The organism is Lysinibacillus sp. HST-98 (assembly GCF_016757845.1).
Taxonomy (GTDB): domain Bacteria; phylum Bacillota; class Bacilli; order Bacillales_A; family Planococcaceae; genus Lysinibacillus; species Lysinibacillus capsici.
The window spans coordinates 55,351-110,584 of sequence record NZ_JAENHX010000013.1 but is presented as its reverse complement, the minus strand read 5'-3'; the positions used below and the strand labels follow the sequence as shown (position 1 = coordinate 110,584).

Annotated in this window: 58 protein-coding genes and 2 pseudogenes; 13 read left to right on the top strand and 47 right to left on the bottom strand. The window is 35.1% G+C overall.

Annotated elements, in window-relative coordinates:
- Positions 1-149: 149 nt before the first annotated feature.
- The 6 genes from JIN86_RS21840 to JIN86_RS21815 all read right to left on the bottom strand — a co-directional run bounded on the left by JIN86_RS21840 (position 150) and on the right by JIN86_RS21815 (position 3,108).
- Positions 150-656: a hypothetical protein gene (locus tag JIN86_RS21840; protein WP_009371258.1), complete on the bottom strand. Its 507-nt coding sequence runs from the start codon at positions 654-656 to the stop codon at positions 150-152.
- A 123-nt stretch (positions 657-779) separates the two neighbouring features.
- A complete protein-coding gene (locus tag JIN86_RS21835) occupies positions 780-1,244 on the bottom strand; it encodes a hypothetical protein (RefSeq protein ID WP_202342871.1) in 465 nt (154 codons plus the stop codon).
- A 48-nt stretch (positions 1,245-1,292) separates the two neighbouring features.
- Entirely contained in the window at positions 1,293-1,778 is a 486-nt protein-coding gene (locus JIN86_RS21830; protein ID WP_004230275.1) for a GNAT family N-acetyltransferase, read from the bottom strand.
- Between the two features lie 15 nt (positions 1,779-1,793).
- Positions 1,794-2,141, bottom strand: a complete 348-nt coding sequence (locus JIN86_RS21825) for a DUF3147 family protein (protein ID WP_004230277.1) — start codon at positions 2,139-2,141, stop codon at positions 1,794-1,796.
- The gene (locus JIN86_RS21820; protein WP_202342870.1) at positions 2,141-2,539 is read right to left on the bottom strand and encodes a MarR family winged helix-turn-helix transcriptional regulator; all 399 of its coding nucleotides are present in this window, start codon (positions 2,537-2,539) and stop codon (positions 2,141-2,143) included. The genes JIN86_RS21825 and JIN86_RS21820 overlap by 1 nt, the downstream gene beginning before the upstream one ends.
- A gap of 86 nt (positions 2,540-2,625) precedes the next feature.
- Positions 2,626-3,108 (bottom strand): hypothetical protein, encoded by a 483-nt coding sequence (locus tag JIN86_RS21815; RefSeq protein WP_202342869.1) that lies wholly within the window; start codon positions 3,106-3,108, stop codon positions 2,626-2,628.
- 188 nt (positions 3,109-3,296) lie between these two features.
- Here JIN86_RS21815 and JIN86_RS21810 point away from each other — a divergent pair, with 188 nt between their 5' ends.
- Positions 3,297-3,593 carry a hypothetical protein gene (locus tag JIN86_RS21810; protein WP_202342868.1) on the top strand — a complete coding sequence of 99 codons (297 nt, stop codon included), beginning with the start codon at positions 3,297-3,299 and terminating at the stop codon, positions 3,591-3,593.
- Between the two features lie 15 nt (positions 3,594-3,608).
- On the opposite strand, the gene JIN86_RS21805 is transcribed toward JIN86_RS21810, so the two are convergent.
- Together JIN86_RS21805 and JIN86_RS21800 are read right to left on the bottom strand one after the other, a co-directional pair.
- Entirely contained in the window at positions 3,609-4,592 is a 984-nt protein-coding gene (locus tag JIN86_RS21805; protein WP_202342867.1) for an HD domain-containing protein, read from the bottom strand.
- Entirely contained in the window at positions 4,582-5,229 is a 648-nt protein-coding gene (locus JIN86_RS21800) for a class I SAM-dependent methyltransferase (RefSeq protein ID WP_202342866.1), read from the bottom strand. Before JIN86_RS21800 ends, JIN86_RS21805 begins: the two co-directional genes overlap by 11 nt.
- Positions 5,230-6,164: 935 nt before the next feature.
- Here JIN86_RS21800 and JIN86_RS21795 point away from each other — a divergent pair.
- A complete protein-coding gene (locus JIN86_RS21795) occupies positions 6,165-6,818 on the top strand; it encodes a FusB/FusC family EF-G-binding protein (RefSeq protein ID WP_202342865.1) in 654 nt (217 codons plus the stop codon).
- A gap of 283 nt (positions 6,819-7,101) precedes the next feature.
- Here the strand turns inward: JIN86_RS21795 and JIN86_RS21790 are convergent, their stop codons facing one another.
- From JIN86_RS21790 to JIN86_RS21780, 3 genes are all read right to left on the bottom strand, one after another.
- Complete coding sequence (locus JIN86_RS21790) at positions 7,102-7,278, bottom strand: hypothetical protein (RefSeq protein ID WP_202342864.1); 177 nt, start codon at positions 7,276-7,278, stop codon at positions 7,102-7,104.
- A 120-nt stretch (positions 7,279-7,398) separates the two neighbouring features.
- Complete coding sequence (locus tag JIN86_RS21785) at positions 7,399-7,845, bottom strand: HTH domain-containing protein (protein ID WP_004230291.1); 447 nt, start codon at positions 7,843-7,845, stop codon at positions 7,399-7,401.
- 226 nt (positions 7,846-8,071) lie between these two features.
- Positions 8,072-8,968: a TetR/AcrR family transcriptional regulator gene (locus JIN86_RS21780; RefSeq protein ID WP_004230294.1), complete on the bottom strand. Its 897-nt coding sequence runs from the start codon at positions 8,966-8,968 to the stop codon at positions 8,072-8,074.
- Between the two features lie 194 nt (positions 8,969-9,162).
- On the opposite strand from JIN86_RS21780, the gene JIN86_RS21775 reads away from it, so the two are divergent.
- A complete protein-coding gene (locus JIN86_RS21775; protein ID WP_202342863.1) occupies positions 9,163-9,465 on the top strand; it encodes a gamma-type small acid-soluble spore protein in 303 nt (100 codons plus the stop codon).
- A 150-nt stretch (positions 9,466-9,615) separates the two neighbouring features.
- Here JIN86_RS21775 and JIN86_RS21770 read toward each other — a convergent pair whose 3' ends face one another.
- Positions 9,616-10,116 (bottom strand): Rrf2 family transcriptional regulator, encoded by a 501-nt coding sequence (locus JIN86_RS21770; RefSeq protein WP_202342862.1) that lies wholly within the window; start codon positions 10,114-10,116, stop codon positions 9,616-9,618.
- A gap of 169 nt (positions 10,117-10,285) precedes the next feature.
- Here JIN86_RS21770 and JIN86_RS21765 point away from each other — a divergent pair, with 169 nt between their 5' ends.
- Positions 10,286-10,576, top strand: coding sequence for an NAD(P)H-dependent oxidoreductase (locus JIN86_RS21765; protein ID WP_202342861.1), 291 nt, complete (start codon positions 10,286-10,288; stop codon positions 10,574-10,576).
- 127 nt (positions 10,577-10,703) lie between these two features.
- Positions 10,704-11,141 carry a carboxymuconolactone decarboxylase family protein gene (locus JIN86_RS21760; protein ID WP_004230300.1) on the top strand — a complete coding sequence of 146 codons (438 nt, stop codon included), beginning with the start codon at positions 10,704-10,706 and terminating at the stop codon, positions 11,139-11,141.
- An 874-nt stretch (positions 11,142-12,015) separates the two neighbouring features.
- Here JIN86_RS21760 and JIN86_RS21755 read toward each other — a convergent pair.
- The gene (locus JIN86_RS21755; RefSeq protein ID WP_202342860.1) at positions 12,016-12,363 is read right to left on the bottom strand and encodes a hypothetical protein; all 348 of its coding nucleotides are present in this window, start codon (positions 12,361-12,363) and stop codon (positions 12,016-12,018) included.
- Between the two features lie 492 nt (positions 12,364-12,855).
- Here JIN86_RS21755 and JIN86_RS21750 point away from each other — a divergent pair, with 492 nt between their 5' ends.
- On the top strand, positions 12,856-14,355 hold the full coding sequence (locus tag JIN86_RS21750; RefSeq protein ID WP_202342859.1) for an SH3 domain-containing protein: 1,500 nt from the start codon (positions 12,856-12,858) through the stop codon (positions 14,353-14,355).
- A 586-nt stretch (positions 14,356-14,941) separates the two neighbouring features.
- Here JIN86_RS21750 and JIN86_RS21745 read toward each other — a convergent pair.
- The 8 genes from JIN86_RS21745 to JIN86_RS21705 all read right to left on the bottom strand — a co-directional run bounded on the left by JIN86_RS21745 (position 14,942) and on the right by JIN86_RS21705 (position 24,728).
- On the bottom strand, positions 14,942-15,550 hold the full coding sequence (locus JIN86_RS21745; protein WP_036080766.1) for a YpjP family protein: 609 nt from the start codon (positions 15,548-15,550) through the stop codon (positions 14,942-14,944).
- A gap of 2,017 nt (positions 15,551-17,567) precedes the next feature.
- On the bottom strand, positions 17,568-18,581 hold the full coding sequence (locus JIN86_RS21735; RefSeq protein WP_202342857.1) for a LacI family DNA-binding transcriptional regulator: 1,014 nt from the start codon (positions 18,579-18,581) through the stop codon (positions 17,568-17,570).
- A 61-nt stretch (positions 18,582-18,642) separates the two neighbouring features.
- On the bottom strand, positions 18,643-19,296 hold the full coding sequence (locus JIN86_RS21730) for a DUF6198 family protein (protein ID WP_202342856.1): 654 nt from the start codon (positions 19,294-19,296) through the stop codon (positions 18,643-18,645).
- A gap of 8 nt (positions 19,297-19,304) precedes the next feature.
- The gene (locus JIN86_RS21725; RefSeq protein WP_202342855.1) at positions 19,305-20,009 is read right to left on the bottom strand and encodes an inositol monophosphatase family protein; all 705 of its coding nucleotides are present in this window, start codon (positions 20,007-20,009) and stop codon (positions 19,305-19,307) included.
- Complete coding sequence (locus tag JIN86_RS21720; RefSeq protein ID WP_202342854.1) at positions 19,999-20,865, bottom strand: glycerophosphodiester phosphodiesterase family protein; 867 nt, start codon at positions 20,863-20,865, stop codon at positions 19,999-20,001. Before JIN86_RS21720 ends, JIN86_RS21725 begins: the two co-directional genes overlap by 11 nt.
- Positions 20,866-20,884: 19 nt before the next feature.
- Positions 20,885-22,594, bottom strand: coding sequence for an ABC transporter permease (locus JIN86_RS21715; protein WP_202342853.1), 1,710 nt, complete (start codon positions 22,592-22,594; stop codon positions 20,885-20,887).
- Positions 22,595-22,611: 17 nt separating this feature from the next.
- The gene (locus tag JIN86_RS21710; RefSeq protein ID WP_202342852.1) at positions 22,612-23,607 is read right to left on the bottom strand and encodes an ABC transporter ATP-binding protein; all 996 of its coding nucleotides are present in this window, start codon (positions 23,605-23,607) and stop codon (positions 22,612-22,614) included.
- A 65-nt stretch (positions 23,608-23,672) separates the two neighbouring features.
- Positions 23,673-24,728: an extracellular solute-binding protein gene (locus JIN86_RS21705; RefSeq protein WP_202342851.1), complete on the bottom strand. Its 1,056-nt coding sequence runs from the start codon at positions 24,726-24,728 to the stop codon at positions 23,673-23,675.
- Positions 24,729-25,583: 855 nt separating this feature from the next.
- Here JIN86_RS21705 and JIN86_RS21700 point away from each other — a divergent pair.
- Positions 25,584-25,940: pseudogene (locus JIN86_RS21700) on the top strand (AraC family transcriptional regulator); the annotation flags it as partial.
- 354 nt (positions 25,941-26,294) lie between these two features.
- Here JIN86_RS21700 and JIN86_RS21695 read toward each other — a convergent pair.
- The 8 genes from JIN86_RS21695 to JIN86_RS21660 all read right to left on the bottom strand — a co-directional run bounded on the left by JIN86_RS21695 (position 26,295) and on the right by JIN86_RS21660 (position 36,677).
- Positions 26,295-26,558: a hypothetical protein gene (locus JIN86_RS21695; protein ID WP_202342850.1), complete on the bottom strand. Its 264-nt coding sequence runs from the start codon at positions 26,556-26,558 to the stop codon at positions 26,295-26,297.
- Positions 26,559-26,626: 68 nt separating this feature from the next.
- A complete protein-coding gene (locus tag JIN86_RS23890; RefSeq protein ID WP_202342849.1) occupies positions 26,627-26,989 on the bottom strand; it encodes a methyl-accepting chemotaxis protein in 363 nt (120 codons plus the stop codon).
- Between the two features lie 341 nt (positions 26,990-27,330).
- Entirely contained in the window at positions 27,331-29,016 is a 1,686-nt protein-coding gene (locus JIN86_RS21685; RefSeq protein WP_202342848.1) for a methyl-accepting chemotaxis protein, read from the bottom strand.
- A 658-nt stretch (positions 29,017-29,674) separates the two neighbouring features.
- Entirely contained in the window at positions 29,675-29,860 is a 186-nt protein-coding gene (locus JIN86_RS21680) for a hypothetical protein (RefSeq protein WP_202342847.1), read from the bottom strand.
- Positions 29,861-30,433: 573 nt separating this feature from the next.
- A complete protein-coding gene (locus tag JIN86_RS21675; RefSeq protein ID WP_202342846.1) occupies positions 30,434-32,098 on the bottom strand; it encodes a sensor histidine kinase in 1,665 nt (554 codons plus the stop codon).
- A gap of 131 nt (positions 32,099-32,229) precedes the next feature.
- On the bottom strand, positions 32,230-32,913 hold the full coding sequence (locus tag JIN86_RS21670) for a response regulator transcription factor (RefSeq protein ID WP_202342845.1): 684 nt from the start codon (positions 32,911-32,913) through the stop codon (positions 32,230-32,232).
- A 273-nt stretch (positions 32,914-33,186) separates the two neighbouring features.
- The gene (locus JIN86_RS21665; RefSeq protein WP_202342844.1) at positions 33,187-34,719 is read right to left on the bottom strand and encodes a hypothetical protein; all 1,533 of its coding nucleotides are present in this window, start codon (positions 34,717-34,719) and stop codon (positions 33,187-33,189) included.
- 23 nt (positions 34,720-34,742) lie between these two features.
- Positions 34,743-36,677, bottom strand: a complete 1,935-nt coding sequence (locus tag JIN86_RS21660; RefSeq protein WP_202342843.1) for an ABC transporter ATP-binding protein/permease — start codon at positions 36,675-36,677, stop codon at positions 34,743-34,745.
- 589 nt (positions 36,678-37,266) lie between these two features.
- On the opposite strand from JIN86_RS21660, the gene JIN86_RS21655 reads away from it, so the two are divergent.
- Positions 37,267-37,665, top strand: a complete 399-nt coding sequence (locus JIN86_RS21655; RefSeq protein WP_202342842.1) for a hypothetical protein — start codon at positions 37,267-37,269, stop codon at positions 37,663-37,665.
- Positions 37,666-38,223: 558 nt separating this feature from the next.
- Here the strand turns inward: JIN86_RS21655 and JIN86_RS21650 are convergent.
- Positions 38,224-38,583, bottom strand: a pseudogene (locus JIN86_RS21650) (CatA-like O-acetyltransferase).
- Positions 38,584-38,797: 214 nt separating this feature from the next.
- Here JIN86_RS21650 and JIN86_RS21645 point away from each other — a divergent pair.
- A complete protein-coding gene (locus JIN86_RS21645; protein ID WP_202342841.1) occupies positions 38,798-39,241 on the top strand; it encodes a GNAT family N-acetyltransferase in 444 nt (147 codons plus the stop codon).
- A 469-nt stretch (positions 39,242-39,710) separates the two neighbouring features.
- Here JIN86_RS21645 and JIN86_RS21640 read toward each other — a convergent pair whose 3' ends face one another.
- From JIN86_RS21640 to JIN86_RS21635, 3 genes are all read right to left on the bottom strand, one after another.
- On the bottom strand, positions 39,711-41,639 hold the full coding sequence (locus tag JIN86_RS21640; protein WP_202342840.1) for a sigma-70 family RNA polymerase sigma factor: 1,929 nt from the start codon (positions 41,637-41,639) through the stop codon (positions 39,711-39,713).
- A 282-nt stretch (positions 41,640-41,921) separates the two neighbouring features.
- Complete coding sequence (locus JIN86_RS23845) at positions 41,922-42,044, bottom strand: hypothetical protein (RefSeq protein WP_255538396.1); 123 nt, start codon at positions 42,042-42,044, stop codon at positions 41,922-41,924.
- Between the two features lie 99 nt (positions 42,045-42,143).
- Positions 42,144-42,938, bottom strand: a complete 795-nt coding sequence (locus tag JIN86_RS21635) for a cupin domain-containing protein (RefSeq protein ID WP_202342839.1) — start codon at positions 42,936-42,938, stop codon at positions 42,144-42,146.
- A 364-nt stretch (positions 42,939-43,302) separates the two neighbouring features.
- Between JIN86_RS21635 and JIN86_RS21630 the strand changes: the two genes are divergently transcribed.
- The gene (locus tag JIN86_RS21630; protein WP_202342838.1) at positions 43,303-43,983 is read left to right on the top strand and encodes a DUF1541 domain-containing protein; all 681 of its coding nucleotides are present in this window, start codon (positions 43,303-43,305) and stop codon (positions 43,981-43,983) included.
- A 38-nt stretch (positions 43,984-44,021) separates the two neighbouring features.
- Here the strand turns inward: JIN86_RS21630 and JIN86_RS24045 are convergent, their stop codons facing one another.
- Entirely contained in the window at positions 44,022-44,144 is a 123-nt protein-coding gene (locus JIN86_RS24045; protein WP_483306276.1) for a four-helix bundle copper-binding protein, read from the bottom strand.
- A gap of 129 nt (positions 44,145-44,273) precedes the next feature.
- On the opposite strand from JIN86_RS24045, the gene JIN86_RS23670 reads away from it, so the two are divergent.
- The gene (locus JIN86_RS23670; RefSeq protein ID WP_320939828.1) at positions 44,274-44,525 is read left to right on the top strand and encodes a YetF domain-containing protein; all 252 of its coding nucleotides are present in this window, start codon (positions 44,274-44,276) and stop codon (positions 44,523-44,525) included.
- A gap of 12 nt (positions 44,526-44,537) precedes the next feature.
- On the opposite strand, the gene JIN86_RS21620 is transcribed toward JIN86_RS23670, so the two are convergent.
- The 4 genes from JIN86_RS21620 to JIN86_RS21605 all read right to left on the bottom strand — a co-directional run bounded on the left by JIN86_RS21620 (position 44,538) and on the right by JIN86_RS21605 (position 47,057).
- Complete coding sequence (locus tag JIN86_RS21620) at positions 44,538-45,146, bottom strand: hypothetical protein (RefSeq protein WP_202342837.1); 609 nt, start codon at positions 45,144-45,146, stop codon at positions 44,538-44,540.
- A gap of 430 nt (positions 45,147-45,576) precedes the next feature.
- Positions 45,577-45,936 (bottom strand): DUF1304 domain-containing protein, encoded by a 360-nt coding sequence (locus JIN86_RS21615; protein ID WP_202342836.1) that lies wholly within the window; start codon positions 45,934-45,936, stop codon positions 45,577-45,579.
- A 67-nt stretch (positions 45,937-46,003) separates the two neighbouring features.
- A complete protein-coding gene (locus JIN86_RS21610; RefSeq protein WP_004228434.1) occupies positions 46,004-46,630 on the bottom strand; it encodes a nitroreductase family protein in 627 nt (208 codons plus the stop codon).
- Positions 46,631-46,652: 22 nt separating this feature from the next.
- Positions 46,653-47,057 (bottom strand): Ohr family peroxiredoxin, encoded by a 405-nt coding sequence (locus JIN86_RS21605; RefSeq protein ID WP_004228436.1) that lies wholly within the window; start codon positions 47,055-47,057, stop codon positions 46,653-46,655.
- Positions 47,058-47,207: 150 nt separating this feature from the next.
- On the opposite strand from JIN86_RS21605, the gene JIN86_RS21600 reads away from it, so the two are divergent.
- Complete coding sequence (locus JIN86_RS21600) at positions 47,208-47,645, top strand: MarR family winged helix-turn-helix transcriptional regulator (RefSeq protein ID WP_202342835.1); 438 nt, start codon at positions 47,208-47,210, stop codon at positions 47,643-47,645.
- A gap of 248 nt (positions 47,646-47,893) precedes the next feature.
- Positions 47,894-48,262: an SRPBCC family protein gene (locus tag JIN86_RS21595; protein ID WP_370568737.1), complete on the top strand. Its 369-nt coding sequence runs from the start codon at positions 47,894-47,896 to the stop codon at positions 48,260-48,262.
- 59 nt (positions 48,263-48,321) lie between these two features.
- Here the strand turns inward: JIN86_RS21595 and JIN86_RS21590 are convergent, their stop codons facing one another.
- The 9 genes from JIN86_RS21590 to JIN86_RS21550 form a co-directional block, all read right to left on the bottom strand.
- On the bottom strand, positions 48,322-49,098 hold the full coding sequence (locus JIN86_RS21590; protein WP_202342834.1) for a basic amino acid ABC transporter substrate-binding protein: 777 nt from the start codon (positions 49,096-49,098) through the stop codon (positions 48,322-48,324).
- 250 nt (positions 49,099-49,348) lie between these two features.
- Entirely contained in the window at positions 49,349-49,858 is a 510-nt protein-coding gene (locus tag JIN86_RS21585; RefSeq protein ID WP_202342833.1) for a hypothetical protein, read from the bottom strand.
- On the bottom strand, positions 49,855-50,334 hold the full coding sequence (locus tag JIN86_RS21580; protein WP_202342873.1) for an RNA polymerase sigma factor: 480 nt from the start codon (positions 50,332-50,334) through the stop codon (positions 49,855-49,857). The genes JIN86_RS21585 and JIN86_RS21580 overlap by 4 nt, the downstream gene beginning before the upstream one ends.
- A 194-nt stretch (positions 50,335-50,528) precedes the next feature.
- Positions 50,529-51,323 carry a nucleotidyl transferase AbiEii/AbiGii toxin family protein gene (locus JIN86_RS21575; RefSeq protein WP_202342832.1) on the bottom strand — a complete coding sequence of 265 codons (795 nt, stop codon included), beginning with the start codon at positions 51,321-51,323 and terminating at the stop codon, positions 50,529-50,531.
- Between the two features lie 493 nt (positions 51,324-51,816).
- Positions 51,817-52,578 (bottom strand): ANT(4')-I family aminoglycoside nucleotidyltransferase, encoded by a 762-nt coding sequence (locus JIN86_RS21570; RefSeq protein ID WP_370568736.1) that lies wholly within the window; start codon positions 52,576-52,578, stop codon positions 51,817-51,819.
- 103 nt (positions 52,579-52,681) lie between these two features.
- Positions 52,682-53,173 carry an immunity 22 family protein gene (locus JIN86_RS21565; protein WP_202342830.1) on the bottom strand — a complete coding sequence of 164 codons (492 nt, stop codon included), beginning with the start codon at positions 53,171-53,173 and terminating at the stop codon, positions 52,682-52,684.
- Between the two features lie 4 nt (positions 53,174-53,177).
- Positions 53,178-53,732, bottom strand: a complete 555-nt coding sequence (locus JIN86_RS21560; protein ID WP_202342829.1) for a hypothetical protein — start codon at positions 53,730-53,732, stop codon at positions 53,178-53,180.
- A gap of 63 nt (positions 53,733-53,795) precedes the next feature.
- A complete protein-coding gene (locus JIN86_RS21555; RefSeq protein ID WP_202342828.1) occupies positions 53,796-54,584 on the bottom strand; it encodes a class I SAM-dependent methyltransferase in 789 nt (262 codons plus the stop codon).
- A complete protein-coding gene (locus JIN86_RS21550; RefSeq protein ID WP_004228455.1) occupies positions 54,572-55,003 on the bottom strand; it encodes a BrxA/BrxB family bacilliredoxin in 432 nt (143 codons plus the stop codon). Before JIN86_RS21550 ends, JIN86_RS21555 begins: the two co-directional genes overlap by 13 nt.
- Positions 55,004-55,234: the final 231 nt, after the last annotated feature.

Genomic DNA, 55,234 nt, shown 5'->3' with positions numbered 1-55,234 from the left:
AGCAGCTCGACCCCGCCCGCGGAAAGCGTCCGCCCGTAGTGGAAATCAACGGCTTTACTTTATTTTATTGTAAAAGAAAAAAGACTGTAGGCAAACTCAAAATTCATTGAGTTTGTCTACAGTCTGAAGCTATCCAATACATTGGATAGCTAGTTCGCTAGCATATCATTGTGCCAGCTAGCGGAGTCTGATAATTGATATGTAACCATATTGGCTGTCACAGCGAGAATAACACCCGCTCGGGACATATGAGAGGTATTTGGCTTTTCTAACACAAGGACCACGTAGCCCTCTCCACGTCCTTGCTCATCAAGCGCATTCGTCGCATTGATTTCAAAGGTGGAATACGTTTGCTCATTCGTCGCATACAGAAGTCGTTCTTCATGATACACGCCATGTTCTTTTAAATTATAGCTGACAGGCATCCACCCTTCAGACCATTCAATACTGCCTATCATTTCTCGTTTCCTTCTGGCAAGACGTCCAATGGAATACCTAAAATATATCTTCATAATCGCTTGATTGTCTTCATTTTTCCCTTCACAAGTGGCTGTCACTTCAAGCATAATATCATTTTTTAATAGCTTTTTCATAAACACTAAAGCCACAGTGATAACACAGATAAATAGTACTATACCCAAGATGATAAATGCCATTAGGTCCCTCCTAGTATCACAATTGCTGTTAATACAATATTACCATGTTCTAGAAGGGATAGGAGCTTTTCACCAAACAATCTTAGGAATTGACACAGGCTTAAAGGATAAGACAAAAAGCGATTATTTATTGGCTTGAAGCTCAACTGTAAGCGTAAAAGGTATTTTTAAGTATTCATAGTGTATCGTTACTTTCTGGTTGTTAGACGCTTGGACTTGAACAGCATAATGCTGTGGCTGCTCGCCAATAGCTTGTTGATTTATGTATCTTTGAGGTACGATCGTTCGCTGTGCTAATTTATGAAAAGATAGTTGATCATTTCCCTCTAGCTTTGTTTCCGCCTCAAACGGTTCTGACTTACTTATTACAAGCTTCGCGCTATCAGGAGGCTGATCATTCACCAGTATTTGCTTCAGCTTAATTTCACGCAGCCCTGTATTTTCAAGTGCGATGATTTTGATTGCTTCATTGCCTTGTATGCTGGTATAGCTTTGAATAACAAGTGGTGGATTGCTCTTGAGATAAATCATAAAGATTGCTCCTACCACAAGCACACTCAGTACTAAAATAAATAGTATTTTTTTCATACTTTCCCTCTCTTTCCTCCTCACCAGTATAACAAAAAACAACCTGACTTATTGACAGTCAAGTTGTTTTTGTAAACGTATTTCATCTCGTATTGGAATACCATCATTACCAATGAGTGGGATAGAAGGCTTATAGGCTCTTGCCTTTTCCACTGCATTACGCAGTATTTCTATTAAACAATAGCCTCTTTTTTGATAGAATTTCAATGCATGTAAATTATCGTTTGTTGTCATAAGTGATATGCTTGTACAGCCCTGCTCCATTGCTGCTTGCTCTACCGCTTTCACAAGAGCAGAACCAATGCCTTTCCCCTCAACCGTACTATCTAACGAAATGATTTCACAGTCCTCTTTTCGCACGATATAGGTGATTAAACCGATCATCATTTGTTGCTCATTCATAAAAGCAAAGCCCGCTAAATCACTACAGTCATAAATGCCACTGGAAATGACCATCTCCGTTGAACCCCAATGCTCCTGAAAAAATTCGCTTACAGTTTGTTTTGGTACTTCATGTATGGCAATAATCGTCATGTTATAAACTCCTTCTTAAATGGAAATATGAAAAACCCCTGCAATCGCTTTTTGTATGCCTAAAAATACAGCCCAGGACAGCACACCAAGACCAATAGCTGGTACAATATGTACGGAGGATTTCATCGCCATGTAAATCACAAATAGCATGCACATCGTTGCAGGCAAGCCAACGATAACGCCTACTGTAAAGCGTTGAATATGCTCACTCGACTCACTTTGCACGGTCAGCCAAATAATGCTTAAAATACTCACCAATGGCAACGCAGCAATAATGCCTCCATAGGTAGGGAATCGACGTGCAACCTCCGTCACAACGCCAATGATGGCTGCTGAACTCAAAATTTTAAAGAATGTATACATTATTTTGCCACCTCACTTAGACGTCGAAACGCCTGTAGAATGGCTTGCTGCTCCTGCTCAGTTAGCTGATTAAGGGCATGCTGTAGCTTATCATCATCTAGCTCCGAGTTTTTCTTCAACACTTGTAGCCCTTCTACTGTCAAATGTAGCATGACCTTACGCTGATCGTCACTTGCACGCTCCTTCATCACCCAGCCATGACGCTCTAGCTTTTTCACATGCTCTGATGCCGTATTAGGAGAAATATTTAGTAACCCTGCAATATCACGCACCGTCACTTCTGCTTCCTTTTGAATCATTTGCAAAATACGCACACTTTGATGGGAAATAACATCTTCATGGGTTGTATGTAGATGATAGAATATCGTTGTAAAATAATCATTTATATCTTTAATCATTGTAATAGCTCCTTTGATATATCGTTACACACGATTATATCGTATGTTACGACATATTAAAAGCTACCTCGTTAAAGTTTATATTTTCAGATATTTTTCTTCAGTAAGCTTAGCATTTGATAGCCATCGGAGGGTAATCCTGCATAGGGCTTATACCAGTTTGGATAAATTAGCGGGAATGCTGTTGCAAGAAATTGAAAAGTGTTCCAATAAAAAAGGCCATTAAAAAAATAGTGTATCCCTGCATAATCAGTAAAATAACGGGCTAGATAGCTGGCAAAAAGTAATACTGCTAAAGTCATGATAGGACCACCCGCTATAAATCCAAGCGACTGCTTGCGCGTTAAGTTACCCCCTTTTTGCGGGGTACAGAAGCCAAAAAATCCCCATCGAATATGGAAATGTATACGACCTATACGCAAGGTTTCAGGAGAATTTTTTGCACCCAAATAAACATGGGCTCGTTCCTTTGAACATACTATAACACCCAATGCATGCCCAATTTCATGCAACAGCGTGGAGATTGGTATGCCTACTACATATAAAAGCATAAAAGATAGAATAGACATCACAACTCACCCCCTCCCAAATATTCTATCTATTTTTCATAAACATCTATCTTTCTGCATTTCTTGCTAAATAGGATCAATGAGTACTTGTGAACACTTACCTTCTACAGTATTATCACTCTATTCTGAATTTAATTTTGGGCATCCTATGTTATACTTTCTCTACTTTTTTAGTAGGTGGCACAATCATGGTACTAGCGCTACTACTTAGCCAATCAAAGTATTTATTTTTATCAGGTATCATTACGGCTTTACCGATATTGACGCTCATTAATATGGGCATGCAAATGAAAAATATGAAAGAAGATACCTTTCATATTGTTCTTCAAAACACGGTATTTGGAGCGGTTGGCATGCTATTATTTACTGCGCTCACCTTCCTCCTAACAAGCTGGTTTAAACCAGGCATTTCTGTTATGAGCGCGCTCGCTACGTATGCCCTATTTATGCTTTCTGGCAAATATCATTTATCCATGTTGACCTAAAGAAAAGGAGCTGCCCTATGACAGCTCCTCATTGATTATTTTCACATAAACACCCTGCTCAAACCTTTCCAAAGCAGAGATATTCATTGCTTTGACATGGTTAGATACCTCGCTCGCCTTCCATAGTCGCTGTTGATGATAAATAGCTGGATCGATGAGTCGCACTTTATTACGAAAATGAATGTCATGATTCTCTTGTTCTTCTCTTACCTCTACATTTTCATGTAATTGTTGTAAAAGAGCTTGAACGTCTTGATCATGTGAAGCCTTCATCTGCTGCAATACCTCATGATCAGTCTTGAGGAAATCTTCAAGCGTTAGAATTTGTTTTGCTAGCGACAGTTTTAATACTTTCGCTAACGAACTAGTCGCATAGATATTTAAAGGGTGCAAGAAAAAATCTAACACTTCCTGATAATAAATTTTCACAAACCATTCTGCACGCTCAATCGTTTTAACACACAATTCCCCCTGAAAAACGAATAAGTCCTGTAAAAATTTTTGGTTATCTTCCAAGGCTGAATTTCCATAAAAATACATATCTCTTAATGTATAATCTATACGATCCGCACACAATGCTGGAGCAGGTTGTTCAAGTAACGACCATCTGGATGTATCGAGTATGTTCTCTACCTGGTAGCCATATTTTTTAAGAATCGCAGGTATCGAAGACTGTTTGATAACATCCATGAATATTGCTTCATGATAATCTTCCGCCTCATTTTCAAGGACAACATCCACCACATGGGAAAAAGCGGTATGGGAGACATCATGTAATAAGCCTGCCACCTGCTCCTGCAATGAACCGCCAAACTGTCTAATAAGCAGCATGACACCTACAGAATGCTCAAATCTTGAAATAGTCCACCTGCTATTTACTAGAAAGCCTGCCCCAGCCTGATGAATACCCTTTAAGCGTTGAACTGGCTTACTTACAATCAAATCCTCTAACAAACCATTGATTTCGAACTCCCCATATAAGGGGTCACTAATCAGCATTTATATTCTTCCGACTAATCACAAAGACTCCACCACAATGCGATAGTGGGTAAAAGGTTAACTCACAAATTTCCTTTAAGGCGACCTTTAGCTCCTCATGGACAAAGTAAAATTCATCCTCATCCCAGTATCCCTTGCTATCTTGACGACATTGCTCCAGCTGCTCCCTTGTCTGGAAAGCTACATCGCCAATTAAAATTTTCCCTGTTGGTGATAGGTGCTGTAATAATTGTGTGATATACAAAGCCTTTAGCTCATCTGTAAAATGATGGAGCGCATACGTACTAATAATCGCATCATAGGGCTGCTGTAATAGCTCCTGTGGCAAGCCATTCATTAAATCCCACTCCATTAGGTGAGCCTCTGGCATTTTTTCCTTGGCAATGGCAATCATGTTCGCAGAAAAATCAAAGCCATAAATCGAATGCCCCTGTTCATAAAGCTTCGCCGTTAATACCCCTGTTCCAAAGCCAATATCTAAAACAGTGGAAGCGGGAACAGCCATCACTTCATTGAAAATTTTATTTAAAATCGCCTTATAGCCTGCAAATGGGTATTGATCCTTTTCCTCACTGTGTTGTACCGTTTGGTCGTATCCATCGGCCCATAAATCAAAACCTTGTTTATTTAATAGCATAGTGCCTCCTACAATGTATAAATTCTCCAAGCATTCATTAATTTACGTTCAGTCATCTGTTTCATCATAAATCCCCCTTCATTAACCAATTCAGTCCATTATACCAATTTATTACCTTTTCAACAATTCAGAAAATAAACAGTGCTTTATCATTTATCAAATTGTCAAAAGCTGTTTTAATAACGATATTTATTTAAATTACAATAAACATTCTGGATAATGTTTCAATAAAAATTCCCAAAATATTACCACATTCCACTTTCTACGATATAATAATTATATTGGGTAGTTAAAATATAAAAAGGAGATGACTTTATGCAAGGTACAAACAAAAAGTCGTTGTTATGGATTAGCATTATAATGAGTGTATTGTCCATCTTCATTGCATCTTATGGTTCTAACATATTCGGAGCCCCATTCCCCTTTATAAGTTACATCGGTGAGAATGAGTTATCATCCGCATTTGCTTTATTTACTAAAAATGGCATTACTCAAATTCACTTTAATACACTTTATTTCTTTATAAATGTTACACTAATTTACTTTATCCTTTTTTACGGTAGAAAAATAATTAGTTCATTAAAATTAATTAAACAATCCTAATTTCAAAACAATTCAAGAGCAATTAGGACATTCACATGTTAATATGTCTATAGGCACTTATGGTCACCTGACTGACTTGAAAATTTTAACAAATTAATCTAAATTGGTCGCCTGTTTAATTCAACCTATTATAAAACCTCATATAAAACCCATATAAATCAACGTTTCCTTTAAAGGAGGGATCTAAATGATCGCATTCACTTGTAATGCATGCTCTAGAACGACTTCTTTAGGTCAAAGAGGTCAAGTTTAAGTTATAAACTAACAGAAATTGAATGATCTCTTTAGGCCAAAATGTAATCAAATAGCCTAATAAACAGGAGAGATTTCAAATGGAACAACAAACAATTCAGCCGTTTTTAACGGTTGCCAACTATCATTTACTAGAACAGCAATTAAATAAAATTCTACATGCACTGACAACAACAAAGGATAAAAACGTTATCCTAGCAATACGTGGCCTTGTTGATACGGAGGTATCGACAAAATTAGCATTATCAGCAACAGAAACAATGCTGATTGAACAGCTTTTTGCTGTCACGGACCGTGCACAAGGTGATGCATTTTTAGAGCAATTAAAGCCATATGTCATCCCGTTCAAGCCGGTGACCGCTAGTACGCTTAAAGCCTTATTTAAAAAGGAAAAGAAGCTCAAGCTACCAAATCTAGAAGCACTCGATTTTCAGCAAATTTGTTATCTTGCTTGGGATGATGCTGGCACACATCGGAAATATGTTGTCCTTGAGCAAAATGGGCAGCTAAAAGGGATCAAAGGGATATTTGCTCATAACACGGTTCGTGGCATTTGCGCTATCTGTAATCGCCATTCAGATGTAGGCTTATTTACTACGTCCATTAAAGGACAGGTGGTAGGCACGTTTACCAACCACAGTAATTACATTTGTGCAGATAGTCAAACATGCAATGAACATGTTACGGATATGAACAGAACAGTGGAATTTTTCGAGCGTATCACACAAAAATAAATGAAAGAAGGCAGAAATGTTGTGCAAGCAACATTTCTGCCTTTAAACTTTATAAAGATCAACTTTTAGGGTAAAGAGAAATATTATCGGTTAGGATTACGATCAATAAATTTCTCTATTTCATCCGCTAATCCGTAGACAAGATGGAAATAGTGTTTTTTCGTCATGACACCCTTTTTTCGCCATTTTTGCATTTCTTCTTAATGAAATTGATAAAAGTAGCCTTCTACATCCCTTCTAGCAATTCCTTTTTTCTCCGCCATCTCTGCAATAGAAAGACCTTTCACCACTCTTGGTCGTATTCCTGCACTGTCATGCCCCCAAATTTACTTATAGCTTCATAATCATATTTGACATGGTATACAAGAATACCTTCCTTATTTTCTTCAGCATATACGGTTGTAGAAAATAAGAAAACTACGATAAATAAAAGCATATACACTTTATTGCCATTTTTCATTTTGGAACCCCCATACTTTTTGAGGTTACTGTGTGTGGTTCTCGTCATTACTATATGAATGAAAACGTGGAAGTCATGAAGCTTTTATGCCAAGGAATACTGTAATACCAGGGCTTGTCGTTAGTTATGTAATACAAAATGGAGCATGATACTATTCACGCAAATTTTCAATTCTACGTTCTTATCCATCGATAACGCTTGTCTAAAATCAATTAAGTCCTTTTCCTCTACATGAATCATTTTCGCGACACTATCCGTGGAAAACATGTATTCCTTGATGAGATCATTCAAAAGCAATGCGGCTCTTTCCCTTGCATCAAAGCCTTCAAAGCCAGCATATAACATAGCTATTTTTCGTTCAATCTTATCCAGCTGCTCCGTCGTAATGCTTCCCTTGTTATTCAATAAACTATCTAGCTCCTTCATTGGTAAATCAAATATTTTCGCAAGTTGCTGATGATTGAAACTAAATTTTTCAGCCACTTCTTGAATTTGCTGTTTCAGATAATCGTATCGGGAAATATTCGTGACAAAAGATACTTCTGCCCTATCCTTCAATTTTTTCACAGTAGTAACCCTCTTTTCACAATTAATTATTCAAAATGAAACGAGATTAAAAACCAGGACGCCATAAAAGTGGCAGTATTAATAAAAAAACGGAAATCGTAATAACAGTGGTAGTGCTTTTAGGGGATAAAGACTTACTACCCCTCCCTAGAATTGTTAGCCAACGAATTCAAAAGAAAAAACCAACTTTATGCTAATAAGCTGGTCTAGTCATTCAATCATTCATTTATGCCTTGCTGTTTTTCATTTTCATATAGAGCCAGAAAAGATTGGCTATTTCTTCAGCTTCATATTTATAAATTGTTTCAGCGAAAGAAGCACGAAATGGCTGTAGCATGATCTCTAAAACACTCATGCGGGGTGTTTCTCTCTTCATTTCATCCAAAAGCAAGCTAGAAAGTTCGAGTGATTTTTGTGGAAGTTCGATTGTCGAGATTTTTTTACAAAATTTCTCTAATTTCTCTTGTATTTGTTCACTGGTGATGGACTTATAGGCTAAATCCTTTTCTAACAAAAACATTTCCTGTGGTTCTAATAAAATTTCTCCACTCTTAATCATTTCTGGGAGAAAACTTTCTACATATTTCAATGACCGAGTAACCACTTTTTTTAGATCTATCGTCATATTAGTAGCCAAATTCCAATAAAAAGATAAATATTGGAATGTGCCAAAAAAGACGACCGCACACTCATAATAATAGTGCTTTCCTTCTTCTCCATAAATATCATAGAATCTGTTTTTTAACCAGGTAATTTCATGAAAGCGATGTTCCGCAAGAATTTCTTGCAACTCTTCATCATGCAAAAAGGAGATTTCTCGAAATAAAGGCATTAAATTATATTTTTCTTTAATTTTTAATGTGGCGATTAATTGTTCAATTAAAACGTCAACATCATCTTTTTTCTTACCAACTAAAATTTCCTCTTTTAAAACATTTCGTTCTTGGCGATTTTGCTCTAATACAGCTTTCAGGCATTCATTTTTAGATGAAAAATAATTATAAAATGTACCTTTTGAAATATTTGCTTTATCTAAAATATCCTGAACCGATGTATGCTGATACCCTTTTTCAGTAAATAATTGTAATGTTGATTCGATAACGATTTGTTTACGATCTTTCATACATTTCTCCAATCTCTAAACACAATAACGAACTGACTACAATTATACTAGGAAAACTAGATTTCTTAAACTATGTAAATTTGATGCAAGAGGTCCTCATTCTGTAGTGCCAGTCCAAATCGGTTAGATTTTTCTAAAATGTATGGATAGTAAAAAACCTTCTGCACAGACTATTTTTCAGGAGGTGATATTTAATGGCGAATAATAACAACAACCAAAATTTCAACTCAAAAATTCCTAATGCAGCTCCAAACGCAATGAATTCAATGAATGTTGAATTCGGGAACGAGACTGATGTTAATCAAATCAGACAACAAATTCAACAAGCTGAAGCTAAAAAGCAACAGGCTTCTGGTTCTATGAATGCAATGAAGTCAACGAACGTTGAATTTGGGAATGAAACTGATGTTAACCAAATCAAACAGCAAATTCAACAAGCTGAAGCAAACAAAAAATTTGCTTCTGGTAAATTTGCAAACGAAAATAATTCAAAATAGCTTTCATTCAACATCCGCAGCCGGCATCCTTGCCGGTTTTTTGTTTCTCAGAAAATTTTGGTTGATTCCTTCAAGATGAAATTCTCGCTTAAGATTTTCATTCAGGTAAACCGAATTTACATACATCTAAAATGATTCGATGAAGTTCTATCAATTTGTTTTTTTAAAAAAATTTTTTGCTTCTTCTATTTGCTCCTTTGGTAGAGTCCGCAGTAATTCTTGTTCTAACCACGCTATCGTTTTGCTTCTTAAATAATTTCGCATGTGTTCTTCCGCTTCCAGCATGACACTATTGATCGTACAGTTCGATTGACTTGAACAAGATTCACACTTTTGTTTTTTATTTTGATAAGCAAAATTCGCTTTAATATTCTTACACTGAAATATCGGCTCTTCACCTTCAACCGCTCGCACAACATCCCAAAATGTAATATCTTCAGGTTTTCTATTGAGTCGATAACCCCCTTTTACGCCAGATACCGAGCTAACGATGCCTTCCTTGGACAATTTCCCTAAAACTTTTGAAAGATAGGTCTCCGATAATCCTTGAAATTCTGATAAATCCTTTATTCCTATACTTTCATTTTTTGGTACATCAATTAAATAAACAAGACTGTGTAGGGCATATTCAACCATCACACTATATTTCATTATTCCACCCTCTTAAAACATTTTGCTTACCATGATAGTAACACATTTAGCCATACATAAATGAATCAGTTTGACAAACAAGCATGAAAAGCGTATATTGTAGATAAAGTTAATCGACGATTAAGTAAATCAACGATTAATAAAATCTTTATTTAACTGGAGTATTTTTATGCGTAAACTACTTGTGATAAATGCACACCCTGAAGTGGACTCAAAGACATCTTTGAGCCTTCAGGTATTGGACCATTTTCTAGGAACATACAAAGAAAATAAACAGCATGATGAAGTAATTGAGCAAAATAATCTTTATGAAGACGTTATTCCGATGATAGATAAAATTGTTTTAAGTGGCTGGGAACATTCACGAAATGGAGATCCTTTAACACACGAAGAAAATGAAGTTTTGGAACGCATGAATGAAATTTTTACCTTAAATCAATGTTTGCCTTTCTTGGCATAGAAGATGTTAATATTCTTCGTGTTCAAGGAACAGCCTTATTGAATACAGAAGATGTCTTACAAAATGCACTTTATCTAGCGGATCAATTATCAGTTGAATTAGCTAATAAATAATGGAGGGAATCACCATGACACAACGTATGAATTATTATGAAATTGCACCAGATGCTATGAAGGTAATGATGGAAATGGAAAAATACACTAAAAAGAGTAGTATTGAGAGAAAACTTCGTGAGCTCATTAAAATTAGAGCTTCTCAAATTAATGGCTGTGCCTATTGCATCAACATGCACTCTGCTGATGCTAAGAAAATGGGAGAGACTGAACAGCGCTTATACTGCATTAGCGCTTGGAGAGAATGTACTTTTTATTCAGAAACTGAAAAAGTAGCATTAGAATTAACGGAACATATTACGCTTATTCCAGAAAAACGCGTTCCTGATGAATTATATGAGCGTGTTCGCAAGCATTTTGATGAAAAGGCTTATGTCGATTTGGTTATCTTGATTAATCAAATTAACAGTTGGAATCGAATTTCTATTGCTATGGGCAATGTTGCGGAATAATAAATGGCTGCCTTAACAGGTAGCTATTTTTCTTATAGTAGTTTGATATTAATTGGAGTCGTACTTTCATTTGTCAGTCCCCCCTATCTCCCTTTAACAAAATGTAACTTTAGGAAATAAAAAAATTTCCCGGGTAAGCGCAAGAAAAGACAAATTCAATCCCACATTCCTCCATCAAGCGACTGTTTTCTTCATTTTCTTGCTTTTAAAAATACTAACAGAAGGAATTTTGGGATGGAACTATAATTATTTCCTGTTGAGTAGGTTGATTTTAAATACCTTCAATAAACAAGTAATCTGTGATAGCTATATCATTCCCCATCATCTCCGAAATTAAGGGATACATACTTTTCCATACCTTTCCCTATCAGTATTGCGTTTTCGCACAAACCCCTTAAAAAAGACTTTTTCTTTAAATATTAAAAAGCCATACCTTGTTAGATGTGACTCTCTGAATTAATTACTTCGTCGTAAACTCTACAGGAAATATCTCAAGGGAGAATTTACATTTATAGGGGGTACATTAATTTTAAGTCCTGAAGATGCAGAAATGTTACTAGCTGAAATACCAATGCATATTAAATAAATATCCCAGCTTGAATTATTACTGTACAAAAAAACTCAGACAAAAATGGTTTGAGTTTTTTTGGTGTATGTGAATCCTTTAATTTAATTAAATATTATAGGTGTGTAACTTTTTCTCCAAGTCTCATATTTCGTTAGAATTTCGTTATTATTACCGCAATGTTATAAGTTGAGGTTTAAAAAGTACGCAGAGTTGAAGAGTGGTTGGAGTAGTAGCTAAACAGTTTATATCATTACTTTCACTTGAACAAAACAAAAATGTGCATCAAAGGGCATAAGCTAAATACTATTATTTTATGTCAACAATTATTCTCGCTACTCTATATTCACCTTCTATCTCTATCGCCATGTTGCTATCAATATCATTCGTAATTTCCACTTCCCTTATTTTATATATATTTGTTCCGATATTTAGTCTGTAACCCTCTTCGTGTTTTGTAGGTAAATCTGTTGTTTGTTCTTTTATTTCTCCGATTTTTTCTTCAACTTCATCATTTGGGATAGGTTCATTAGTAACAATATAATTATGACCGTTCCAATTAAATACAGGGAAAGAAATATTGTCTTGATTTCGTTCATTACACCCAGTTAATAAAAGAAAAGTTACTAAAAATAACAAAATTGGTCTTTTTATCATATTTGTTCCTCCATCAAAAAAAATGATGGTATTAACCACATTTCTTTTGAATCTTTTTATTTTTTAGTATTCTCATATGTACTATCAGCCCATGGATAGTTTTTATAAGTTGTTGATAAAAATTTTCCTGTAACATTGTATTTTTCTTCTTTATAATTTGTTACCCTCTATACACCAAAAACAGCTGACGATTCCATCTATTATAATCTGCATGAATATGATAACCAGCAGAAGCAGTTTGGGCTGCACTTACTGATACCAAGCCATATGATACACTTACTCCAAATGAAACAGAATTTGTTCACTAAAATAGTATCACTATTTCCAACCCTTTCACCGAATCAATATATGTTAGGGCTATCATTTATCATTCAGCCCTGTTAAATGAAAGAAACATTGAATATTACCCCTATCCCAAATATTGGGTTTATGATAACATATATCTGAGTCTTTTAACTTGGGAAAATATGAAAGGAAGTGTAATAACCAGAGATGAAAAAGATATTGAAACCCTTGATTAGTGGTATTGTCATTGGTGCCCTCTCTCTAACTATAAATATAGATGAAAATGTATTAGCTAATGATATTGCAAAAACATGTAAGTATGATTCGGCATCGAAGGTCAACCCTGATTATTCCACAATGAACTGTTTGTTAACCGAAACAGCGCTGAGTTATAATGTTCCTCCTGAAATTGTGAAGGCAATAGCGGAAGGTGAAAGTGGAAATTGGCGTCATTTCGATAGGAATGGTAAAGCGATTGTGACAGCTGATAATGGAATTGGCATTATGCAAATTACAAATCAAGCTGGCTACAATCAGGATAGACTAAAAAGCGATATTGTTTATAATATTCGAGCTGGTGTTGAGACTCTGGATGATATGTTTAAGAGGAAGGATTTGCCTAGCATCAACGGAGCGGAAAAAGATGTATTAGAACATTGGTACTTCGCTATCATGGCTTATAACGGTACTAAGCCAGTAAATAGTCCTTTTGTCCAAGCAACTGGTGAAAGAAATGCAAATGCCTATCAAGAAAGAATTCTCCAAATTATCGAGAAATTAGAATTAATAGACTTATCAGAGCTGCCTTTTACACGCGAACATTTTCAATATGACTCTAACAGCAAGGAAAATATTAAATTTTCAGCGATGAACTATGATTTTGATTTACCATTAACAAAATCAAAGTACTTTTTTAAAACAAATCAAAAAGTTAGTGCAACAACTAATGTAACAGTTAGAACAAGACCTACGACGGATAGTCCTTCTATGGGTACTTTACGTAAAGGCGAAATTGTTACCATTACGGACCCTTTTGAATATGAAGCAGTATCAACGAAGAAAAACCATTTTGTTTGGTATCCTGTGAAAAGAAATGATGGGACAGAGGGGTATGTAGCATCAAGTTATTTAAACTACTCAGCTTCAACGCCAACACCTACAACTCCAGTAGGTAGTATAGATATATCAAAGTTCGCTGATTATAAGGCAGACCAGTACTGGGCAGAGGATTTTCAATGGGCAGTCAACAAAGGGCTTATCAGCGGTTATCAAAACGTATACAACCCTGCCACAAAGAAATACGAAAACTTACTGAAACCAAACACAAATTTAACAGAAAATCAGATGTTATCTGTACTTTTCCGGTACTTTAAGGCAGAGGAATTAGCTTCAACAAAACCTAGTTCTTCATGGAGTGCAGATGTAAACTATCAACTAGCGAGTAAGTATGCTCTACCAACGCTTGGTGGTAATTCAGCGTCTAAACAGGTATATGCAGCCAAAGACATCACACGTGGTAATTTTGCTCGTATCCTAGCATCTATGCATTATGGAAAAACAGTATCTCAACCAGAAGCCATCCAGTTTCTACGTGAATTCGACTTAACAACTACTAAAACGGATGCAGAGTTTAAACCAAATGATTCTCTCACAAGAGCGCACGCAGTGGCATTCTTCCACCGTTATGAGCAAATATTCAATAAATAAATTGCTATATAAGTGAAAAGGTGACTATAAAAGTCACCTTTCTTTTATATGTTTGACTAAATGGTGCTATAAAGCCATATGTAGATTTACGGGAGAGGCTGTGAAAGCATAACAAAGGGACTTGCATATCGGGTAATCAATCCTACACACAAGTTCTGTTCATATTGAAGGAAAGCACCCGTTAGCTTAAGTTCACATACTCCCATGAAAGACCTCCCCCTTTCTATCGAAACGGCTCTTTAGAAATTATTTATTTCTTCAAACGATTTAGTTTCTCAGAATGATTAAATCTTCTCATTAATATGACTACTTGAGTCGTAGTGCTTGATTGGCATATCGAAGCAAGAGATCATTGCCAGCAGTTGCTATTTGTACATCACTTAAATATTCATCTACATTAGTCCATCCTATGACCCGTATCTTTTTCTGAACAAGCTGTCTTTTGAGATCGAAATACTCTTGGCGCAAATCTTTTAAAAGGGCATCCATCAGCGGAGTTATAACTAAATGACTTTTTACAAACGCTGATATATCAATGTTATCGCACAAAAAAACACTCGTCATGTAAACGAGTGTTTTATAATTATCATGACAACCACTTAGGTGGTGTGTTTTTTTCCCAATAGATATCGCCAAGGTTGTTATGTGCCATGAAGTTATCCTCGACACTGTGGTAATGGAAGTTGTAGTAGTAGCCTTCCTGCGGTCTTTTTTCTGTACGCACATGGAAACGAATTAAATCTGTGCCTGTTTCATTATTGATGACATTGAAAATTTTCTCACCGTAATTACCACTTGGCCTTTCAGAGATGGTTAAAGATGCAGCAGTTTGATCATCAAGATTAGCCACTGTCATTGCGATGGCTTCCTCCATTTTCGGGAAGATGATGCTGTCGAATTCATTGCTAATTTTTGGACCAATTTTTGTGCCAAATTTTATGTACGATTGTTCTCTAGCCGCATCCACAAGTAAGGCATTATAATCAATCGCTTCCTCTTGTATCTGTAGCTGCTCGTCACTGCTATCATCATGCTCAGCAGCTAAAGCAGTGCTTGTCCCTGATGAAGGGCCGATGGATGCACGGTTCGAAGGATTTTGATCAAATGCTTCCCAAATCTCATGTGTAGGCGTTATTAAACCAAATGTTAAAAACGCAACCATGATGACTATACTTTTCTTAACCCACGTTTTCATTTATTGTCACCTACTCTTTATGTACAAATTGGTAATTCTCCTATTATTATATACGTTCTCGCCATTAAAAGGTTTCATATTTCTATAATTCATTGTACAATATTTATGAATAATGTGTCGTTTTTTTAAAGGAGGTACAAAGCATGAGCATCGCAATGGGTATTGGTCTTTTATTAATGTTAGGTTACTTATCATCTTTATGTTTCACGGACTAATTTTTTTATTTTGTAATATGTACCCTACAAAGCCCCTAAAAGCCTGTTATATGCAGCTTTTGGGGTTTTTCATTTTTCTTTACAATGCATAGTAACGCAAAATTATGCACACAGTTGGGGCTCGTTGGGGATAAAAAATAATGTTACTAATACTTGGCGGCGTGTTAAGCAAAATTTTAAATTTATTTAGTTATGAGTATTAATTTAGTAACTAGCTAAAATAAAGCTAATTTCTCATAAGTATAAATTGATTTCAGATCAGACTGTTATTTCATTTAGGTTGAAAAATATAACCTCAGAAGAATAATTTTAAAAATTATCCAAATTCACTAATTAACTTGCAAATTTTTCTTGTTCAATTTCTTTCGACTAACCACTTTCTTCTTCCCTACCTCCCCCCAAACATAACTCATTTTACACATCACTACTTAAGGCACACTTTCATGACAATGACAATTATCTAATAATTTTCGATATCTACAGTTGCTGATTTAGTTGGCGATATTTCAGAGAGGATTTATAAAGTTTATGCACATTCATTCAAAAAAGATGAGGTACACCATCTAATCTTATGGATAAAATTGTCACTTTAAATTGATTTGGAAAATCTAATGATTTGGGTTACATGCTTTCCCCTAGTTCCCCCTCTCAATATTATAATTATAACAAGCATTGATATATCACCGTTAAACCACAAAAAACACCCGTTTTGTGAATAAATAGTTACTTCAGAAACACCATATTCGCTAGACAGTTGACTGACCGTTGTACAAGAGTGATAAAGCTCCACAACAGTTTGATTAAACTCTTATGTAGCTCGAACATCCCAAAAAAGTACCGTCCGACGCCAACACAAAAGTCCGTGAAATAACGTAAAAATGTACTCGAACAAGATTTCCATACAACAACGATTAATGAAAAATGGATAGCCAATACGTATATCCATAAAACTGCGATGGATGGTGCTCCTTGGGGTCGGTTCTTGATTTACATACGAAGAAAATTATAGGGTATAATTGGGACGAAAAATGACCGTAGATTTGTCGTTGAGGAAGTGGATTACGCTGTACAAGCACAAAATCCAACCCCAGCCTTGATCTTCCATACTGATTTAGGTACACAAAATACGAGTGAAACATTTCAAGAAAAACTAAAAAAACACGAAATGATTCCGTCGTTCAGCCGTAAAGGTTGCCCATACAATAACGCTTGTATCGAGTCTTTTCAGCCGACATAGAAAAAAGAAGAAGTCTATCGAACGTGCGTTAAAAATTATGAAACAGCTAAAGTATCGCTATTTAGATACATTGAAAGTTGGTACAATCGGAAACTAATCACAGTGCCATAGGCTTTCTAAAGCTTGATGAATGCGAAAGTATTTGGCGAGCTGTGGCTTAATACTTTGGGGTTCATGCAATCTTCCCCTTTATATTTTGGGCGCAACCTTCATGGAATTTCTCGCTCTACATCCCGAGTAATCTGTCAAAGGCTCTTTTCACTTTGACTGGCTACTCGGGATGTGGAATACTCCATAAATAGTGGTTGCCACAAAACAAAAGCTTAACTTTAATGTGTCCAGAATCTTGACTTAGGTTGCGCTAACTACTACGGTTATTGAATTAGATGAACAATGATATAAGATGACCACTCCTACCCCAAAAAAATAACGAGCTGAAATGTTGTTAAATCAACACTCCAGCTCGTTTTAACTTAATAAAAAGTAGCTTGCTATACTGTTCGAAATAAATTCTACCTTGACAAGTGCTACTTTGTAATTTCTGATAACATATACTTTATGAAGACTACTCGTTAACTTCCGAAAAATCTTTGCAACTTTGTCGTTCAATAACATTAGTAGCTAACTCTACCTTTTTTGCTATTGTGCGATAATCCTTCATTCTTTCTAGCAACATAAAAACAGCTTCTTGTCCCATCTCATTCGTATTAATTTTCAAAGTAGTTAGAGGCGGATAGGTATATTCTGTAGTGTAATCTCCATTAAATCCTATTACTGAGATATCTTCTGGTATCTTCATACCCCTATCTTGTAAAGCTTGCATAACACCTATAGCAGTGGGGTCGTTAGCAACAAAAACAGCAGTAGGCAAACTACTTTGCTCTAACAATTTTTCGGCTAATTCATGTCCTCCGCTAATGCCTTTGTCTCCAAATATAATCCATTGCTTTTTATATTGATTATGGGATTTCATTTTTTTAATAAACTGAACTTTTCTAGAGTCTTCAGATCTTATACCTTCAGCCTCCTCTGCACCTAGACAACCAATTAACTCATGACCTAAGCTATGCAAATAATCTATTACCTTTTCTATTGCATTAGCTGTATTAAAGGATACTTGATCGTATTCGTCAGGAAAGGGATTTTGTATACCTACAACGACTACATTTGTTGGTTGAATATATTTCCTTATTTTCTCATAGTCCTCGGTACTTAGGTTTCCTAGAATAATGGCACCATCAAAAGAGGCTTGTATTGTAGTTAAATATTCTAATGGTACACTAACAATATTTATTTTCTTTTTTATAGCTATTTTTTCAATGCCATTCCGTACAGAAAAATAATAAGCTCGATCAACAGTACTTTTAAATGCTTCATCATTATGAATCATAGCTACATTATAACTTTTAACTTTCACTTTTTTACGTCTCAACGGCTTGTAGCCTAACTCATTTACTGCATCCATAATTTTCTTCCTAGTTTGATCAGTTACAGTAATCGTTTCATCACCATTTAAAACTCGAGATACGGTTGTTTTAGAAATACCTGCTTTTTTTGCTACATCTTCCAACCTTACCATTTCTCAAACCTCTTTCCTCCACAATATCAGTCAACATTATTATATCATAGAACAAGTAGAGTTAATTATGGTTCTGTCTTGTAATTAATTTCGTATATAGCCCTATTAACGGTCCTATAAGGACAAAAGAAGCTATCGTGCCTATCCCAATTGCACCAAAACCTAAGTCACCATGCTCAAGGTTACCCATAACGAATAGTAACAATGCAAAAAGAAATGCAATACTTTCAACAATAGTTTTTGCTAATGTAATACTAGCTATATTAAATCTACTCATAATAGCAATCATTAAAGCATCTACTGGTACAGCAAATAACATGGATTTTACTATGAAAGCAACACCCGCTGCTACACCATTTAACCCAATAAACCAGAGTAACCAAAGCAATAAATAATGTTTTTCAAAGAATAATAAAATATTGAGATTTACAACGATTAAGGTAAATATATCGACTGATATACTAATAATTAGTGATGCAAAAATCGAAAGCAACACTTTATATTGGAATTTAATTAGTAAAATTATAGGAATTAGCGACAGCTCAATGATAAGTCTTGCTTGTCCTACACTCAAATTAGTAACTTGAGAAAAATGTACAAACAGCGCATCCCAAGCAGCTGAGCCTATATTCGTTTGTATCATAATGGTAATGCCTATAGCAGCCAAGCTGATTCCTAAAAAATATTGAATAACATGTCTTTTCGTTATTTTCATAAAAGCTCCTAAGCATCAAAGGGTGTTCCTACATGCACCGTATTGTTTTCCGTTATCACTACAGGCACACCGACCATCTTAGCGAAAATCACAGCTGCTTTATAGTCCCACTCATTTTGACTTTTCCGATAAAAACTACTCGCCTCTCCAATGGCTACACGAATAATTTCAATGGAACATACCTCTAAATAACGAAGTCCTTGAAAGAGCTCAGCATATTTCTCATATTTTTCCTCTTTTAAATAATTTGGTGTAATATGCAGTATACCGTATGCCGGTGTTTCAGGTCGTTTAAATGGTTTATTGTCAATAAAAGCCCCACTAGAAATTTCTGCATGGTATAAAACATCATCTTTGACATCATATACAAATCCAAATTTCTCCTTATCACCTTCAAACGCAATTGAAATGGCATAGTCTCTTTTTCGATATAAAAAATTAGTTGTGCCATCAATAGGATCGATATACCATACATTTTTATTATTACCCTTTTTAGAGTTTTCCTCACCAATGATCGTATCATCGTATAAATTACTAATGGCATCAATAATAAAGTTATTTACTTCTTTATCAACATTAGTGACTAAGTCCTTTTCATGCTCTTTTTGTTCAATATCTTCAATACTTATATCATGTAATACTCTTTTCAAATCTTCAATTAATGTAAATACGAATTCATAGCGGCTCATTACGCTAGGTGACTCAGATATCATAGTTTAACTTAACTCCTTTTTCTTCAAAATATACTTTAAGGGGTAGTGGCCAATCCGTTTGAATAACATCAAATTCCATTTCAAGTAGTCTTCCCCATCCTAAATTGGGATCTTCGAGTAAGGAGATATCATCATCAAATCCACCACATAATGTTTGTTGGTCGTTCCAAAGCACAATTGCATTAATCATCGTATGATAACCGCTTTCTCTTAAAGCGTTTAATGTTTCGATTGATACATAATCCTCATTAGGGTCTGTAAAAATCATTTCAAAACCAGCAATATTGATTCGATCTTTGTATTGCATAATCGTATCAAAGTCAGCCTGACTCCAAACTTTCGGCATTACCATATATTTAACAGGATGGTTAGCGAGCATCTCTAAATAGTCTATAGCATCTACATCTGTTTTGATAATAATCATTTCTCGCTGATCTTCAAATTTATCTAGAAATTGAAGTAGATCTTCATCCCATTTTTGAGCATGGTCGAAGTGCAATAATGTATTTGAGTGCTGCTTCATTAGATTCATAAAATCATTTAAAGTAGGTGGTGGTGTAACTTTTTGCATATTCATGTTGTAAATAGGCAATTGTTTAATTTCTTCTGTAGTTAACGTTCGAAAATTTCTCTGCTCCTTTAAACGAATAGGCTCCTCGAATTCGTGAAAAATATGGAAGATGCCATCTTTAGAGCGACAAATATCAAATTCTATAATATGGGCCCCCTGCCGAATAGCATTACGCATCGAATTATAGCTGTTATATACGATATTTCCACCTGCTGATCCCTGATGACATGCAATGAGTCGATCGTTACTTTCTAATAGTTTCTTCAATAATGAATTATATAACATGTTATTTTCCCTCTTTTCTTTACTTTTTATCTTTCAATAACCAGCCATAGACAATTGAAACTGTAACAGCAGCAATGGCCATTAATAGTGTTGAATATACATAAACAAGTGCTTGAGTATCTCCAACTGCTTCACTCATTGTATTTCTTTGAATCAACAAGCCCAAAGGTTCTTTTAAAGGATGCGACAAAAAGGCTGCTAAATTGTAGTCTGATAGCAATGAGTTAAAGTTAAGTACCAATAGTGCTAATATTGTAGGCAATAATATAGGTAGCACTACTCTTCTAAACGTGTAAAAACTACTTGCCCCAAGTGATTTTGCTGCATTTTCAAAATCATTATCTACTGTTTGATAAGCAGCTCTTAGTAACCTAGAAGTTAATGGTATTAAAATTATGATATATGCCAAAATTAGTAATACATTGCTACCTATCAGGACTTGGTTCCCAATAATAAGCTGTGGTGTAGCATAAGTAATTAATAAGCCGATGGCAATTAATGTAGATGGAAGCATCCAAGGAATTAAAAAAGCATACTCAATAATATTTGTAAGCCAGTTATTGTATTTTCTACTTAGTGAAATACCAATGAGAACAATGATCGTTACACAAATAGCGGCTATAATTGAAAACTCCACACTATTAAGGAAAGGTATAATTTTTTCAAAATCGCTAAATACCATTCTATAATTATCTAATGTAAAGGATGATAGAGAAAACTGTACGTTGTGAATAGCCTCTGCATCTGTAAAAGAAAAAATAACGATTAAAACTACGGGGAAAATATAAACTAAAAACAATATATACGCTGCAATATGAACTATAATATTTAAAAATTTATTTTGAATTTTTTGCTTAACATAGCCCGCTTTTGTTTTTGATATAGAGAAGTAGGTACCACCCTTTTCCAAACGTGTGAAAAAGACTAATAATGTCACGGCTGCTAATCCTAAAATTAAAGAGAGAATCAGGGCTAATCCCTGAGACGCAGGAATTTTATTAAGCTGTAAAATAAGTGGAGCAATGGTTTGAAAATCTCTACCGCCAAGCATTAAAGGTGCAGCAAAAGCACTTAAACCTCCTAAAAATTGTAGAATCGTAATAGCAAATACTGTAGGCATTACGATAGGCAACACAACTCTTCTTATGGTATAAAATGGGGATGCCCCCATTTGCTTAGCTGCCTCAACAGTAAAGTTATCTATAGACTTGACTGCACTGCTTAAAAACATCATATGCTGAGTAGTAGTCGAAACTGTCATCACAAATAAGACAGCCCAAAATCCTTCAAACCATGTTGGATCTAAATTAGGAAAGAACCTCATAAAAAAGCTAGTAATGATACCATTTTCTCCATAAATCATTAAATAGCCTGATACTAAAATAATGCCGCCATAGATAAAGGTCGTCATATAACCTATTTTTAAAATCTTTGAACCTTTAATTTCAAAATATTCTGTTACTAAAACAATGAAAATACCTACAATATTGGTTGTAATGGCTAAAGAAACCGCTAAAATAAAGCTATTTTTTAAGCTATTCATAGCTATTGGAGATTCTAATAGCTTATTTATAATATCTAAGGAAAAGCCAGATTCTGTTTTAAAGGTTGAAAAAACCATTTGGATATTTGGGTAAAAAAGAAAAGCTATCACAAACCAAAATATAAACAAATAAATAAGGATATTAAGAATCTTAACCTTATTAAAACGAATGCTAAAAGCTTGCATTTTGACACTCCTTTCTCCTAGATATATATAAAATCATCCTTACAGACATACAAAGTAATCTCATTTCCCACGTCCCACGTTGCAATAGTTTCTACATTACGTATTACTTTTTCGCCAGTTACTTTGAACTTATATTGCTGATATAAACCGAAATAATCTGATTTATAAACTTTAGCCTGAACAGCAATCGCATCTTTTCGAAACTGTGTATATACGTGATTTAATCGAATAAAACATCTACTTGCATGATTTGGCCATTCGATATAAGGAAATAGCAACTGAAACTCCTCTTTAGAAAATTCATTAATTTCACCAATAAAATTAGCGACAAAGGCTGTGCTAGGATTATTAAAAACCTCTTTTGGTGTTCCAATTTGTTCAAGATTACCATTGTTAAAAACAGCGATTCGATCAGACATCGTCAATGCTTCTTCTTGATCATGCGTAACATAGAGTGTTGTAATACCGAATTTTCTTTGTAACTCCTTTAATTCTAGGCGTAGTTGTTGACGCAATCTAGCATCTAAATTAGAAAGAGGTTCATCTAAACACAAGATTTTGGGCTTTAGAACAAGCGCTCTTGCAATTGCCACGCGCTGTTGCTGTCCACCAGATAATTCTGATGCATTTCGTTGAAGTTGTTCTTCGCTTAAATCCACCATTTTTGCTGTCTCTAAAACACGTTCTTTTATCTCCTCTTTTGATATTTTTTTTACACGAAGTCCAAAAGCAATATTTTCAAAAACGTTCATTGTTGGAAAAATGGCATATGATTGAAATACGATACTAATCCCCCGTTTCTCCACTGGTAACATAGTAACGTCTTTGCCATCAACTATGATTTGACCTTTTGAAGGCTGGACAAAGCCCGTGATAGTTCTTAATAAACTTGTTTTTCCACAGCCTGATGGGCCGAGCAAAGTGAAAAACTCACCTTCTTTGATGTTAAAACTCAATTTCTTCATAGCTATGAAATTTTTATAAGCAATTTCGATACCCTTTAATTCAATCATTAAAATAGCCTCCACAATGAAAAGAAATTTGTATGTGCGAGATTGCTCGCACATACGACAATCCTTTATTTTGCATATTCTAGTAGTATTTTTTCTCGCCAAGAATCAATGTTTTTATAAATATAATCCCAGTCTAGCTCTTGTACTTTCGATTGTTCCAATAAATTTTTAACTTCTCCCCCAATTTCATTTAATGCTTCCACATTTGCTGGTGCTTGACCTGTTTTTTCACCCCAAACTACTTGAACTTCCTTAGATCCCCACCAATCAACAAACTCTTTTGCATTGGCGATGCGTGCCTCGTCTTTCGAATCAACTATACCAATTAATGCTGGTAAGAAAGGTGTCCCAGCTGCAGGTGTCATAGCTGCCAATGGAATATCACGGTCGCGAGCTGCTGCAAGCATCCCTCCTCCCCAAAGAGTACCTCCTGCTAAATCACTTTTAAGTGCCTCCTGCCAGTCCTTAGGCTCTGGTCGAACAGCGTTTTCATATAAACCTTTGATTAACTTCCAACCTTCATCAGATACTCCAAGCTCACCGTTTTTATCCTGATGGTCAACTAGCATTGATGAAAATGCTACCGTACCCGTTGTACCAGCTACTCCAAAAAGATAAAACTTATCTTTATATTCAGGTGCCGTTAAATCAGCCCACTCTTTAGGTATAGGAGGCTGATTAGCGCCACCAAGCGCATTTTTATTGTAAGCAAAGTGAATTGTGTCAATTGCCCACGGCCAATAAAATTGCTCTGAGCTTGCTAAGCTTGGATCCACACTACTAGACCAGCTAGGCTTATGTGTAGCTAAAATACCTTTTTCAACAAGCGCTAAATATTCTAATGGTGACCCACCTAAAACTACATCAGCAAGTGGCTTGTTCTTCTCTGCAATTAGGCGATCTCTCATATCTCCGCCTCCAGCTTGCACAAATTCAACTTCGAACTCAAAATTTTGTTTTTCGACTAGCTCTTTAAATACAGCCTCTCGATCTCCCGATACTTGGTTAGTATAAACAATTAATTTTGAAGCCTCATCTTTACTTGCCGCTGACTCTCCACAGGCCGAAACAATAAGAAGTGTAGAAAGTAGCATCAAAAACCAACTGAATTTTTTAATCATGTTAACCCTCCTTTTTTAGTAAACTAAGATAAACAAACCTCTTAGTTAAGTGATATAATAACTCAAAAAAATGTTACTTTTCAATAGAAAATAAGCAATTTTACAATTCATTAAATAACGTTTACAAATCTTAAACAAAGAATACATCAATGATAGATACAATATAAATAGTAATAAAACAGTATTATAAAGTTATAATAAATAAAAACTATAAGCTCAAACTTATAAAATAAGGTAAAATACATCCTAATATTTCACTAAAAATACAGTGAAATAACAACAATAATAACCTCCTCACAACTGAATAAATTTGCTTTAGCCATTAATGAATCCGTATTTACTAAACACCAACAAAAGATACTTTTAATTACATAAAACGAATGCAGAACTCTTTGTTTCTGAATCAAGCCAACTGCATGACCGATTTTATGAGTACATTCTCTTTCTGCAATTGCCGCTATTTGGTCTGATGATAACCTATTGTCAGTCAATACCATTTACTCTTCATAAGCGGATACTATTGGTAATTAAAAATATTGTATTTAATGAACGTCGATGTACCCATAGAATTTCAATCCATCACGTTTTCTCTTTATCTTTATAAATACCATATGGATTCGTCAAATCTGCCAATTACTGTTTGAACCGATTTCGTAGCACTTATACATTGTTCTTAAAGTTTAAATTGCCTACAAATATCCATTAATTGCAGCTTTACAATAAAGATTGGTTTACTAAATTCTTTCATCCTTTATGGAGCGAATGCAAAAACGCCATTTTGAAAATGGATAAATCAAAATGGCGTTAATTTTTTCTAAATATGAATTAAATAAGTCTTATGAACTTAAGGCTAATCAATTTGTTGGAAAACGTATTCGACTCTCTTGTTTCATCCGTACGGAAGAGGTCGATACTTACGCTGGGATGTGGATGCGAGTAGACAACACAACAGAAGATGTTCTTCAATTTGATAATATGAGTAATCGCCCCATTAAAGGCACAACAAAGTGGAACCATTACTCCATTATTTTAGATGTTCCCACCCAAAGTGCTGTTATTTCGTTTGGTATCATGCTGTGTGGACAAGGAACTATATGGGCAGATCAATTCACTTTTGAAGAAGTAAATAAAAATATTCCAACAACTAATTTAGATGTGCATGATGAACTGCTGGACGAGCTAGTAAATTTATCGTTTGACGAAGAAATATAATTTAAGAGATGGTGATAACATGGCTAATTCCGGTAAAAAGGCTACTGGGGTAGTATTAAGTATTATCGTTATACTTATAATTATGTCTGTAAAGTTTGCAGGAATTAATACGTTAGTACAATACTTAACGTTTTAGTGAATATACGCCTAACTACACCGCAAACGTGCGCATTTCTTTAATAAAGAGATGCCTATTTTTCATTAAAGGGCTATATTGAGTCAATCCGAAGAGTCAACTTACTAAATAGATTAAATGCATCGAAACATTTGATTCGATGCATTTTTTTATATCTAATTTGTAAACTGGTTATCTTTTGAAGTAGTTTTAGAGCATGTCATACCATCGCTATCATGTTATAAGGTATATTTGTGCATTAAAGAAATTAAATCACGATTTAATTCCGTCAGTGTTTCAGCAGGATTAGCAACATCAGCAATTGCTTTAATGTGCTCATCTATGGAAGATGCAATTTCCTGTACTGAAGCAGCCGTCTGTTCTGATACACTGGACGCACTTTCGATTCCTTCACTAATCAACTTATTATAGGATGTCATAACGTCCATTTCTTTATTTATTGCTAATATCGATTCTACTATTTGTTTAACAGAATCAGACATCTGATTGAATTTGCTTTGTGTTAGAACGACATCATCATTTAACTTTTTAGTAGTCTCCATTGTTACTTCTACAGTTTCAACTGTTTTAGTAGTTTCTGAAACAATGGATAAATCGACTCCTTGTACTTGATGAGTAGCATTTTTGATTGTTCCGCTAGTTTCCTTATTTCATCGGCAACAACTAAAAATCCTATACCATACTCACCTGCTCTTACTGCTTCAATACTCGCATTTAAAGCTAGTAAATTTGTCTGTTCTGCGATTGTTTCCATTACCTGATTAATTTGATTTATTTTACTATTTAAATTTTTCATTTCATGACTGACTTCTTGGTATGCTGCTAATGAATCCGTATTTGATTTTTGTAATTGGTGAACTATTTCAATTCCATCGGATGATATTTTTTCTGCATGTTTTGTAATGTCGTACATAACTTTACTTTGTATTTCCGTGGTATCTATAAAAAAGATAATATTTCTACTGTTTGGTTTATCTTGATTCTTCTGTTAAGTTCATCGGTAGGAGCTCCACCTATTTTAGAAGGGTGGAGTTGCAACACTAAATTCTCATCAAAAGCTAATATATAACCATTTTCTTCCTGGATACTAGTAAACATTAAGGGATTGCTCATTAAGCCATTTCATTTAAGGTATATTCTCTATTTTAAACAGGCAGAAAATCCTCATCTCCTTTAAATGGAAATGAGGATTTCTTTTTAATAGAAAAGGATGATTTTTTCATAAAGCAACTAATGTTGGATTTAATCCTTTAATTATATTTTAAATTTATTAATTTCTTCTTGCACTGTCATTGCACCATCACTTAACGATTTAGCTACAGCATTGATTTCTTGAATCGTTGCTGTTTGTTCTTCTACGGCTGCAGCAATCATTTCGGATTGTTCTGCGGCAGTAGTTGCAGTAGAAGCCATTTCACTTACTGAAGCGGCAACTTCTTCAGTACTTGCCGAAATTTCTTCAGTGGAAGCAGAAACCTCTTCAATTTGAGAAGTAATTTCTTGAATGGCCTTCATAATAGTATCAAATGATACTTGGGCATTTTGGATAAAGGTAACACCTTCTTCGACATTTTGCACAGTGACACTCACTGCCTTTTCAACTGCATTTGTTTCTTGTTGAATAGATGTTGTTAGGTCAACAATTTGATGAGCAGAAGCTTTTGATTCTTCTGCAAGCTTCCGAACTTCATCAGCAACGACTGCAAAACCTTTTCCATGCTCACCAGCACGTGCCGCTTCGATAGCTGCATTAAGGGCAAGGAGATTTGTTTGCTCCGTAATATCAGTAATAACTTTTATAATTTTTTCTATCTCTATTGATTGTGCACTTAACTGTTTAATGCGCTCATTTGTCTCATGAGAAGATTGTTGAATAACAGCCATTTGGTTTTCAGCGGTCTGTAATGTTTTTCCGCCCTCATTTGCAATCACTTGTGTGTCTAATGCCTTTGAGTTAAGTAGCTGTGTTGCTTCTGCGATTCGTTGTATCCCATGGGCAGTTTCATCCATTGCCGTCGCACTTTCTCGTCCCGTCATAGCGGATTGATTAGCACCCTCTGATGTTACCCCTATTCGATTGGCTACTTCATTGGATGAGATAGCTACTTGATCTGTACTGGCTGCTAATTGTTCAGCAGCGGCCGTTGTTTGCTCTACATTTGCAGCAACATTATTAATAATTGAATGTAATTTCCTTTTCATTTCATTAAATGAATCAGCTAATACTCCAATTTCATCGTTTGTTTTCACATTTATATCTTCTCCGCTTAAATCACCCTCAGCAATAACTTTTGCAGTAGCATTTAGTTTATTAATAGGTACAGTAATTAAACGAGTAATAAATACTGAAATGAGAAGAGCAAGAATTGTGGTTACGATAGCAATACCTAAAATGATTAGTGAACTATTATTTGCAATTTTAGTTGCTTCTGTGTTCGCCTTTTCCATCAGCTCCTTTTGATAAACAGAAATTTTGTTCACTGCAAGTTGAATACCTTCGTTTGCAGGGCGCACCAATACCGGTATTTTTTCAATAGAAGCTTGAACATCTTCCTTGTTATATGTATTGATAATATCTTGCACACCCTGATTAAATTTTTCTTGATTTTCTTTTATACTTTGAAGTTGTTTTTGCATTTCAGGATTTTTTATTATTTTTTCTAGTTCTGCAGTTTTATCTTCGATTAGTTCTTCCTGTTCTTGCAGGTTTTTAATTGTTTCTTCACTTGGATCAAGTATGTAAGAACGAATGTAAAGACCTTGTAAAGAAGATGCGTTTAATATAGCATCGACTTGTAAAAGTTTATAGACTCTGTCTTCTATAGTAAATGTATATTTGTTATCAACACTACTTAATTGGACAAATGCAATGGCAGAACTAACTAGTAAAAATAAAATAATACTACCAAACCCTAAGTAAATTTTCTTTTTAATTGACATAAATCTAAACCTCCCGTATTTTGAAACACCTTTCTTTTTTAAAAAAGCATATTAGAATAATAATATAATAAAGCATTAACCACCTTTTAAACTAGCTAATCATTTAATGATAAAGCATTTTAATTCATCTAGTTATATAAAGTATGTCTTTTATTCCTCCCGCCCTTCTATAAAAGCAAGTAATCTCATCCTTAATCCAGTACCATGTAATTCCACAACTATTTAGCCTGTTCAAACATTTTGTATAATAGCTTAATAATAAAGGTACTGCAGGAATCACCCCTGATACAGTAACGAATTTTTCTGGAAGTCCACAACATACTCAGAGTCATTAATTAATTAATCTAATTTAAATTTTTAAGGTTCACTTTGCATTTTAAATAAGGCATCTAGGTCAATGGTGAATTATACAAAATCCCCTCAATTATTGTACTAAATCAATAAAATAATGTGGGAAAATATACATATTACAAGTTAAATCACACTTAAAAGAATTAATATATAATAAATAGTTTTATAATAAAAAGCTTTCTGTTCTATATCTAACTATACTGTCACATTTTTTTCAAAATTACAGAATGCTTTTTTAATTTTCCCTCCCTCTTGATATCTTATTAATGTACAGGTTCAGATTTTTTCAACAAATATTTAGCTGTTGTCACTCCAACCACTTCCTCTCCAATTCTGCGTACTTTTTTAGCACCTCCATTTGTTGCTTTAAATAACGGTTTTCCAATGCTAATGTCATTTGTTCATTGTCCGGTTCAGGACCTTTATTAAAGATATATTGTTTGCCTACAGGTTGTTTCAAACGATTGACTTCGCCATTTCTATACCAACACACCCATGTTTCGACCTGTGTTTTAATGGCGTATATTTAATTCCAATAGAATCTGTTTGACAGGTACACCCACTAACCGCATCTCAATCGCTTTCATTTTACCTTTATAGGGATAACTCACTCTTGTTCCTATAGAAAAAACACCTCCAAATTGTAATTTAAGTATCTATACCCGAATTTCAATTGAAGATGCTTTTTTTATTTATCTTTACCTATTGGTTGGGGTCAGTTCCCCAAGTACATTTTGATTTATATATATTACAACTTTACAGGGAGAGTCGAACATAATATCCTTGGCCGGTTAGTAAGCCCTTGATATAGCTGGGTTCTAGGCTATCGAATCGTGCGAGTAGTGGCCACGTGTCTAGTTATAATTATTCACGCACTTGTATAGGAAAGTAGTTAATCAATGAAAGTGTAGAAGCTCAGACTAGCAAAAATGTACATTGTTATTTCGACATTTACAATCGCGTGACAAATGTTTAGAGGGGATATTCCAAAAGTTCACAAATGGCTTTTAGAGCATCCCCTTTTATTTATCTTCATTCAACAGACATAGAGGAAAACAGCTGGTGATTAGTAGTCCAGGTAATCTGTACTAACCGCTTTCAAGTCAAAGTAAAATTCGACACCATTTTTAGTGTTATTTACGCCAAAGCTACTATGATGACGTTCCAGTATTTGTTTTACAATAGCTAAACCTAAGCCTGAACCCCCAAATTCTTTGCTTCTTGATTTTTCTACTCTGTAAAATGGATTCCATATTAGTTCCATTTCTTTATAAGGAATGAATGTATTCTCATTTTCAATTTTGAACATATATTTGTTTAAACTCTCTAGATAAATAATTTTGATGTTGATACAGTTTTGTTTTGGTGTATATTTTACAGCATTTATAAATAAGTTGGTGATGACTTGTTCAATTCTTTTTATATCCCCACTTACAAAAGCTTCGTCATCAATTTCAAACAGAATCTGCAATTCTTTTTCGTCAGCCATTACTTTGAATTTATCGAACACCTTTAAGAAGGTATGCCATAAGTCAAAAGTGCTCTCAATAAGCTGATATGTAGGTGACTCCAGTCTCGAAATATCAAGCATTTCTTGCACCATTTCTGTCATTCGGTCAACTTCATCCAAAATAACATCACAAAATTTTAAGTCATTTTGGTCGTAAATCCCATTTTTTATACCTTTAATATATCCGTTTATTACAGTTAAAGGGGTCTTTAATTCGTGAGATATATTAGCAACAAACTCTTTTTCTTTTTTCTTCAACTTCAACTGTAATTCATAATCTTGTGCAAGTTTTTCATTGGCATGGACTAATTCCCTAATTTTCTGTTCTAGGTTTGTAGAAATTTTGTTCAATGCTTCGCCCATTTGCCCTAGCTCGTCTTTGGAATGGACAGGATATTTTTCGCTGAAATTTTGATTTGCAATCTGATTCGCGATAGTGCTCATTTTAACTAGAGGCTTGGATAATGTCTTTGAAAAAATAATTGCTATTAAAATAACAATTATCATTGTGAAAACAAATAAAATAATATAGTACTGATTTAAATTTCCAATAACCTCATCCACAGATTGAAGTGAAGTGACAGCGAATATTACTAAATCTGTTCCTCCCACATTTTCAGTTAACACTAAATTATTAATGTCTGTCTGTGTATCCCGTACCGTATATATTTGATTTGGAGATACTCGTTCTTCTTTTCTATTCATCATGACAAGCATTTCTTGAATGAGGACATTTTTTTGTGCTATGAAGGATTTACTTTCAGTTGGTTTCGAAATCACTTTTCCTTCAATTGCAATAGGCTTAGGCTGCTGATTTATTATGTCATTATCATCTATAGTGAATCTTTCAAAAAATATCGAGGATATCTCGGGTGGCACTAAGACTTGGGTACCAATTTTGATTTTATTCGGGAGAACTAAGGATTCCTTATCATCCAATAAAAGCCCGTCTATGGTTATGATGTCTTCTTCATTTATTTCTTTATAGTCGATGGCTAGTAAATCATCTATGATATTATACTTCTTGTTGTCCTTCGTTTTGACCACAAATTGTGTGTAGTTATTGTTTAGTGACGATCCGTAATGAGGCTGAAGTTGATCATCGATAACCGAAATGATAGCATTATTACTCTCTGATATTTCGGAAATGTACTGGTTAATAGCGTCAGTTGGCTCATGATTATTCATCTTTGATTGAATTGTTCGAGCAAACTCTTCCATATTTTGTTTCTTCTTATGGATATAATACGGTTCGAAATAAATCGATTGAAAGACGATTTGGATTATAAATATAGAGGTAAATAATAAGATATGAAATAAAAAAAGCTTATAGGCAATTCCTCTTTTTCGCATTATTCCACCTCAAATTTATAGCCTAAACCAAATACGGTTTTAATTAAGTAGGCTTTATGCTGTAGGTTTTTTCTAAGTTTTTTGACTTGCGCATCAACTACTCTTGCACTTCCGAAATAATCATATCCCCATACTTCATTTAATATTTGATCTCTTGACAAGACAATATGCTTGTTTTCCATCAAATATAGTAAAAGATCAAATTGTTTTGGCTCTAATTCAATGGACGTGTTATCTATCCATACTTCACGTGTAAGTTTGTTAATCGTGACTCCTTTTAGTGTCAAGGTTTCTTTATCTTTTTCTTCTTTTTTAACAGTATAGATTCTATCGAGAAGAACTTTAGATTTAGCTACTAGAATCTCAGGATTAAACGGCTTAGTCATATAATCGTCCACTTTAAATTCATAGCCCATCAACTGATCTTCTACTTCTGAACGTGCTGTCAGCATGATGATAGGAATGTCTGATTTTTTTCTAATTCTTCTGCACACGGAGAATCCATCGATCTCTGGTAGCATGATGTCAAGAATAATTAAATCGACTGATTCTTCTTCAAACATTTGCAGACCAACCTTACCATCCGTCGCAATTAGGATTTTGTATTCGTTCATGGTAAAATAGTCAGCTATTATATTAGCAATTTTTATTTCATCTTCTATAATTAAAATCGTTCGCTTCATTAATTATCTCCTCAATCAATAAAGTGTAACTATAATCAGTGGAGATTACTTAACCCTCTCTCATTAGTAATCTTCACTAATCGGCTTTTACGAACAGTAAATACTCCCAGCTAATTTCTTTGCATCGCTGAATATTGAGGTCTGAGTCTTGTACCTGACGCTTCGGTTTCACTACAAATAAATTACTACCCGTTAATACGGGATAAAGCAGGCATCTTCATAGTAGATTTATTTACCGTACGAAGAAGGATGCCTGCTAAATATATGGATACGTTAGTTCACCAATAGTTGATACTCTCCGTCTTTTTCTACATACTTGGCATCAAAAATTAATAAATCATCTCTTTGAATCGTAAGTAGTTTATCCTGAGAGAACTCGATATCTTTTTTAGGAATAAATACAATCGTGTAACCCATTATCATTGTTGGATTCATCTTCTCTAGATTTTCCAAACCTTCCAAACCTTCCATAGGAGCTTCTATGAAAATAGATTTCATTTTATTAAGTTTAATTCGAGTATCTGGAAGGAGAATTTCTCTAGTCGCTGTCTGTATTTCTGCCGGAATCTCTTTATACTGATATTCTACAATCATATCCTCATACATAACTGAAGAGTTTTGGATTGTCACAGGGATTCTGACTGCTACATATTTGTCATCCTTTTGTTTGGATGCTATATCATCTATATAAGATTTTAGCTTACTATTATAAGAATTGTAATAATCAGCGTTAGCTTTTTTAATATTTTGATGACCTTCAGCTTTTTTGCTACCGAATTGAGAATTTAATAATCCTAAAGGAGAAGCTGTTAATATTGTTTTGTCATTAAGGTTCAAGTCAACTGCAGATGCAATTGCTAAAGCTCCAATATCATAAAATTCTTGACCCTTCATTAAGAGTACTTTTTCTTGCTCTTGATCAGCTGGAATAAAGTTATCTATGATACTTTGTGCAGTCAACTCATTTATTTCTTCTGTAGTTGCGTCTGGATGTTTAATCATCTGATATGCTTTTGCGTCTAGATAGGTAGCCATTCCTTCAATGTTATCGAAGCCATCCTGCTGCTTATTCTTTTGGTTGCTATTTAGATATAATTCATAAAAATATACTGCTTTTTGAAGCTGATTTATTTTTTCATCTTTGTCCTTGCCAATAGCCTCCTTCAGGTACTGGTACATTTCATTTCGGTAATATCTACTGTCAGTATCTTCAGGATATGTTTCAGCTCTTGTACCAAGTCCTTCCACAGAATTTCCAGACTGTAGTAGAATATGAATCCCTTCATGCACAATAAACTTAAACACACGTTCGTATGTTTTCTCACCTGCGTCAGAATACAAGTCTGACGCAAAATCAAGGTTAAATGCATAGGTAGGATGATCGTTAAATGTTGTTAATTGGAAGGGGGTGACTAACAATTGTGTATCCTTAATGGAATCCGTACTGTATTCAATCACCTCGTCTTTAGTTCCAATATCGGTCTTCTGGTTGTTAATCAAATAGGCCATTTTATTTGAAGGATTTAATAATAATATTTGCTTATCATCATTATTAAACGATGGCCATAGCTTGCTTGCATCGTCTATCAAAATCTTTTTAATATCTTTCACTAATTCAGGCGTTATTTCTCTAATTTTTTTACTATTTTCAATCGGGTTGCTGTCCATTGAATCTTCGTTCGTCTTCTGGGATTCTTCAACCTTTTTGTTTTCAGGTTTTTCGGTTGTTTCCTGATTATTGTTGTTGCATGCCGTTAATATGGTTATGATCAAAATCATGAGCATTAAACGTACTGTTTTTAACATAATTATCATCCTTTTTTTAATAATTAATCCTGTTTAAGCAGTTGAATCGGATTTAACTTTGCTGCTTGGTTAGCTGGAATCATACATGCCAATACATTAATAACGATGCCAAATCCTATAGTTAACAGTATTGTAAATACATCTATTTGTAACAGCTCGAAATGAATTTTAGCTTCTAGTGCACGATTTAAAATAACCTGAACCACAATGCCTAGCACTGTACCATTGATAGAAGCCATGCCACCCAACAAAATCGCTTCTGAAAAGAAGATCCAACGAACTTCTTTGTTCCTGCCGCCAATTGCTTTGAACAAACCGATTTCTTTTCTTCGCTCTAAAACACTGATATAAAGAATAATTCCTACCATAATAGAGGAGATTAAGAGAATTAGCATAGAAACTCCCGTAATAGCAAGCTGTATATTTTTAAATGTTTTAGTTAACTCTTTCAATACATTTTCAGGTGTTGTAATGGTATAGCTTTGTTTAAACTGGTTGACAACTGATTTGATTGAACTTTTATTATCCACATACACTTCATAGTTGTTGGTCGTTATTTCTGAGTCTTTTCCGATAAATCTTGAACGTTTAACTACTTCTGTATGGAAATCATAGGGAATATAAGAATATTCTTTTCCAATAAAAGATTGTTCCGTAATGGCAGAAATCTTCAGCTTTTGCGTGTCCCATCTAGAGGGATAGCTTGTAATTTCGTCCATAGACAGAAATTTAATAGTTATCTCTTTACCGATTAATTCTTCCAAATTGCCGCCTTCCTTCAGCATTTTTTTGGCTGTGCTTTCTGACAAGGCTATTCCGTGCTTCTCATCGTTTGGAAGTTGACCATACAATACCTTCGGCGAGGCGTAATCGTTTCTATTTTTTTCTTTATGTAAAGACTTAACATCAAAACTGATGATATCTGGCTTTTTCTCGATTCTTGCCGATAGTTCGAATTCAGGCTGCACTAATTTGATATGCTCATTTTTCTTGAGTTCATAATAATCGGAACTAACCATATAATCTTGTTCTTTTTTAAAATTTAATTTTTTACTATCTATTACTTTATCAGATGAATACTGTATATAGTTGTCTATTCCACTCCCGAACGCCAGAGCCAGTAAAAATCCACATATCCCGATAGAAATACCTATGGATACAAGGAAATAGCGCCACCTTTTTTCCTTAATCCTGTGATAAGAAAGTCTAAATGCCGATTTCAGTTGAAAAGAACGTTTCCGGGGTTCTTCTGTAATCTCCATATGAACAGAATCCTGAGTACATTGTTTCCTATCCTCGATAATTTCTCCGTCTTTAACTCGAACGATTCTTGAAGCTTGCTCAGCAACCGCCTCATCATGGGTGACTACAACGACCAAGTGGCCTTGCTCAGAAATACTTTTCAATAAATCAATTATCTCTTTAGAAGTATGGGAATCTAAGGCACCCGTAGGTTCATCCGCTAAGATGATGTTTGGCGACTTAACTAATGCTCTTGCAATCGCGACTCTTTGTTGCTGTCCTCCTGACAATTCATTAGCTTTTTGGTGAATCGCTTTTTCCAGACCAACTTCTTGAAGGGCTTGTACACATTTTTGGTAAGCTTCCTTTTTCTCATACGAGCTCATAGCCAAAGCCAATTCAACATTTTCCAATACTGTCAGGTGAGGAATTAGGTGAAAATGTTGAAATACAAATCCTACGTTATCTTTCCTGTAATCAGAATACTGATAATCGTTAAACGTCGACATAGGCATTTCATTTATGTACACCTCTCCAGAATCGGGTTTATCCAGACCCCCAAGTGTGTTGAGAAGTGTGGACTTTCCAGAGCCCGAAGCCCCTACAATCGCTACAAACTCACCGTTATCTAATATTAAATTTACCTTTTTCAATGCTGGAATTGGTGTTGATTTATCAGGATAATAGGTTTTACTAACATTTCTAATTTCTATCATTGAACCACCCCTTCTTTTAGTTGTTATCTATTAAGATAATGGGTGGTTATGATTACCTTATGAATTCCTTATGACTTTTTTGTGACTATTGGAGGAAGGTTATCAAGCAGAAAAGATATCCCATAACTCCGTAGTAACTGGAATGCCAAGAAAGCGCAGGATTTTCACCTCAGAATCATCAGCTAATACGGTACTCAATTCAATAAGTTTAAAATTGGCATTTACATTGTCATATATTTTAGGTCCCTCCTCTTGAAGAATTACTGATTTTTAAATTACGAAAGGAATGAGAAAAATAACAATTATAAAAAAAAAGGTTAGTGTATTCAGTTCTTCAGTTATTATTACTATAGTTGGTGGTTATGGGGATATTAAGTAGGATTCTAAGCTGCATTGTTTAATACTTTATGGTCTCCATATTTCACAATCGGGCGTTTTTCCGAGAAACTATGAAGTGTCCATCTTGTTAAAGACTATATTGTTGAGGAAAGACATTGGGTAATAGAATTTCTCTGTATAAAGTATATGAATGGACAGACTCATTGTATCAAGATTTCTCATACACTTTTTAAAGAAGAAAATGGCGGTTATGCAACAGGAAAACTTTGAAAATTTTATATTATTTAATGTAGAAAATCCAAATGAAACTTATTCTTTTCCAATGACCTTAAAAATGAAATTATTAAAAGAAGCTCTGAAGAAGTGGCGGTTAGCATCTAATTTGATGAATAAGAAAAAACAGGCAGGGAATAAGGGAAATAAGTATTATGCTGAGCAACAGGTTAAACTATTTATAAATAATAACATGGTTGGCAGCATTTCTATTTATCTCCTATATGTTGCAATTTTATATGGAAATAGCAGGCATATCACTTCGAGTGAATATATTTCACTCGGTATTAACTTGATTATCATTTTTATTACTAGCATTTTTATGTACCTAATTTACACATTATCTCTTAAAAAATTTATACGGTTATTGGTCTAAAATCATTTCAGTGTGAATGGCGATAGTCCATGATACGGGAACCTATGCGGGCATAATTCTCTAGCAAGGAGGCCAGTTGTATATCAGCATCTCAAGAAAAGGCTTAATGCCCGCTACTCCATAAATTGAATAGAGCTTAGAAGAGTAGCGTATTCGTATAGAATATAAACAAAAGCATTTTACCTGGTTTTTGTGAAGTTGTCTTCATTTTCATATAATAATCTGCTTGTGTAATCATTTGGTTATCCATAATCGTGCTTTATGTTGAATGTGGTCTGGTAACTTCTTTTAACAAAAGAAGACGATTATTTTTGTATAACAAAATGGAAAGAGATTTCATTGCCAAAGTAGTTTTAATTACAGAAATGCGCTAGTTCATCTGATTAATAAAAAAGGTTGAGTTTTAAAAATAAACATCTAAGTAGGTTTATTTTGTTTAATTGTCTCCCCTTAGACATCCATAAAGCAGAAAATCAGCGCTACAATACAAAGAATGAAAGATTAATATGTTCTTTCATGGAGATCAATAGAAAATAAACTGGTTATTAGTCACAACTACTAGTGCTCACGTATATACAACCATTCACCAATAGTATCTGCTAACTGCTGTAACTCATTTAAGAATATACTGGAATGATATCCATCGCAAACTGAATGATGTACTTGCAATGATAAAGGTAAAAATATTTTATTTTCTTGTTCAAAATACCTACCGCTAGTGATTATTGGAAATAAATACCTTCCGTCATTAAAAATATTTAGGTAATCCCTGTAAAACTAACCAGGATAAAACTTGATGTTCTTTTTTCGTAACTGTTGTAATAGCTGTGTGATGTCTATATTTGCAGTAATACTAAATGTACATGTTGTATGATTTAAAAAATGCTCAAAATAAGGTTTTCTATCCCATATCAATATTAATTAAATTAAATTAAATTTCATTTATTTACCTCCTCCAATAGTTAAAGTCAAACCCTCTTAAATCATTTTTAGGTAACAGTTCTTTACTTAATGTTTTTAATCTGCATAAATATATCGAAACCCCAATCAGAAAAGAAATGAATATCCTTTTAAATATTGCTATAATTATAGCAATATTTAAGTTTTCAAACAAAGTATGGAGGTATTTAGAATGATTAGATTAGAGAAAGTGACCCCTGATAACTACCAAGAAGTTTTTGGTTTAGAACTTGTAGGAGAACAGCAAAATTTTGTTTCGTCAAATATAAAATCACTTGCACAAGCATGGGTATTTTACGATAGGGCCCAACCCTATGCTATTTATAGTGATGATACAATTGTAGGATTTATAATGTTTGACTATAGAATAGAAAATAGGAAAGTAGAAATTTGGCGTTTTATGTTAGGGAGTGCATATCAAGGAAAAGGCTATGGTAAGGAAGCGTTAAATAAAGCTATAGAATTTTTGAAGCAAGAAAACTTATTCGACTATATCCAAATAAATTATGTTGAAGAAAATCTAGTAGCAAAAAAACTTTATCAAAAAGTTGGTTTTTCAGAAACCGGAGAAATGGAAGGAAACGAAGTTGTTATGAAGCTTTCATTAGTTCAATAATGCTTCAAAATTCAATGAAATCCATAAAATCTCTTATCTCCATTTAATGTAATTATATCAACAGTGAATATTATCCTTATTTATTCAAAAGCAACAATCTTTAAGACAACAGCCTTAGACTAAGCACAAAATTAGCCCTCGATTGGACGCTTTATTGGTATAAATCTGACGTGATCCCTTTTAGTAGAAAAAGATTTTTCACAACTATAGGAAAAGATGGACGAAAAAAAGTATTACAGTTAACGATTAGTTTTGGTGAACCGTATCATTAGCAAGCGTAGTTTATGAGAAGAACCATCTAGAACATTAATGTAATAATGTTTTAGGTGGTTTTCTCTATAGAATGAATAGGAGCGTTTTTAGTTTGATAACAATTTGGTATGAAAATATAACTTGTTCTGGGTCTCTTTGTTTCATTTGTAGGCTTATAAAAATTATATATTCCCTGGGCTATTTTACTCTGATTTAATTAAAGTTTACTGACGATAAGTTGTCCTGTCTTTGCATCTATACCAACAATTCGTTGTTTTGTTTCCGATTGTCCCAATCGATATTGTAATACTTCATCGTTTTTATTTTCATCATACTGTCTAGACCATTGTAAAAAGGCATCGGCCTCTTTTAAGGCAGGTATTACGTTCTCTATAGGTTGAATAGTTGCAGAATCATAGGAGTAAAGGAGTTCTAGGTCAATACTAGGAGACCTGAATATATCGATGAATCCCGTCGTTTTATTTACGCCAACGTAAAAATGTTCCCATTCTATTTGTAAGCCATGAGCTACGTGCAGCGGAAAAGTGAAAAAAGCACGGTTCGCCTCATTAAAGGATGGTTTCTTGATTTGCATTTGTAAATAAGGAACATATTGTTTAAAATGTGTCGCAATAAATGTACAAGCAATATCGCGACAAGCTTCGAACGAAAGATCCAATTCACCTGTACGCTCTTTAAACCACATGAACTCCTTTAAATTCCTTGAATGCTTATCAACCTTCGCCTTCACCGTATCCTCTATACGTTCAAGTAGGAAATTTTCTATCGATTTATCTTTCGGAGCTTTCCTCTCTTTTTTTCGCCATACAATGCCCAGTGTATTTTCATCCATTTCGACTTCCCGTAGTTTTTCCATACAATCTGTTACACCTATAATATTTTCAAGTGTCTTCTGCTTTTCGAGCGGTTGTACGTAAGGAAACTTGGTGAACGAAGCTACATCTTCCTCAACTTCCTCTTCAAATAATGCTTTTCCATCAATTGCATTAAATGACTGGTATACCATTGGACTCTCGTAAATCGGGTACAGGCCAGACTGTGGAACAGAACAATTGTCACTCACTAAATACTTCATCGATAATGTCCACGGAGCTTTAAGTACTTGTTGTAAAATCCTGTCCTTGCTGGCAAGCTGCGTAGGGATTTTTGGTGGAGCTTTCGTGTAGCCATTGTACTTAAAATCAATGATTTCTCCGTACTTGGAAACGATTATTTTTGTGTAATAGCTTGCAAGAGGATAGCCTCCCACAAATTGTTTATATAAAAACTTTGTTTCATCCTCTTTTTCAATGATTGTAGACACAGTTAAATAATCTAATGCTTCAGTGTATTGCGCTGTTAAAAATTGTTCTGCAATGGCTTGCTGCTGCTGCGTTGTGACAAGTGTACCTGTTGTTGAAGGAGGTCTAGTTAAATCTAATAATTTTCCGTTCGGATCAAGTGACACTTCAATTCCTTCTTCTAATTCGTCTGTCGACCACATAAATGTAGCTTGTTCGTTTGAATAATCCTCTACTAGTAATTGATAGTTATCAGGAATTGACACAAAGTTTAACGCTAATTTCGCTAGTTGTTCCTTTAGCATATGTATCACTTCTTTCTGCTTAATTGGCTTGTTTATGCGTTGTTCAAGTTGCTTTTTTAATTGGATACGACCACGATGTAAATACATTTTGATCGTATTGATTGGCTTATCTAAGAGATAGGCGATTTCTTGTACTTTAAAATCAAAAAAATAAAATAATATAAGTACGGTTTGATAATCTTTTCGAAGTAAAGACAATGCCTCATGGACAAATTCGTAGTTCACTGATTGTTCTTGTTCAACTAGCTGTTGCTGTATAAGCTCAGTTTCCACTACTAGTGTACGCTTTTTTTGTCGTAGAAAAGCAAAACATTGTCGTATTAATATCTTAAACAGCCAGGTAGAGAAATATTTTGGTTCTTTTAATTGATGCATTGATTTGAAAGCTTGCAGCAATGTTTCTTGTACAATATCTGATGCGTCTTCTCTGTTATTAACATAGGAGTAAGCTTTTGCTAGAAGCTTAGACTTTTCAGCTTCTACTAGCTGCTCAAATGCAGCTTGCTGTCCACCGATAGCTGCTCTTACTAATTGTTCCATCTAAATACCTCCTATATTGTTAGAGTAACATTTTAGATGAAAAGGTTTCACTAAATAATAAATTATTTTGTTTTTTCTTATAGTTTGTAGCGAATTGCAATAATGGACGACTAAACGACATTTTATCAAGGTGAATGTATGTACGCTCTCAGTGAAAAAGTAAAAAATAGATACCCGCGATTTTTTTCATTATGAGAGATCGCTTTTTCTATTGCAGCTAACAAGGGGCAAATCCTGCGGAAATATGCCCCTAACACTTCTATGACCAGTTTGTCGTTCAACCTATCGCACAGTTGTACTTAAAATGTCGGCCATGATAGCTTTCACCGTAGACATTGCGTTTTCATTCGCTTCCACCGCATAATACATTGGCGTAATGATTTCTTGCTTGCAAGCATACTGCATATCTTGTAAATCATCGCTTGTATAAAAGGTTTTACCGAAAAAGAAAAAAGTTGAAATTTCAAAAGTCTTTTACCTGTATCCATTATCTTTAAAGTTTTTCTACATATTTTTGCTTTGTTGTAGAAGTTTAGATTCCCCTGTCTGTTCCCATTCTTCCACTGTCTTATATGCCTCTACTGGAGAATATCCTTTACCTACTAGAACTCCCATAAGAATAAATTCCTGAAGAATGTGTGTTGGATTTATTCCTCTTTGAACATCCTCTAATCCTTCATTTACCAAGAATTCCGTGTACCGCACCCATTCATCTGGAGTCTTGCCAGAAATAACTGTATTTCCATTACTATTATTTTTATCCTTTTCACCAGCCATTGCTGCAGCTTTAGTAGGGTGAACGGTTCCAAACGGATGGTTAGGCGGAGCATAGATAGAATAAAGTTTTAGTGGAACACTACCTATATTTGTTAAATTATGCCATGTTCCAGCAGGGATAAAAATAGCAAAATCATCATGGACATTTCTTTTAAAGGTTAAATTATCTTTACTCTTGCCCATTTGAGTTACCCCTTGACCCTGCTCTATACGCAAGAATTGATCCACATTAGGATGCATTTCTAATCCAATATCTTCTCCGGGATTTAGACTCATTAATGTTAGCTGTAAATGCTTTCCTGTCCATAAAGCTGTACGATACGTATTGTTTTGCTTTGACGCCTCGTTAATATTAATAACAAATGGGTTAGCTCCATAATCTTTTAACATTATTTCATTATTACCATTAGAAGCATGACCATAAGGGTATGTCCAGTAATTCGGGTATTCCATATAATGATGGATTGATGTATTTCCATAATAAGGGATTTGTTGTGGATACCCGTTAGATTGATAATACATTTAATTCATTCCCTTCACAGATTCATCATATTATCATATGCAATTGTTTTAGAAACGTCTTTCATTAAAAATTAGTTTTATGTATATCCAAAAAAACAAGAAATTTTGTCAAAGTAGCAATGATTACTGTTAAAGAAAATTTCCCCATATATCTATTAAATTTTTACGTTTTTTTGCATTGTTGAAGATGTTAGAATACCCTGTACTTTCTCATTCCTCGACTGTCTCATATGCTTTTTCAAGAGAATAGCCTTCTCAGCCCTCATTATATATGAATGCTTTTTAAAAGTGTTAGGCTAAAAAACAAACATATTGACTAGCTAACCGTATACTAGCTTAGAAAGAGGAATGGAGGCAATCTAATATGCAAAATGTTAGCGGTCCGATGGGAATGAATTTAACTAGTGACACTCATCTAATAGAAGACGTTTCAAGAGCAATTAATTTAGAAGTTCATGCTTATAATTTTTATCAAAGATTAATTCAATTAACTCCCAATGAACAGTTCAGACAGATTATTTTAAGAATACAGCACGATGAAATAAAGCATTATTATTGGTTCACAATGATTTTAAGGATGATGGGTGGACAAGAACCACAAATTACGTTTGGGGAAATACCAAGAGATTTTAAAGAAGGTGTCCAAAAAGCGATTCAAAATGAATTAGAGGCTTCTGCTTATTATCAGGATATTGCATCAAAAGCAACAACTCATTATGTTCAAATGCACTTTATGCATGCCTCACATGATGAACAACGACATGCAACTTGGTTACAAAATATATTGATGATGGACAATATGAAAATGAATAATTCAAGTTCAGGAGAAATTCTAGAAGGTTTAAAGGTAGCTGAAAATCCCGCTTTCCCAATAGGAAGTAAAGCTATTATAAATGCTGAACATATGCCTAACATGAAAGGGGCTGAAGCTACAATCATAGGTGCTTATGATACAACTGTGTATATGGTAGATTATATTTCTACTACAGGAGAAATAGTTAAAAATCATAAGTGGTTAGTAGAAAGTGAACTATCACCAAAATAATTCGGTTGGCAATATGCATATTGAAATTTTCAAAAATGCTATGCACATGATTCACAAATTTCTGTACATATGTTGCAAATTTGCTTAGTAATAGCACTAGTACAAGACATTAACGCCACCGCTTGTAAACAAATCTCTGTACAATCATTTAACCTTTCCAAAAAATTAATAATTAACAACAAAATTCAAAATATCTTCAATTGATAATTAGCCAAGAATCGTAGTCCTCTTGGCTTTTATTATTTATTTTATTAAAAAATATAACTTTATCAATTGTTTGTCGTATACTCTTGGAGCTTTTTACACAAGTTAATTCACATCTTTTAGAGTCTGCCTTTATAAAAAATCGAATGCATATGGAAGAGTTAACAATGATGTTACGCGAACAAGCTATTTTCTCTGTACAAGATGTACAATATGCATTACTTGAGACAGATGGTAAACTCAGTGTTTTACCAAAAACTTCTGAACAGGTTGCGACAAAACAGGGTGTCAAAGCAGATATCTCACAAGCCTACCTACAAACATTTTGGATTAAATAGAACTTATCTCTTTTATTTATCCGTCCATAGCACTTTGTAAAAAAATGCAAGTTCAGCTCCTTCAATACCCGGAGGTAGTTCCCCATTTCTGCCTTTACCAGAATGTAGTTCGTTTTTAGTAGTGCCTAGCCACGCTGTTAAATAAATAGGTTTATTTTTTTCTAAAGTCATTTTTTCGTCCATTAGTAAGCTGAAAGATGAAGTTGTCATGTTATTCGAATAAAATGTTGTTGCAAGCCCAGAAGGTATACCATTTAACAGTTTTAAAGAATAGTCTTCGTCCCTACTGTCACTTATTCCAAAAGAAATAAGGCTATCATTATATTTTGTCTCCAGTTCACCCCAAGTCTTTAGTAACTCCCCTTTAAACTTCCCGTTTTCAAACACTTCCACTGAAAATTGCAAATCATCATCTTCTTTCAAAGTGCCATTCAACTTGAAAAAATTAATTTGCTCTACACCTGTTTTACTGATGAGTAAAGTTTCTTTTTCACTCATGTTGTAGGGCTCAATGGTTATTTTAGTATTTGATGGGGATTTTTCCTTTTCAACTCCTGCACATCCAATTAACAACAACAAGGTGAACATTATTAACAAGCTGTAACCTGTAAAGTACCGCATTTTCGCCCTCCCATTTATGAGTGTTTCATTAAATTATTTCAAATTATACCCATTTTTACAATAAGCATTACTACCTTCAATGGCCCTATAGCAAAAAACAACCACTCTCTACATGAGTGTTTTAATTGAAATTAAAGTTGTCCTTTCCAAGCTTTCGCTTAGCTGAGCGTATATCGATGGTAGGTAATATCTTGACGAATATTTCCATTAAAAATTATATCATTTAATCTTTTTAACTCATTGAACAATAATACTTTTTCTAATAGTTACAGATGCATCAAGCATTTATTTATAAAGAACAGTATCCAAATACCATTGCTTGGCTTCTGCTTATATCTTTGATAAAGCTCCTGATATGTAGGATAGGGTGACAAGTTTACATTAAGTTTTTATGATTAAATAACATCTTACGCATTCTGTAGAAATTCCTTTAGAAAAATAAACTAATAAGTGCTAAAATAGCAGGTCCACCTTGTTTTAATAGAATCGATTTAGAGCTTGTTAAGCTACCATACAAAGCGACAATGATTACAAAGATTAAGAAAATGGCAACCATTTCCGTTTGCTGATGTGACAAAAATAATCCATACAATAAGGCGATCGCAATCAGACCATTATAAACGCCTTGATTTTTGAAAAAAACTTGAACATTTGCATTTTCTAATGCTTCTTCAGACAGATTAAATGTTTTTGCTGTTCGTTTAGAAGTAGTTGCAAACGTTTCTAAATACATAATATACAAATGCTCAGCTGCTACGACTAAGCTTAACATAAAAGTTAATGAAGACATCCTATTCCCTCCTAAAAAATCTTAAAAAAAGCAATGTCCTCACGTGTATCAAGGACATTGCTTGAAACTATTTATTAAACCGAACAATGCGGTCTATTGGTAGGCGTGAAGAACCATATGCTGGGGCTGCCGCTTCACCAATGGCTAATAATAAAATAGGAATTTCATTTGCTGGTAATTCCATGTATTCAGCGAATTTTGCTTTATCAAACCCACCCATCGGAACGGTATCATAGCCCATTTCTTTCGCTAATAGCATGATTTGCATCGATACTAAGCCAGCATCAAAGTGTACGATATTTTCTAATGTTTTTGTTGGTGCTGAACCATACATTGTCAGCGCATCTTGTGCAAGCTTATTGGCAATTGGTTCTGGCATATAGCCCAGCTCCACATTTTTTGCATAGATTTCCTCAGCATTTACATACATCTCTATATCACCAATGACAGCAATAATAGCCGAGGCTGTTTCGATTTGCTCTTGATTAAATGAAAAGAAGTTTATATTCTTCTGAATTTCCTTATCATCAATCACAAGAAAGCGCCATGGCTGCATATTACTTGAAGAAGGTGCTGAAGTAGCATCCTGCAACAGCTGCATGATTGTTTCACGCGGAATTTTAGTCTCTGCATTGTATTTACGAACAGATTTACGCATTTGCATCATTTGTTTTAATGGTGTTGTTGATAACATGTCGTTTCCCTCTTTTCACAATTTAAACTGCTTTTATTGTTACATTAATATTGCCCATTGTGGCTTTTGAATATGGGCATACCGTATGTGTGACCTCTAATAATTCCTGTGCTTCCTCCACTGCTAGTCCTTCAATATGCCCTTCGATTTCCACAGCAAGTACATAGTCAAAAGAAGCTTGCTCCATTAATTTCACTGTTACTTTAATGGTTGATGCATTTTTTAGTTTCTTTTGGCGTTTGATTAAATCTAATGCACTATTAAAGCAAGCACTATAGCCAGCTGCAAATAATTGTTCTGGGTTTGTCACATCGGCTAATTTTGAGCCTGGTGGTGCAATTTTTAACGATAAAGATTGATCTTCTGCATAGGATGTGCCGCTACGGCCACCTTCATTAATCATTGTAGTTGCGTATAATTCTTTCATTACTGAAAACCCCTTATCTTTTGTTATTAATTAAATTGTGTACAATCTAATTTTCACAAATTGAATTGTACACAATTTAATTGCGTTTGACAAGTAGGAACTTTATTTTTAATATAAATGGTAGTAGAAGAACTTTAAGAGGGGATTTTTATGCCTAATCATTTAGATAATCAGCTGTGCTTTCTTTTGTATGCAACATCAAAGGAAATCACTCGGCAATATACATTATTATTGAAGCCTTACGATCTTACTTATACAGGCTATATCACTTTATTAGCTTTAGAGGAAAACGAACAGATCACGGTGAAAGAATTGGGCCAACGTTTATTTTTAGATTCAGGAACATTAACACCGTTGTTAAAAAAATTAGAGGCAAAGAATTACATTTGTCGTGAGCGTTCTAAGGAGGACGAACGATTAATGAAAATATATTTAACCAAGGAAGGCTTAGATGTAAGAAGGAAACTACCTGAAGTGTCCCGCCAAGTGATGAAGCAATCTAATATCTCAGAGCAGCAATTTGTACAGCTGAAAAATGTACTTCAAGATATCGTTTACAACGACTGGAAAATAAAAGATGAAAATTAACGCATAGCTATTCCATTAATAGGATTAGTCTCCCCATCAGCAAACCTAATAAAGTAGACCTGTCAGTGCAAATAAGAAGGTTGGAGCTACATCGGCTTCAATCTTTTTTGTTTTTCTCTCCCTCATCTCTTCAAATTGTTAATAATCATGTGACTATAGTTGAGGTGTTTGGATGAAAACATGGACAAATAAACATAAATGCCCCCATCAAAAACGTTTGGAAATTACTTGATGGCTCTTTAGCTGACATGCAGAAGATTATGCCACAGGTACTTGAAAACAAGCCTGTAAAAGTAACAGAAGAAGGGGTTGGCAGTATTTATCGCCAAAAATATAAAGAAGGAAAACGTATCGAAACGTATGATGTAGAAACATTGGAATATTCGAATACACCTGATAAAAAAATATTGAAAGTAGGCTTTGTACTCGCTAATATGTTTGAAATTACGGCTTACTATGACTTAAACAAAATAAATGAAACAGTGACTTCCTTTACTTATACCGTAACAAATAATGCGTTAAAATGGTTCGTCAAATTATTTTTATTGTTTGCATCGGACAAAGTAGTCGTACAATTTTTAGAACGGGTCAAAACAGTTGCTGAAGCGCAAGACTAGCACCTAAAAAATAAACCATAGAACTCCCCTTGAGGTGAGCTTCTACGGTTTATTTATTACTAAAAGTCTGAACCTGTAATTTCTTTTAACTTACCGTTTTCTTTAATCTTTTTAAGGCCTTCATTTAACTTATCTAAAAGCTCTTTGTTCCCCTTTTGAACCATGAAACCATAGTATTCTTTTTCGAAGGAATCATCTTTAATTACTTTGATTTTATCATTTGGATGTGCCTTGATATATTCATAAACAACTGAATTATCTCCAATTGCCGCTTCTACGTTGCCATTCAGCATCTCTTGAATAGCAATTGGTTGATTTTCGAAAGCAAAAATGTTGGGACTAGATTCACCCTGTAGCTTTTTGGCAGCCATATGACCAGTAGCATTAATTTGTACAGAAATCTTTTTGTCTTTTAATTCATCCAATGATTGGATCTTTGAATCTTCTTTCACCACGATTAATAATTGAGATTCGTAATACGGCTCAGTAAAATCAAATGTTTCCTTACGCTCGTCCGTAATGGTAATCCCTGCACCACCAATATCTGTTTCACCATTTTTAATTGTTTGGAATACAGGCTCCCAACCAATACTTTCCCACTTCACTTCAAAATCCATTTCATCCGCGATTGCTTGTAGCACATCCACATCAATCCCTACAATATTCCCTTTATCATCAAGTGAAACGATAGGTGCAAATGTAGCCTCAGTACCTACCTTATAAACTTTTTTACTATCCCCTTCACCTGATGATGTATTGTCTTTCGAGCCGCAACCCGCTAAAACTAGCGTGAAAGCTGCCATAATTGTAAGCAACACCATTAAATTTCTTTTCATAGCCCATCCCCCTAGTATGATATTTTTTCCATAATGCGTATTATTTTTCGCAATTCGGAAATGTAAGACTATTACGTAAATTATAGTGACAATATTCTCTTTAGACAATACTTTTTTGTATAAAAATAATCATTTCTTTATAAATAGTATTATCCAATCTCGTTTTTAGGATAAAAAGGAATAAATAGTTAATAGAAAGATATAAAAAAAGAATCTCCCATAGGAAATTCTTTTTTGAGCATTTAAATCTTTATCGTATTGGATGTTCAAAGTTCCAATTTGTATAAATGGCAGCAGCCTGAACTGGATTTGAGGAGGTATCTTCTGTATAGCCGCCAATTAAATTACCTACTCTAAAAGTAGGCTCAAATAGCTGTTCCTCCTTAGGTGGTGCTGTCGGTCCGTCTATTCCTATTTTGGTTTTGTCTGTCACGACTACTTTCATACCGTTATCCAATGTAAAGCTCAATCCATCTTCTCCGACTTCTGTAATGGTCCCTTCGATATTTACTAGCGCACTTGCCGCAGGAGCTGAATGGTCCGCAACAATTCTCTCCGTCAAATCAATTGGTGTATCATGATTTATATTTACCATAGCAAGGACAGCAATCACTGCACAGGCTACTAAGCTTCCAACACTAATTCTCACTTTTTTCATAAAGGACCTCTTTTCATATTCCATCATCTCTTCCTGCATTTTACGCTTAAATTCCTCAGAAGCATGAATCTGCTTCATCACATTCTTATAAGCATTCATCATACTTTGCTCCCCTCTTCTAGAATCGTTTTCAGCTTCATTCGTGCCCTTCTGAGCTTTGAGCCTATTGTATTTACGTTGATCTCTAATAAATCAGCCATTTCTAAGGTTGTATAGCCCTCGTAATAATGTAAATAAACAATGACTCTCTCTTCTGAAGGAAGCTCAAAAATTTCAGTAAGAACCATCTGCTCCTCTTTTGCAATAAAGGCCATTTCTTCTGTAATGGGTACTGTCTTCTTCACACGTGAAGACTTAAAATAATCCTTGCACTTATTGAATGTCACCTTTATGAGCCAAGCCTTTAAATGTGCTTCATGAGCAAAGGGCTTGTTTTGCCTCATCAGTGTCATATAAACTTCCTGCACAATGTCCTCTGCCTCAGCCATATTTTTGGTCTGTTGCACAGCAATTCGTATAAGGGTGTCACTATATGTTTGAACAATTTCTTGCACACTTAAGCCAGCAAACTTTATCATATTTTTCACCTAACCTCCTTCATGACATAATACGATTCAACTTTATCTATTCGTGCAACAGATACACTTTAGCTTACATTTTAATAAAAAGAAGAGACTCTTCATGGGACATACAAATGTATTCCTCTCATAAATTACTGAATAATAGCCATGCAAAAACCCGCAAACCGTAGATGATTTGCGGGTCCCTCTCCTCATTGCCAAACTCGATTGTTCCATTGCTTGAAAAATTCGTCCTCAGCCAAGATAGCTTCATAAATAGGGATAAAGAATTGTTTCAGAATCCCTGACATCTCAAGTGTAGAAGTTAGCTCGATTGTAAAATGATGTCGATCAAATAAGTCCACAATATATGCCTGCAATCTTCGTCCTTCAATAGTTTGCGTTTGTAGCAATTGTTGTACTTCATTTATTGTTTTTTCAGTCTTTTCTAATGCTGGGTACTGGTAAATTTCGATAAATTTTTGCGCAAGCACAAATTCTGTTGGATATGTATAAACCACCGCAGCCTTATTGTCTAGCAAGCTCGGAAAATTAATGGTCTTTGGTGTTATTCGCATGTTTTCGTTAAAGGTAATCCTTACTTCTATGTATACTGTCATTTTGCCCAATGTAGCTGGTATGCTTAGTTGAATATTGTCATTCGATACGGACGATTTGATCTGCTGTGCATTCCATTCAATACCATCCGCTGGTATTGCTAGTGAGCAAATTTCATTAAAGGCCTGTTTCACTATATCGTGTTGATGAACGCTTGCTTGCGCTGTCAGCGTGACTTCTTTGGAAGGGTTCACCAATCCATTTGTTAAAGCAAATAAAAGTAGATCCCCATCTAGATAAAATTGATCTTCATAGGAGGATACGGATAGACGATAAAGCAGTCTTTCTTGGCAATAGCGTGATACTAGCTGATCCATATTGTCTTGCCGTGTAACCATTTCTTCTAATTGTGTCACGACATTCGTCGATAGTGTGTCGATATTTCCCATTGACATCCCTCACCTTTTTGATTTTTCTGATTTTTTAACAGAATTTAGATTTTTACCAAAATTCATGCCTTTATTATCACTTATTTATGGAAGAGAGTAAACGGTAATGTATACCAATAAGGCCTGTCATGGTTGAACATGACAGGCTTTAAAATTAGACAAGGGGCAGCCTCGCTGTTGCGAAACTACCCCTTTAGTATTTATAGGTAACATTCTCGTAAATTGTAAAAGTCTCAACCCAATCGTCTGGGGAATATTATCTTGAAACCAAATTCGTTTCATCACCGCGGTAAAATTCCACTGTGTGCCTTCTAACTTAAGCAACGCAAACCCTACCATCTTTTGCGTCCTTGCAGCCCCAAAGCATGCGCCAGTGTGAATAAGTATCTACAAAAACAAAAAGCAGAATGCCAGATTACGGAAATATGCTACCTAAAATAGCACGTGTTCTATTATAGCATCTTATACTATAAAAGTAAAGTACTACAAACAATTACCAAGGAATCCCCTTAGAGCATTTAATCTGATAGCCCTTTTCAGCTGTCCATTGAAGAAGTGTTTGCCAAAAGTTTTCACAGGCAGCTATGATTTGCTGAGGATTCGTTAGATTGCCCGCCATGACCATTTCAGCTAATGCTTTTAACCCGTGTGGCTGATCATCCATCGCTAAAGCCTCAGGTAATACTTGTGCAGATGTTGTATAGCACTGCTTATGGTGTAATCCTACTATCATGGCACCTGTCATCGCTATTTTCATCGCCAGTATCGGCAAAAATGTGGTGGGACCCTGAACAGCTATGTTCCTTAATTTCCCCATGTATTCATACATTTCTTCTACAATGGTTTTGCAAATTGCTTCCTTAAATCGGGCATTCTCCACAGTGGCCGCTTTGTCTTTGAGTTCTAGAAAAAAGCCAGAAGGATCGTAAAGTGGCTGTAAATCGAAAAACTTCCCATTTGTTAATGGCCAATCTTCCTCAACCGTTATGGCTTCTTCGATAATCACTTCTGCTTGATCGAAATTAACCTCTGCCTTCCAATCTCCTGCTGTCCATTCATAGCTATAGCTATGCTCTAATTGATGACAGATACACTTAAGCTCAATGTCGGAAAACGGACCATCCGTTTTTCTAGCCAACGAGCCATAAATACCAATTGCTCGAACATTTCCTCCATATTTTGCGAGAACTTGTTGCGCAATCGAATGGGCAATCTGCATGCGTTCATCACTTGTCTTTTTTCTTGGTCCAATCATGTACATCGCTCCTTTTATAAGTAAGATCGTTGTTATTGAACCAAGGTGGACCACGGGCTTAACGAGGAATTTTTGCTGGTGACATTATCAAAATCTCCTTTCATCACATTTCCTGCAATTTAATAGAGCATACAAAATCGATATGAAACGCTTCATGACTTACCGTTTGAATAAGACCCTCATATTTCATATCATATAGTAAAATCATTGTATTATAAGCTTTCTGTAGTTCATTCCCCATTTTGGCTAGCACTTGATGTTTAAATTGCTGCGAATAGGAAAATTCATCACAAAGTAGTTGCTTAAGTTGGTTTGAAGCTGCTTCGTAAAATAGCGCTTCACAAAAATCCTCGTCGAAGGTTAAGCCGAAATCGTATTCAAATTGATTGTAGAACTCATCATAAAGTGCTTGAAACTCTTCCTCACAAGTACGGTGCTGATTTTCTGGTAAAAAAAGCTTTGCTAACTTTTGTGAAAAGGCTTCGTCTGTTTCATCTTCTCCCTGATAGACAGTGGCAAGATATGTATGTAACTGTTCTTCACTTGTAAAATTACCAACCCATATGGAAACATAGCCATTTTGTTCATCATCCATGACCTCATCCCTTTCTCGAATAAATCAATGCACCGCCTGAGCCCATTATTATTAAATGCTTGCCAGATGGAGAAAATCCACATTTAATCATGCCATCTAATCGCTGTAAATCAATAGCTGTCGCATTTTTTAAATAAGTATAATTAGTTGTATAAAGATAATCGAGTACTACTGTTGCACGTGGCCACCAAGGATAAATAACTTCAACCTGCCAGCCATCTGCTGTCATATGCATCCCATCCCCAGCTTCAAAGCCGAAAATAGATATTGTCCCCTGAGGCAATTGAAATGTTAAACGGTCATTACTCATTCTGTCGTCGGTTTCATCCACGTCTCGTTCTCGATGAAGACGACGACCTGTTATAGGCTCAGTGACACTATAGCCAGAGCCACTAATTAGTACGATGTTTTCCTCATGATCCCAACCGCAAGCCAAAACACCATTGGCAGCAATGCTCGTTTCATACGCCCATGGAATAGGAGGTTTCGTGCAGATCAACGACTGCGCATTCGCCAGCAAGTCTAGCTCAAAGGGAGTTCGTCTATCATTGTTCACCATATTATTCCACTCTCCTCTTTTATTACCATATACTAAAAAAAGGCTTGTCTCAAGAACAAGCCTCTATACCTCTAACACACCATAATGAAATTTTGCAGTGATCCGTTCATGCTGCTGAAAGCCATAGGTCACAAACCACTCTGAGCGAAAATGTGCCTTTAACACCACACGCTTTTTCGCTACACGCTTGGCTTCATAAACCCATTCATCGGTTAATGTGACATGCTCCCCTGCTAGCCGTAATGCCTGAAAATTATTGGCCTCTTCTATAACCTTCTCAAACATTGGGTCCATATAAACCACATCAAATGCGTTGTCTGGTAGGGTTTTTAAATAGCGAACAGCCTCAGACTGTATTACCTCGATGTGTCGCATACAGGTAGTTAACGGTAGCTCGGATGTATCATAGGCTTGCATCCCCTGTCTAACAATAAACGCTACATTTGGATTCGCTTCCAGTCCCACAACACGACCTGCTTCACCCACTGTATAAGCCGCTAACATGGCATCTGCCGCTAAACCTAACGTACAATCCAACACCGAATCCCCCAGTTGAAGCTGTGCCGCTTCCAAAAAAGGCTCTGCCTCACCACGGGCCACACGCTTTAATCGAAACGCCGCAGAATTGGGATGAAAGAAAAACGGCTCCTCCGCCCCATAGGCATAATACTCGAAGCGATTCTTCCCAGCGACCATCACATGTGCCTGCAACTCCTGCGAAATTTTGCGAACAGAGCGCTTGTTCCGTGGCTCAAACGCAGCACCTAATTCTTGACACGCAAAAGCAGCGAGCGCCATCGATACATCGTCTGGTCTGCCCGCTGTCGTCACAATCGTTTTTAGTTCTCGCATGTTTGCTCTAACACGCCAGTTAAATGAGAGACAATCTGCTCCACAGGGAATCCCTCAATTTGTTCACGTGGGATAAAATAAGCCAACTCCCCATCCTTTAGAATCGCCATAGATGGTGAGCTAGGTGGCACATCCTCAAAATAACCACGCATCGCCGCAGTCGCCTCTGGATCCTGCCCCGCAAACACCGTCACAAGATGATCTGGCTTCACCGCTGCAATCGCCTCACGCGCCGCTGGACGAGCAAGCCCTGCCGCACACCCACAAACCGAGTTAATCACCACTAACGAAGTTCCCTTCGTCTCTGCCATAAATTCATTCACCGCATCCGCAGTTGTTAGCTCCGTAAAACCAGCCTCCACAAGCTCCTCACGCATCGGCTTCACAACCTGCTTCATATATTCATCATAAGCGTTCATGCTTTTACCCTCTTTCCTATGTATTCGCAAACCTTATTATAGCAAGGTTTCGTGTGAATGTACAAAGACATGCTTTTTGCCTGATTTCGGGGGTTTTCGGGGGAAATGTGACTTTTTCGTGATTTTGGTGCCTTTTTTTGTGTAACGGATAGTGGTTTTGTATTTTATCAAGTATTAGTTTATGGAAATAATTACATAGATGAAATAGAACAATACATTGTTAAGATTTTA

What these genes read in the sequence shown, in the direction of transcription:
- JIN86_RS21835 (WP_202342871.1), bottom strand. Translation starts at nt 1,244, where the DNA reads ATGAAAAAAATACTATTTATTTTAGTACTGAGTGTGCTTGTGGTAGGA.
- JIN86_RS21805 (WP_202342867.1), bottom strand. Translation starts at nt 4,592, where the DNA reads ATGCTGATTAGTGACCCCTTATATGGGGAGTTCGAAATCAATGGTTTG.
- JIN86_RS21660 (WP_202342843.1), bottom strand. Translation starts at nt 36,677, where the DNA reads ATGATAGAAATTAGAAATGTTAGTAAAACCTATTATCCTGATAAATCA.
- JIN86_RS21640 (WP_202342840.1), bottom strand. Translation starts at nt 41,639, where the DNA reads ATGGAACAATTAGTAAGAGCAGCTATCGGTGGACAGCAAGCTGCATTT.
- JIN86_RS21815 (WP_202342869.1), bottom strand. Translation starts at nt 3,108, where the DNA reads ATGTCTATTCTATCTTTTATGCTTTTATATGTAGTAGGCATACCAATC.
- JIN86_RS21810 (WP_202342868.1), top strand. Translation starts at nt 3,297, where the DNA reads ATGGTACTAGCGCTACTACTTAGCCAATCAAAGTATTTATTTTTATCA.
- JIN86_RS21745 (WP_036080766.1), bottom strand. Translation starts at nt 15,550, where the DNA reads ATGAAAACGTGGGTTAAGAAAAGTATAGTCATCATGGTTGCGTTTTTA.
- JIN86_RS21600 (WP_202342835.1), top strand. Translation starts at nt 47,208, where the DNA reads ATGCCTAATCATTTAGATAATCAGCTGTGCTTTCTTTTGTATGCAACA.
- JIN86_RS21780 (WP_004230294.1), bottom strand. Translation starts at nt 8,968, where the DNA reads ATGAAAGATCGTAAACAAATCGTTATCGAATCAACATTACAATTATTT.
- JIN86_RS21695 (WP_202342850.1), bottom strand. Translation starts at nt 26,558, where the DNA reads ATGTCTGATTCTGTTAAACAAATAGTAGAATCGATATTAGCAATAAAT.
- JIN86_RS21790 (WP_202342864.1), bottom strand. Translation starts at nt 7,278, where the DNA reads ATGAAAAATGGCAATAAAGTGTATATGCTTTTATTTATCGTAGTTTTC.
- JIN86_RS21795 (WP_202342865.1), top strand. Translation starts at nt 6,165, where the DNA reads ATGGAACAACAAACAATTCAGCCGTTTTTAACGGTTGCCAACTATCAT.
- JIN86_RS21705 (WP_202342851.1), bottom strand. Translation starts at nt 24,728, where the DNA reads ATGATTAAAAAATTCAGTTGGTTTTTGATGCTACTTTCTACACTTCTT.
- JIN86_RS23845 (WP_255538396.1), bottom strand. Translation starts at nt 42,044, where the DNA reads ATGCAGTATGCTTGCAAGCAAGAAATCATTACGCCAATGTATTATGCG.
- JIN86_RS21770 (WP_202342862.1), bottom strand. Translation starts at nt 10,116, where the DNA reads ATGAAATATAGTGTGATGGTTGAATATGCCCTACACAGTCTTGTTTAT.
- JIN86_RS21585 (WP_202342833.1), bottom strand. Translation starts at nt 49,858, where the DNA reads ATGATGAATGCTTATAAGAATGTGATGAAGCAGATTCATGCTTCTGAG.
- JIN86_RS21730 (WP_202342856.1), bottom strand. Translation starts at nt 19,296, where the DNA reads ATGAAAATAACGAAAAGACATGTTATTCAATATTTTTTAGGAATCAGC.
- JIN86_RS21645 (WP_202342841.1), top strand. Translation starts at nt 38,798, where the DNA reads ATGATTAGATTAGAGAAAGTGACCCCTGATAACTACCAAGAAGTTTTT.
- JIN86_RS21725 (WP_202342855.1), bottom strand. Translation starts at nt 20,009, where the DNA reads ATGATATCTGAGTCACCTAGCGTAATGAGCCGCTATGAATTCGTATTT.
- JIN86_RS21620 (WP_202342837.1), bottom strand. Translation starts at nt 45,146, where the DNA reads ATGCGGTACTTTACAGGTTACAGCTTGTTAATAATGTTCACCTTGTTG.
- JIN86_RS21595 (WP_370568737.1), top strand. Translation starts at nt 47,894, where the DNA reads ATGCAGAAGATTATGCCACAGGTACTTGAAAACAAGCCTGTAAAAGTA.
- JIN86_RS21715 (WP_202342853.1), bottom strand. Translation starts at nt 22,594, where the DNA reads ATGCAAGCTTTTAGCATTCGTTTTAATAAGGTTAAGATTCTTAATATC.
- JIN86_RS21615 (WP_202342836.1), bottom strand. Translation starts at nt 45,936, where the DNA reads ATGTCTTCATTAACTTTTATGTTAAGCTTAGTCGTAGCAGCTGAGCAT.
- JIN86_RS21560 (WP_202342829.1), bottom strand. Translation starts at nt 53,732, where the DNA reads ATGGTGAACAATGATAGACGAACTCCCTTTGAGCTAGACTTGCTGGCG.
- JIN86_RS21720 (WP_202342854.1), bottom strand. Translation starts at nt 20,865, where the DNA reads ATGTTATATAATTCATTATTGAAGAAACTATTAGAAAGTAACGATCGA.
- JIN86_RS21760 (WP_004230300.1), top strand. Translation starts at nt 10,704, where the DNA reads ATGACACAACGTATGAATTATTATGAAATTGCACCAGATGCTATGAAG.
- JIN86_RS21570 (WP_370568736.1), bottom strand. Translation starts at nt 52,578, where the DNA reads ATGATTGGACCAAGAAAAAAGACAAGTGATGAACGCATGCAGATTGCC.
- JIN86_RS21800 (WP_202342866.1), bottom strand. Translation starts at nt 5,229, where the DNA reads ATGCTATTAAATAAACAAGGTTTTGATTTATGGGCCGATGGATACGAC.
- JIN86_RS21825 (WP_004230277.1), bottom strand. Translation starts at nt 2,141, where the DNA reads ATGTATACATTCTTTAAAATTTTGAGTTCAGCAGCCATCATTGGCGTT.
- JIN86_RS21610 (WP_004228434.1), bottom strand. Translation starts at nt 46,630, where the DNA reads ATGTTATCAACAACACCATTAAAACAAATGATGCAAATGCGTAAATCT.
- JIN86_RS21635 (WP_202342839.1), bottom strand. Translation starts at nt 42,938, where the DNA reads ATGTATTATCAATCTAACGGGTATCCACAACAAATCCCTTATTATGGA.
- JIN86_RS21555 (WP_202342828.1), bottom strand. Translation starts at nt 54,584, where the DNA reads ATGCGAGAACTAAAAACGATTGTGACGACAGCGGGCAGACCAGACGAT.
- JIN86_RS21735 (WP_202342857.1), bottom strand. Translation starts at nt 18,581, where the DNA reads ATGGTAAGGTTGGAAGATGTAGCAAAAAAAGCAGGTATTTCTAAAACA.
- JIN86_RS21575 (WP_202342832.1), bottom strand. Translation starts at nt 51,323, where the DNA reads ATGGGAAATATCGACACACTATCGACGAATGTCGTGACACAATTAGAA.
- JIN86_RS21710 (WP_202342852.1), bottom strand. Translation starts at nt 23,607, where the DNA reads ATGATTGAATTAAAGGGTATCGAAATTGCTTATAAAAATTTCATAGCT.
- JIN86_RS21565 (WP_202342830.1), bottom strand. Translation starts at nt 53,173, where the DNA reads ATGGATGATGAACAAAATGGCTATGTTTCCATATGGGTTGGTAATTTT.
- JIN86_RS21630 (WP_202342838.1), top strand. Translation starts at nt 43,303, where the DNA reads ATGCAAAATGTTAGCGGTCCGATGGGAATGAATTTAACTAGTGACACT.
- JIN86_RS21550 (WP_004228455.1), bottom strand. Translation starts at nt 55,003, where the DNA reads ATGAACGCTTATGATGAATATATGAAGCAGGTTGTGAAGCCGATGCGT.
- JIN86_RS21665 (WP_202342844.1), bottom strand. Translation starts at nt 34,719, where the DNA reads ATGTTAAAAACAGTACGTTTAATGCTCATGATTTTGATCATAACCATA.
- JIN86_RS21755 (WP_202342860.1), bottom strand. Translation starts at nt 12,363, where the DNA reads ATGATAAAAAGACCAATTTTGTTATTTTTAGTAACTTTTCTTTTATTA.
- JIN86_RS21775 (WP_202342863.1), top strand. Translation starts at nt 9,163, where the DNA reads ATGGCGAATAATAACAACAACCAAAATTTCAACTCAAAAATTCCTAAT.
- JIN86_RS21765 (WP_202342861.1), top strand. Translation starts at nt 10,286, where the DNA reads ATGCGTAAACTACTTGTGATAAATGCACACCCTGAAGTGGACTCAAAG.
- JIN86_RS21840 (WP_009371258.1), bottom strand. Translation starts at nt 656, where the DNA reads ATGGCATTTATCATCTTGGGTATAGTACTATTTATCTGTGTTATCACT.
- JIN86_RS21750 (WP_202342859.1), top strand. Translation starts at nt 12,856, where the DNA reads ATGAAAAAGATATTGAAACCCTTGATTAGTGGTATTGTCATTGGTGCC.
- JIN86_RS21685 (WP_202342848.1), bottom strand. Translation starts at nt 29,016, where the DNA reads ATGTCAATTAAAAAGAAAATTTACTTAGGGTTTGGTAGTATTATTTTA.
- JIN86_RS21605 (WP_004228436.1), bottom strand. Translation starts at nt 47,057, where the DNA reads ATGAAAGAATTATACGCAACTACAATGATTAATGAAGGTGGCCGTAGC.
- JIN86_RS21675 (WP_202342846.1), bottom strand. Translation starts at nt 32,098, where the DNA reads ATGGAAGAGTTTGCTCGAACAATTCAATCAAAGATGAATAATCATGAG.
- JIN86_RS21580 (WP_202342873.1), bottom strand. Translation starts at nt 50,334, where the DNA reads ATGATAAAGTTTGCTGGCTTAAGTGTGCAAGAAATTGTTCAAACATAT.
- JIN86_RS21830 (WP_004230275.1), bottom strand. Translation starts at nt 1,778, where the DNA reads ATGACGATTATTGCCATACATGAAGTACCAAAACAAACTGTAAGCGAA.
- JIN86_RS21670 (WP_202342845.1), bottom strand. Translation starts at nt 32,913, where the DNA reads ATGAAGCGAACGATTTTAATTATAGAAGATGAAATAAAAATTGCTAAT.
- JIN86_RS23890 (WP_202342849.1), bottom strand. Translation starts at nt 26,989, where the DNA reads ATGTACGACATTACAAAACATGCAGAAAAAATATCATCCGATGGAATT.
- JIN86_RS21590 (WP_202342834.1), bottom strand. Translation starts at nt 49,098, where the DNA reads ATGAAAAGAAATTTAATGGTGTTGCTTACAATTATGGCAGCTTTCACG.
- JIN86_RS21820 (WP_202342870.1), bottom strand. Translation starts at nt 2,539, where the DNA reads ATGATTAAAGATATAAATGATTATTTTACAACGATATTCTATCATCTA.
- JIN86_RS21655 (WP_202342842.1), top strand. Translation starts at nt 37,267, where the DNA reads ATGCAACAGGAAAACTTTGAAAATTTTATATTATTTAATGTAGAAAAT.